Source organism: Stenotrophomonas nematodicola (genome assembly GCF_009467805.1).
Taxonomy (GTDB): Bacteria; Pseudomonadota; Gammaproteobacteria; order Xanthomonadales; family Xanthomonadaceae; genus Stenotrophomonas; species Stenotrophomonas nematodicola.
In genome coordinates, this window is record NZ_WIAY01000001.1 from 1,337,059 (window position 1) to 1,382,780 (window position 45,722).

The following is a 45,722-nucleotide window of genomic DNA, read 5'->3' on the forward strand; positions in this document are numbered from 1 at the left end:
GTACAGCTTGTTGATGTTGTCGCCGCCGGCCCCATAGGCAAAACGCACCTCGCCCTGCGGGTCGGTCGCAAAGCGCGCGCGCTGGACCGGTGCGCGCGCGGCCACCTGGCGATGACCGGTGACCACGTCCAGGCGCTCGGCGCGGGTGAAGGGATCGGCGGAGAACGGCCACGTGGTGACCAGCACGCCGCGCGGATCATTGGGCAGGTCGTCGGCCAGGAACGCAGCCACCGCGTCGCCCTTCTTCGGCTGGATGCGCGATCCCTGCCGCGCGGTCGCGCGGTAGCCGATCAGCAGCTCGCCCCGGCCGCCGTTGGCGTTCATGGCGAACAGCTCGCCGGTGGGGCGCGGCGCATCATGCGAGCCGAACTTCTCGGCCAGGCCGATCACCACACGGTCATCGCTGGCCCAGTGGAAGTCGGACGCATGGTTGTCGCGCGGCGGCACGAACGAGCCGGTCAGGCGACCTTCCACGCGGTGCATGATCGCCAGCGCGGTACGGTCCTCCATCGGCACGGTGGCGGCGAAGTAGTCGCCCGATGGCGAAATCTTGATGCTGGTGAATTTGTCCCGGCGGAGGTAGTGATCCAGATCCACCGCGGCGGCCTGCCCGGCCAGGGTCATGCAGACGGCCAGTGCCGCCAGAGTCAACGTACGCATCCTTCCCCCTTGGCTGCCGGACGGCGTGTCCGGCAGATAACGATGTTCCGGGCCAGGCAGGCCCCGGTGTGGCGCGGCGGCGGGCGATGCCGCCACCGCACGCGGCGCGGTCAGGGCGCCTTGCCCTTGCCGGCAGGTGTAGTGGTGGCCGTGGCACCGCCGAGGCTGCGCGACAGGAACGCCAGCAACCGGGTGTAGTACACGGTGCGATGTTCCTCGGTGTAGAACCCGTGCCCTTCGGTGGGGTAGTACAGCGATTCCACCGGTACGCCGGCCTTCTTGAGGGCGGCTTCCATGCGCTTGGTATGCTCGATCGGCGCGCGCTCGTCCTTGCCGCCGGCAGCCAGGAACACCGGCACCTTGATGCTCTCGGCCAGGTTGACCGGCGAGCGGTCGGCCAGGTCCTTCGGACGGCCCATCCACTCGCGCAGGTAAGTCAGGCCGAATGCGGTCTTCTGCACATCGCCGCGCGCGTACATCAGCGGCAGGTCATACACGCCTACATACCCGGCCGCGCACTGGTACAGGCCGGGCTCGCGCACCGCCCCCATCATCGCCGCGTAGCCGCCATAGCTGGCGCCGTAGATGCAGATGCGCGCCTTGTCGGCCACGCCCTGCGCGATCGCCCAGCGCGTGGCATCGGTGACATCGTCCTGCATCGCCATGCCCCACTGCAGGCGGCCGGCCTCGGTATGTGCGCGCCCATAGTTGGACGAGCCGCGGAAGTTGATCTGCATGACGGCATAACCGGCGGCAGCCAGCAGTTGCGACTCGATGTCGTAATCACCGCGGTCGAACACGCCGATCGGCCCGCCGTGCGGCACCACCACCATCGGCAGGTTGCGCCCGTCGCTGCCGTACGGCAGCGTGAGGAACCCATGCAGCGGCAGACCGTCGCGGGCCTTGAAGGCAACCGGCCGTACCTCGGCACTCTTGGTCGCGTCGATCCAGTGGCTGCGGCTGGCCAGGTGCGCGGCGTTCTTGCGGGCGGTATCGAACAGGAAGAAGTCGCCGGGATTGCGCCCGGACCAGGTTTCCAGCAGCAGCTTGCTGCCATCGCGGGTGCTGGAGGTGATGTAGACCGGCCCACCCAGCGCGGCTTCCAGGCTGCGGTACTGCCGCGCCGTGGCCGAGGCGTCATCGAAGAACGCGGTACGGGGCGTATCGCCCAGGTACAGCGCACCAACCGGGATGCGGGTGCCGGGCTGGCGGATGATCCGATGCGGGTCCACGACCGCATCGCGCAACAGCGTCCGGCGCTCGTTGGTCTCCGGGTCCCAGCTGACGATCGCATCCGGCCCGCTGGCCTGTTCGACCTGCAGGTAGGCCAGACGGCCATCGGCCGAGAAGCCCAGCGGTACCTCGGTGCGCCCGCTCACGCTCTGGCTGTTGACCAGCGACCACTCGCCGCCAGGCGCGCGGTAGTACAGCTTGTTGACGCGGTCGTTCGCCGCGCCCAGTGCAAAGCGCACCTCGCCCTGGTTGTCGGTGGTGAAGCTGCCGCGCTGCACCGGCGACCGCACCACCATCGTGCGCCGGCCGCTGAGCACGTCCATGCGTTCGACCTGCGGATAGGGATCGTCGCTGAAGGGCCACACCTCGATCAGCGCATACCGGTCGTCGTCGGGCAGGTCGTCGGCCATGTAGGCGGCCACATCGCCCGCTTTCTTGACCTTGATATAGGTACCCTGACCTTCCTGCACCCGGTAGCCGACGAGCAGCTCGGCGCGCTTGCCATCGGCATTGATGCCGAACAGCTCGCCGGTGGGCTGCGGCGCATCGCGCGCGCCGAGCTTCTGGGCCAGGCCGACCACGATGCGCTCGTTGCTGACCCAGTTGACCGTATGGGCGTGGTTGTTCCTGGGCGGTTTGAAATTGCCCACCATCTGCATGTCCGGCAGACGCAGGATCGCTACCGCGGTTGCATCTTCCAGCGGTATCGTCGCGGCGATGTACTCGCCTCCCGGCGATATCTGGATGTCCTCGAAACTCTGCTGCCGCAGATAGCGGTCCAGATCCACCGTCCCGGCCTGCGCCGGAAGTGCCGCACACACCACCGCCAGCATGGCGGCCCATCTGATCCTGCTCATCCATTCCCCCGGCTATCGGACTTCATGTCCAAGCGCCCGATTCTAGGCGGAAGGCAGGGTCGGGAACCAGTGCGGAAAGCACACAGAAAAATGGCACCGCGAACGGTGCCATTCAAGGCATGCATCGATGGAGAGAGGTATCAATGCATACCGCGGAACGCGAGGGTCAGCGCCAGGATCGACAGGATCACCGCGATGGTGCCATCGAGGATGCGCCAGGTCTTCGGCTTGGTGAACAACGGTGCCAGCAGGCGCGCGCCGAGCCCCTGCGCGGTCAGCCACAGGCAGCTGGCGGTGACCACGCCGGCGGCGAAGGCCATGCGCGACGTACCGAAGTTCTCGGCAATCGAACCGATCACCATCATGTCCAGCCAGAAGTGCGGGTTGATCAGCGAAAAGCCGACGGCCGACATCAGCACCGCGCGGCGCGAGGTGTCGCCGCCGTCGTCCATGTCCATGCCGCCGCCACCGCCGGCCAGCGCGCGGCGCGCCGACTGCCACGCATACCAGGCCAGGAACGCCACGCCGCCCCACAGCACCGCCGTGGTCAGCCACGGCAGCGCCTGCGTCAGGGTGCGCAGGCCGGCGACGCTGGCGAAAATGAAGGCGGCGTCGATCGCCGCGCAGGTCGCCACGACCGGCACGATGTGCTTGCGCAGGATGCCCTGGCGCAGGATGAAGGCGCTCTGCGCGCCGACGACGGCGAACAGACCAATGCCGGTGGCGGCGCCGCTGAACCATGCGGCGAGCCCGGCGCTGCCGGAAATGATGGAGAACATGGGAGACCACCTGTGTTGCGGGGGGCGGTGCCTCGCCAAGGCGTACAGCACCGGATGGCGCGTATTGTCGCGCCGCAGCATGGAAAAGTAGAGCTAAACTTACTTAACCTCCTTTAGCCATACTTAAGATCATGCGGATCGACCACGCCCAGCTCCGCGCCCTTGCCGCCGTCGTCCGCGAAGGCAGTTTCGAGCGCGCCGCCCAGTCGCTCAATGTCACCGCCTCGGCGGTGTCCCAACGGATCAAGGCGCTGGAGGACCGGGTCGGCCGGCTGCTGGTCAAGCGCTCGTCCCCGGCGGTGGCGACCCCGGAAGGCCAGGTGCTGGTGCAGCTGGCCGAGCAGACCGCGCTGCTCGAGCACGACGCCCTGCATCGCATGGGCATCGCCGACGAGGACCTCCCGCACGCCAGCATCCCGGTGGCGGTCAACCACGACAGTCTGGAAACCTGGTTTCCCGAGGCTGCGCGCAGCTTCGCCGCACAGACCGGCACCACCCTGGACCTGCGCCTGGAAGACCAGGACCACACAGTCGCGCTGCTCCGCCAGGGCGCGGTGCTGGGTGCCGTGACCACGCTGGACGAGCCGGTGCAGGGCTGCCAGATCCACGCGCTGGGCAGCATCCGCTACGCCGCCACGTGCACCCCGGCCTTCCATGCCCAGCACTTCGCCAAGGGCGTCAACGCGCAGTCGCTGGCGCAGGCCCCGGTGCTGGTGTTCAACCGCAAGGACGACCTGCAGGCACGCTTCGCCCGGCGCCTGGCCGGTGAGGACCTGCCGCTGACCGCCCCGACCTGGTGGATTCCGTCGACCCGCGCATTCGTGCAGGCCAACCTCGGCGGGCTGGGCTGGACCATGAATCCCCTGCCCCTGGTCAAGCGCCACCTGGAGGCCGGCCGGCTGGTGCTGATGAAGCCGCGCGCCTGGGAAGACGTGCCGCTGTACTGGCAGCACTGGAAGGGCGATGTGCAGACGATGTCGCTGCTGACCCGCGCGGTGCTGGGGGCCTCGGCGGCGCTGGTGCGGAAGAAGCGATAGCCCGCGAGCGCGGCGGTGACGGCGGTCACGCGCCGCTGACCTGCGCGCGGGCAGCATCAGCCCATTCCCGCCACGGGGTCGTCGATGGAAAGCGATCCGCTGTTCCTGCATATCCGGGTGGTGCTCGGCATCATCCTCGGCCTGAGCATCACCACACTGCTGCGCGGGCTGGCGTCGATCATCGAGCACCCCCAGCGCCGGGGACTGTCGTGGGTCCACCTGTGCTGGGTGGCGTGGGCGCTGGTCTCGGTGGTGACGTTCTGGTGGTGGGAGTTCCGGCTCACCGAGGTGCGGCACTGGACCTTCGGCACCTACGTGTTCGTGATCGGCTACTGCGCCGCCTGGTACATGCTGTGCGTGCTGCTGTTCCCCGACGACGTGCGCGAGTTCGGCAGCCTGGAGAACTACCTGCTGCAGCGTCGCAGCGGCTTTTTCGGGGTGCTGGTGCTGATCACCCTGCTGGACCTGGGGGATACGGCGATCAAGGGCCACAGCCGCTGGCAGGCGCTGGGCGAGGCCTATCTGCTGCACACCGCGGCGATGCTGCTGATTGCCGGGCTGGGCGTCGCGCTGCGATCGCGGCGCGCCCATCTGCTGCTGGCCGCGACCGCGCTGGCGTACCAGGCGACCTACTTCCTGCTGGAGTATTTCACGCTGGGCGGAACCTGAGCCCCCGGCCGCCAGCCGGCTCAGCGCGCGTCGAGCCCGGCGCGGCCGTCCACGATGTGCACCTTCGCGCGCACGATGGTGGCGTCGGCACCCTTGCGTTCGGGGGTGATGTTGAAGCTGAAGACCGCATCCAGATCGACCGGGCGCAGCGCGAAATCGTTGATTTCCTTCGGCACGATCGGCCAGCTGAAACGCACCGACTGGCCCGGTGCCAGGGTCTCCAGGTCCTTCAGCATCAGGCCGTCCACCGGGTTGCGGCGCAACTGCTTTTCCTTGCCCGAATGGCGGTCCACCAGCCGTACCGCCGGGCCGCGCTTGCGCAGGAAGGCGACCGGCAGCGCCACCGCGCTGCGGCCGCCGTTGCGCAGTTCCAGTTCCACCCGGACGTCGTCGCCGGTGAAGCGGCAGTGGGCGTCGTCGATGCAGCGGGCGTGGAGTTCGATCATGGGGGCAGGCTCTGGGTTCTGTGCAGACGAAGGTGAAACGGCAAACAGGACAATCAGGGGAATCAGGAAACGGTGCATGTCAGCTCCCGGCCGAGCTCGCGACGGAGCAGTTCCTGCACCTCGCGACCGATGTTCCAGGCATGCCTGGGGTGGGTACCGGCGCTATGGTACGTGGACATGATGGTGGCCTGCGGGTCGGTGCTGTCGCGGTAGGCCATCGCCTCCACCCCCACGGGGTCGACGGTGCCGTCGGGGCGGATGTAGCGCACCGTGTCCGAGGCGTCGTCCTCGTTCTCGGAATACTCGTCGGGCAGGCCCAGGGTGTGGGCAAACTCGTGCGCGTAGGTCCAGGGGTCGGTGGTGGTGGCGACATACACCAGCGGCGGATCGACCATTTCGCGGTCGTACTCCTTGTGCAGCTGCAGCGTGTAGTCCTGGCCACCGTCCACCCACTGGATCGCATAGCGGATCGGGAACGTGCGCGTGCCGCACTGCGGGTCGTTGACCGCCAGGGTGAACTTGCCGTTCCAGTAGGTATCCACGCCTTCCATCATGCGCAGCTTGGCCGTGGTGACGTCGCCGGCGGTGACGCCGGCCAGCGGCTGCACGCGGACCTTGATCGACACCACGACATCCCCGCCGGACCTGAGCGGCACGGCGATGCTGTAGGTCACCGGGAACGTCCAGTCGTAGCGGGTGCCCGCCGGGTCGAACGTTTCGGAATAACGCCCGTCGGCGTTCACCGCGATCTTCGCCTCATGGTCACTCACCCAGCATTGGGGGGCCTCCTCGGGCGCGGCCGGTGGCGCATCGGCAGGCTTGCTCGCCTTCAGCACTGCCGCCGCGATGGAGACTGCGGCGGCGAGCACCGCGGCGGCGTTGCCGGACCCACCGCTACCACCACCGCCACCGCCGCCGGCCTCCACGCTCACCGTCGCCTGCTGGCCGGCCAGCAGCGTGCAGCCACAGCTGGCCTTGTCGCCATGCCGGGCGACCGGGTTGCCGTCGATGATCAGGGTGGCGTCGCCGCTGGCGATCACGCCGGGGCCGTGCTTGCTGCACAGCACCGCGTCGTTGACCCGGGCCACTGCGCGTCCGTCGATATCCGTGAAGGGCGAGCCGGCCAGTACCGTGCCGCCCAGATGGAGGTGGTCACCGACCACAACCAGCGTCCTTGCCATTGCGTACCTGTCTCTTTCGTAGCGATCCGTTGCGCATTCAGTTTACCTGCGGGAACCGGTGGGGTCACCCCATCGGATGCTGCGTTGCACCAAATCCGTACCGGAAAGGGCTAGAATCCGCGCCAAGGAACCGCTGTGACCCCTGTTTTCACGGGCGTCCCCGGCAGCGGCGGCATCCTGTTCACGTCTCCTTCCTCTGGGATCCCCATGAAAAAAATAGCGAAGGTCGCCCTCGGCCTGTTCGTGCTGTTGCTGCTGGCATCGGCCCTCTTCCTGTACTGGCCGCTGACCCAGCGCTCGGTCCCCGCCGCCGGCAACGACAAGCCGGTGGACGTGGTCCTGATCGGCGGCGGCATCATGAGCATCACCCTGGCCACGTTCCTGCAGGAACTGCAGCCGGACTGGAACATCCAGCTCTATGAGCGCCTCGACGGCGTCGCGCTGGAAAGCTCGGACGGCTGGAACAACGCCGGCACCGGGCATTCGGCGTTCGCCGAACTCAACTACACCCCGGAACTGCCCGATGGCAGCATCGAGACCAAGCGTGCGGTGGGCATCGCCGAGCAGTTCGAGATCTCGCGCCAGTTCTGGTCGCACCAGGTCAAGGCCGGCCGCCTGAGCCAGCCGTCGGACTTCATCAACCCCACCCCGCACATGAGCTTTGTGTGGGGCGACGACAACATCGCCTATCTGCACAAGCGCCAGCAGGCGCTGGTGAAGAACCCGCTGTTCTACGGCATGCAGTACTCCGAAGATCCCGCGCAGATCCGGCAGTGGGCACCGCTGTTGATGGAAGGCCGCGATCCGAAGCAGAAGGTGGCGGCCACCTGGATGCCGCTGGGCACCGACGTGAACTTCGGCGTGATCACCCGCCAGCTCACCGCCGGCCTGCAGCGCAGCCCGAACTTCCAGCTGCATCTGAAGCATGAAGTCGGCGCGCTGCGCCAGAACGATGACAAGAGCTGGAACGTCACCGTGAAGGACCTCACCTCGGGCACCGAGTCGACGATCAAGTCGCGCTTTGTGTTCATTGGTGCCGGTGGTGCCGCGTTGAAGCTGCTGCAGCTGTCGGGCATCCCGGAGTCGAAGAACTACGCCGGCTTCCCGGTGGGCGGCCAGTTCCTGGCGTTCCAGTCGCCGGCCATCGCCGGGCGTCACGGGGTGAAGGCATACGGCATGGCCGAGACCGGCTCGCCGCCGATGTCGGTGCCGCACCTGGATGCGCGCAAGCTGGATGGCAAGCCGGTGGTGCTGTTCGGGCCCTTCGCGCTGTACAGCACCAAGTTCCTCAAGCACGGGTCGTGGTTCGATCTGTATTCGTCGGTGAACCACAACAACGTGGCCGGCATGCTCGACGTGGGCGCCGAGAACCTGGACCTGGTGAAGTATCTGATGGGCCAGGCGCGCCTGAACGACGACGACCGCCAGGCCGAACTGGTCAAGTACTTTCCCAGCGCCAAGCGCGAGGACTGGACACTGGTCACCGCCGGGCAGCGGGTGCAGATCATCAAGCGTGATCCGGACAAGGGCGCGATCCTGCAGTTCGGCACCGAGATCGTGACCGACAAGGACCACACCCTCGCGGCCCTGCTGGGTGCGTCTCCGGGCGCCTCGACCTCGCCGCCGATCATGCTGGAGCTGCTCAGGAAGGCCTTCCCCGAGCAGATGGCGGCCGGGTGGGAAACGCGGCTGAAGCAGATCGTGCCGTCGTACGGGCGAAAGCTCAACGACAGCGCGGCGCTGACCAACGAAGTGCGCCGCCAGACCAGCGAAACCCTGAAGCTGCCCTACCTGGACGTGCCGGTGGACACGTCGCCGGCGGTGATGCTGACCCCGCCGGCCAACGCACCGGCCGAGAAGAAGCGCAACGCCAACGAAGAACTCCAGGCACTGTAAGGCCTGCGGCGCCCGCCACCGGGCGCCTTTGCCGGAGCGGCCCCCGCCGGGGGCCGGCCGGATGCTGCGGCCCGTCGCGGCACCCGTCGACGCGGATACCGGCCGCCAATGTCGTCCCGCACGACCCTCCGCGCCCTTTGGCGTCGCAGGGAGTATTTGTAAAGCGAATGAGAACGCTTTACATTTGCACCCCGCTGCATCGCCGGTGCGGGTGCTGGACGGTCTCAACGGACTGCCGTCTGCCCCGCTGAACGCTCCACGGCACCCCTGGCGGACGCTTGCCCGCGCCGCCTTCAGAAGGACCTGTCGCCTGGCGCTGTCGCGTCGGGCCGCTGTGCTGCCCCCTCTCCCGAGACCGATTCGAGACCCCTGCATGTCTTTCCGTGACCGTCCGCTCCGCTCCCCCCGCCGTGCGCCGCTGGGCCTGGCCCTGCTCTCCGTGCTGTCGCTGACCCCGTCGCTGGCGCTGGCCGATGCCGCCACCGATGCAGCCGGCACCACCGACGCCAGGACCCTGGACAAGGTCCGCGTAGTCGCCACCCAGGCCACGCCGTCGAGCAGTACGCGCCTGCCCATCACGCTGCAGGAGACCCCGCAGTCGACCAGCGTGATCGGCCTGGAACGCCTGCAGAGCGAATCGCTGTACAGCATCAACGACGTGATGCGCAACGTCACCGGCGTCAACGTGTCCTTCTACGATACCCAGCGCCCGCTCTACTACGCGCGTGGCTTCACCATCACCGACTTCCAGGTGGATGGACTGCCCACCTACAGCGGGTCCACCAACCAGGAATATGACACCGCGTTCTACGACCGCATCGAGGTGATCCGCGGCGCCAACGGCCTGCTCAGCGGTGCCGGTATTCCCTCGGCCACGGTCAACCTGCTGCGCAAGCGGCCCGGTCGCGAGTTCGATGCGTCCTTCGCGATCAGCGCCGGCAGCTGGGATTTCCGCCGCATGGAAGCGGACGTCAACGCGCCGCTGACCGCCGATGGCCGTTTCCGCAGCCGCGTGGTCGCCGCCTACCAGGACCGCGACTACTACTACGACCGCTACACCGAAGACAAGATGTCCGGGATGGCGGTGCTGGAAGGCGACCTCACCGACAGCACCACCGTCACCGTGGGCTACCAGCGCCAGGACAACAACCCGGTCGGCTCGACCTGGGGTACCGTGCCGTTCTTCAACAGCGATGGCAGCTTTGCGCACCTCCCGCGCGAAACCAACATGGCCCCGAAGTGGACACGCTGGCAGCGCGAGACCAGCACCGCGTTCGCCAATCTGGAGCAGACATTCGGTGAGAACTGGATGCTGAGGGTCAATGCGGCTCACACCGAAGGCAATGTGCAGAACGTGCGCGTTTACGGCAGCGGCTATCCCGATCCCACCACGGGCAGCGGCGTGACCCTGATGGCCGGTGCCGGTGACGCCGAGGACACCCGCAACGGCGTGGACGTGTTTCTGTCGGGCAGTTTCGCGCTGTTCGGCCGCGAGCACGATGTGGTGGTGGGTGGCAGCTGGTCGGACCTGGAATCGACCACCTGGACGCTCACCCCGGTCAACACCTGGCGCTACGACATCCCGAACCTGTACACCTGGGACGGCGACATCCCCGAGCTGACCGCCAGCCGCACCGGCGCCCGCCGCGTCCAACGCACCACGCAGAGCGGCGTGTACGCCTCCACCCGCCTGCGTCTGGCCGATCCGCTGTCGCTGATCGCCGGCGCGCGCCTGAGCCGCTGGGAAACCCTGACCCGCGCCTACAACACGCGCGGTGCGTATACCGCCACCAGCGGCCAGTACAAGGTCACCGACGAGGTCACGCCGTATGTGGGCCTGGTGTACGAGATCCTGCCGGCGCTGTCGGTCTATGCCAGCTACACCGAGATCTTCAACCCGCAGAATTTCAAGGACAGGAATGAGAACCTGCTCGCGCCGGTGCAGGGCTCCAACCTGGAAGCGGGCATCAAGTCGCAGTGGTTCGATGGCCGCCTGACGGCCAACGCGGCGATCTTCGAGGCCAAGCAGGACAACTACGCGGTGCGCGACATGACCCAGCCGGACGGGTCGCTCAGCGATGGCAGCTCGGCGTACGTGGGCGTGAACGGCACGAAGTCACGTGGCTGGGAAGTGGACGTCAACGGCCAGATTCTGCCGGGCTGGACGGTCAATGCCGGCTACACGCACGTCAAGGTGACCCGTGCGGCGACCGACCTGATCTACGCCAACCTGCCCGAAGACTTCCTGCAGCTCAACACCACCGTGCAGCTGTCCGGCGCGCTGGAGCGGCTGAGCCTGGGCGGCGGGTTCTCATGGCAGAGCAGGGTCCGCGGCTACAACATCCCCTACCCGCTGGGTGGCACCGTCACCGTCAACCAGCCGGCGTACATGCTGGTGAACCTCAACGCCAACTACCGCATCAGCGACAACTGGATGGCCACCCTCAGCGTGCGCAACGCGCTGGACAAGACCTACTGGGCCAACCTGGACTACAACAACTACGGTGAGCCGCGCTTCGTCTCGGCCAGCCTGCGCTGGAAGTTCTGAGGACGCGTCTCGCGCAGCGTCCACATCACCGGCAGCACCAGCACGGCCACCAGCGCGATCATCGCGCCCGGCGCAGCGGACCACCCGCTGTGCCGGACCAGCAGTTCGGCGACCAGCGGCGTGGCGCCGCCGAAGAACGCCGTCGCCATCGTCACGCCCAGCGCCAGCCCGCTGAGGCGACCTTCGCCTGGGAACTGTTCAGCGGTCGCCGGGGCGGCGACCGCACTGACGCCTCCGGCCAGGCAGGCCAGCACCACGGCGGCAACAGCGATCTGCACGGTGCTGCCCGCGGCCATCACCGCGAACATGCCCAACGGCAGCAGCGCCGACAGCAGCGCCAGCGCGATCAGCACCGGGCGTCGACCGATCCGGTCCGACAGCGCGCCGGCCAGCGGCGTCACCCCGATCACGGCCACTGCCGCCACGGTGGACAACCACAACGCCGTCGACTCCCCGACCTTGCCCACCGAGCCGAGAAACGCCGGAACGTAGGTGATGCCCACGTAGTAGGTGATCGAACCGAGCGCGGAAATCGCGAAGGTGCGCGCCACCGCGCTGCGATGATGCCGCCAGGTGTCGCGGATGGGTGACACCGGCACGGTGCCAGCCGCCTGTTGCCGTTCGAACTCCGGCGATTCCTGCATCCGCGAGCGTGCCAGCAGGATCGCACCAGCGAGGGCAGCCCCGACAAAGAACGGAATGCGCCAGCCCCACGCATCCAGCTGCGCCGTGCTCAACAACGCAACGGTCAATGCCGACAGCCCCACCGCCAGCAGCGCGCCCACCTCACTGGCAGCCGACGCCAGCGAAGTGATCAACCCCCGCCGCCGCGGCGGCGCGGATTCCAGCAGGTAGGCGACCACGCCGGTGTACTCGCCACCGACCGAGAACGCCATCAGGCAGCGCAGCAGCAGCAACAGCACCCCGGCAGTGGTGCCCAGCGTGGCGAATGTGGGCAACAGCGCGGTGGCCAGCATGGCCACGGTCATCAGCAGCATCGAGGCCAGCATCATCACGCGCCGCCCGAAGCGGTCGCCGAGATGGCCAAAGCACAGCGCCCCCAGCGGGTGCATCAGATAGGACACGGCGAACCCGGCCAGGGTGGCCAGCAACGCATGCTCGCCGCCCCCGAAGAACACCCGCGACACCACCGTGGCCAGGTACAGGTACAGCGTGAAGTCGTACCACTCCACCACCGTGGACAGGCCGGCGATCAGCATCGAGCGCGAGCGTCCGGCAGGCGCTGCGGGCACTCCACTGATCATCGGTTCGGCATCACGCATGCGGTCGGGCTCCACGACAGGGACATGGTTGGCGAGCCTACGGCATCGGGCCTCCACGCCATGTCATCCCGGCTCAGACCACGGCGGTCACGCTGCCAGCCTGGCGGGTGTAGCGCAGCAGACGGCCACGCCCCGGGGTATTGCCCTCGTCCTCGAACAGGCCGTACTCCTCGCTGACCGCATACCCCTGCAACGCCATCGCGCGCGAGAAGCCTCCGACATTGCCGCGCCCGGGGTCGGTGAGCAGCAGCTCGGCATCCGGTCGCGCATGGCGCTCCATCATCGCGGCGATCTGCACGCCGTGCCCGCGTTCGTACAGCACATCGCTGCCGATGATCAGGTCGAACCGGCCCAGTGTCGTATCCGGCAGTTCCCAGGGCAGGTCGCGGTAGTGGATCGCCGGAAGATCGTTGAGGCCGGCGTTGTAGGCCAGGAACGACTCGGCCAACGGATGGTGGTCACTGGCCACCACATCGGCCCCGCGATGCGCCAGCACCAGACTGGACAGGCCCAGACCGCACCCCAGCTCGAGGATGCGCTTGCCGGCGATATCGACACGGCTCATGGTCTCGGCCAGCACCCGCCCGGCTGGCCATATCTGGCCGAACAGGCTCCACAGCGAGGAGTGGATGCCGGCGCGCTGGGCGCGGCCGGTGGGGTCGGCAAACTGCTGCAGATCGCTGAGTGCGCGGATGCGGAAGTCGTGGCCTGCAACCGGAATGGTGAGAATGCGGGTGGTATAGCCCGGCATGTGCGCTCCGTAGGGGTACGGCGACGGCGGCCTCCACGCGGAAAGCGGCAGTCAGGAAGTGGAGCGAAGCGGGCGGTCGGGAACGGACCGCGCAGGACGCGCGTAACGGCGTGGGACCCGCGCATCGTACAGCAGCCGCGCCGCGTACCCTTCACCCCGCGCTGCCCATGCCGGCCAGCATCACCTGCAGCCGTGCCGCATTGGGCACGGCGAAGCCCTGCGCGGTGTTGTCGAAGATGACCCACGCCGGTGCATGCGCAGGCAGATGGCGTTGCACCGCGGCGGCCAGCGCCGCGAGTGCGGCGTCGGGGTAGTCGCTGTAGTACATGCGGGGTGAACCGTGCCAGCGCCAGTAGGCTGGCGTGGGCGCGCCACCGGGAACGGCCGACTGCGGATGCACGACCGGATCAACCGCCGCGCGTGCCACCCCATGTCGCTGCAGCAACGCATCGGCCTGCGGATCGAACCAGCTGGCATGACGCGGCTCGCAGACCACCGGCGCACGCGTACGCCGGCGCAGCGCACGCAGGAAGGCCGATACGCGGCGCGCATCGAAGGTCAGTGACGGCGGCAGCTGCAGCAGCAACGCGCCCAGATGCGGCCCCAGACCGGCCACTTCACCCAGGAAGCGATCCAGCAACGGGCCTGCGCCGACCAGGCCCGCCTCATGCGACACCGCGCGGGGCATCTTCACCGAGAAGCGGAAGTGCGCCGGCACCGTGGCTGCCCAACGCTCGTACGTACGACGCTGATGGGCCCGGTAAAACGAGGAGTTGATCTCGACCACGCTGAATCGCGTCGCGTATCGCGCAAGCAGGCTGTTGCCCGCCCCGAACAGCGCGGCGTCACGGGTCGGGATGGACCAGCCGGCGCATCCGACCTGGACCGGCGGCGTCGGCGGTTGGCGGGACATCGCGGCCGGTCCTCAGCGCAGGATCTCGCCCTCGTCTTCACCGTCCCAGTAATGGATGCGCGTGGCGGCGACATGGATGAGCAGCAGGCCGGGCGTATCCACGCCCTGGTCGAACCAGCGCTCCAGATCCTTCACCCAATGCTGCTGCATCGTCGCCTTGTCGCGCACCAGCGCCGCCCGGCCCTGCACCGCCACGAACAGCGGCGGCTTGCCGAGCAGTGACTTCTTCCCGGTGAAGCTCAGCGCCACCTTGGGGTCGCGCTGGATCTGCCGCACCGCATCAGTGTCTTCCAGCGAGAAGAACCAGCTGTCGCCGTCGTAGTCGACGTCGCCGTTGTTGCTCATCGGACGGCCGGCGATGTCGCCGCTGTCGGTATGGGTCTGCAGCAGGGTGAAGTCGATGCCGGCCATCTTCTTGGCCAGGTCGTGCAGGGTCAGGGTAGTCATGGCGGTTCCACTCGGGAAGGGACGGACAGCGTCCGTGCCGGTCGGTGACCCCGCCGTGCACGGACGCTGCCTTGCCCTTCACATCACCGGGCCTGGTGGACCACCCGGTTGGCGTCCACACGCCACGTGCCAATGGCGCGTGAAGTGCGTCGCAGGGCAACGGCTGCAGGTGACCGAGTGGTGCCGACGGGCGCTTGACATCGGCGCGCGGGCGGAACAATATTAATTAACGAATTAGTTAACTGATGGTCATGGACCGCATCTTCGACGCCCTCGCCTCCACTGCCCGCCGCCAGATCCTCGCCTACCTCAATGGCGGCGAGCTGAGTGCCGGCGAACTGGGCGAACGCTTCGATTTCAGCAAGCCGGCCCTGTCCAGCCATCTGCGCATCCTCGAAGACGCCGGCCTGATCGAGCGCGAGAAGCGGGGCCAGTTCGTGTACTTCCGCCAGGTGCCTGACCGGCTGGCCAACACCCTGTTCGCCTGGGCCGCCGAAGTGTGCCCGGTCGGCGGGCCGCTGCAGCGCGAAAGCCGCGCCCGCGCGCGGCGCAGGACCCCCACCGGATAAGGAGCCCGGCATGCTGGACGTGACCCTTCCCAGTCGTTCGTTTCCCAGCATCCACCTGCCCTCCGTCGGCGACGGCAGCCCCGTCGAAGTCACCGTGATCACCCGGCTCGGCATCGGTGCCGGCGACCAGGCCGTGAACGATGCCGGCGCGCGACAGGCCGCCCATCCGCAGTTCGTCGACGCCCTGGATGAGCCCTCCGCCCGCCTCGGCGACATGCATCTGGCGCACGGCGATGCATCGTCGTTGTACTCCTTCGCGGTTGGCCCGCAGGGGCACCCGTTCCACCGCCACGCCGGGCCACGCATGTTCACCGCCATTGCCGGCAGCGGCGGCGCACAGCTGCGCTTCTCGACCGTCACGGACGCACAGTTGGACCGCGCGCCTGCTGCATTCGTGCAGGCATTGCGCTGCGTGGACATTCCGCCGGACTGCCTGTTCACCGTGCGCTTCGGCGGCGGCACCTGGCACCAGTTCGTCAGCCGGCGACCGCCGCACCCGGCATTGTTCGCCCTGTCCTGCCATCCTGACGACCGCGCCGGCGCGCTGTCCGACGCGCAGCGCGCGCGCGTGGCCGATGGCAGCGCCGACCTTCCCACGCTGACCGATACCCTGCCGCCGGTCGTGCAGCGCCTGCTGGACGAACTCGACATGGACAGTGTGCCGCGCGTGACCCTGTCGCTGCAGGCCCCGTCGCGCGGGAACGTGCGCCGCCCGGCAGCACCGATGCCGGTGACGCGCCATCCGGCGCCGCCGGCCGACTCCCTGCTACGGCACGCGTTTCCCGACGGCTGCCACCATCAGGATCATGCCTTCCTCACCCTGCCACCGCGCGCGTCCGGCACGCCCTCTGCACGCCGCCTGCTGGAGGCGGTGCTCGACGGGTTCGTGCGCAATCCGCCGGCGTCGGTGGGTCGCCTGATGGCCCTGCGCAATGTGCTGGTGGCACCGTTGCGGTTGCGTACCTCACCGCTCGGCTGCCCGGTGTCCTCACTGCTGTCGGAGGATCGACGCGAACTGTTCGCTGGCCGCTTCCCCGTGCTGGCCCAGGCGCTGGCAGCCGACGATCGCCGGGCCGAGGTCATGCTCGGTGCCGACGACCGCCATCTGCAGTTCCGCTCCTGCGTGAGCGTGCAGTACCTGGAGGACGGCAGCGCGCGGGTGTCGCTCGGCACACGGGTGCGTACCCTCAACCGGTTCGGCCGGATCTACATGCTGCTGATCGATCATGTGCACCGCCACTACATCGGCCCCACCCTGCTGCGAAGGGCGGTCGAACATGCGCTGGCACCAGCGTCGAGCGGGACCGCGCGGGACACCGCAGTGCAACCGTCGGTCTAGCGGCTCAGTCGCCCCCACCGCCACCGTCACAGCCACCCCCACCATCGCTGCCGCCACCGCTGTCGCCACTGTCACAGCCGCCACTCCAGCCCGTGCCAGCCGCATCGCTGCTGGTGTAGGAATACGGATAGGCACCATCCGCCGGGTCCTGCGTGGTGCTGCCACTGCTGCGCGAGGGCTGGCCCGGCGTACGGTCCATGAAGGTGATCAGCACGCCGAGCAGCGCACCGAACACCGGCAGCAGCCAGACAATGGCCAGCATGCCCACGCGCCGGCGTGCAGACCCTTTCAGCCGGCGCCACGCGTACAGCGACACGACCAGATTGAATACCACCAGCCCGATGGCCACCTGACTCAGCATGCAGTGGATCTCCGCCACGCGGCACCTCGCCGCCGGGGTGGACTATAGCGCGCGTGCCGACCGCGCTGATCTACGGCTGCCGGGCGCTGCGCAGCGTGATCAGGGTGATCTCCGACGGCACGCCGATGCGGGCCGCGAAGCCCGGCCACAAGCCCGCACCGTTGCTGACATACAGCGTCATGCCGTCGACCGCGTAGCGGCCCGACACGAAGCCACCGTTGGCGCGCTTGACCAGCTGGTCCATGCCCACGATATGGCCGCCGTGCGTATGCCCGGACAACTGCAGCGCCACACCGCGGGCGGCATGGGCATGCGCTTGGCGCGGGCGATGATCGAGCAGGATCACTGGCGCCGCCGGATCGGCGCCCGCCAGCCCCGCGTCGAGGTCAGGCATCGGCAGGTCGTAGCGCGTGGCGACCGGGTCGGTCACGCCCGCCACGGTCAAAGTCGCCCCGTTGCGCCGGATCTGCGCATGGCTGTTCTCCAGTACCTGCATGCCCATGCCGCGGAAGGTGTGCATCCAGCCTGCGTAGTCGGCGTAGTACTCATGATTGCCGGTAATGGCGATCACGCCATCGCGTGCGTGCAGCTGGCCGAGCGGACGGATGTCATCGGCGCGCGCCGCCACGGTGCCATCGACCAGATCGCCGGTGATCACCACCAGGTCCGGCGCCACCGCGTTGCTGCGCGCCACCACCTCGGCCACCCAGTCCCCGGTGAGCAGGCGGCTGGCGTGGAGATCGGTCAACTGCAGCACGCGGTAGCCGTCGAACTGTGCCGGGAGACCGACAATGGCGACCTCGATCTGGCGCGTCTTCGGTACGGCGATGCCCTGCTGGATGCCGTAGGCCGACACCAGCAGTGCCACAGCGGCGGCGGCCGGACGCAGCCAGGGACGGCGCAGCGCGGCCACCGCCTGCGGACGCCGCAGGAGCCGGGCACCAAGCAGCAGGCCATCGAGCGCAAGCAGTGCGAGCGCGGACAGCAGCACTGCGATGAAGCCGGTGGCCAGCACGACGATGAGTGGGCCTGGAATCTCCGGGGATGCCATCGTCCCGGCGAAGGTTGCCACGATGCGATGGTGCAGCCCCATCGCCACCACCAGCAGCGCCAGCACACCGCGCGCCCCGCGTGGCACACGCAAGGGCCATACCAACCGCCAGACGACATACAACGACAGCACCAACGCAACCAAACTCAGCACAGGCAATTCCTGGAAAACCGTGGGGACAGGCGCACGGCCGCCGTCGGCGACGCGCATGCAGTCGGACATGGTGGCTGATCCGCCCGACCGGCTCCAGTGCGTTGCGCGCTGCCCTGCCCTCGCCGGGTGTCAGACCTTCCTGGCGACCTTCCGCGCCGGCCGCGCAGCCGCCTTCTTCGCCGGCGCGCGCATCTTCGACGCGTTCAACGCCACCGCCGCGCGGATCAGTGCTTTCAACGCCGTGGCGTTGAGCGTGTCGCCCTCATGCACATCGATGGCGCGGCGCGTGTTGCCGTCCAGGCTGGCATTGAACAGGCCGGCCGGATCCGGCAACGACGCGCCCTTGGCGAAGGTCATCTTCACCGCCGACGTGTAGGTTTCGCCGGTGCACAGGATGCCGTCGTGCTCCCACACCGGCACGCCCCGCCACTTCACGGTTTCCACGACCTGCGGATCGGCCGCGTGGATGATCGTGCGGATGCGGGCCAGCACCTCGCCGCGCCAGTCGTCGAGGGCGGCGATCTTCGCGTCGATCTGCCGGGCAGCGGAGGGGCCGGGGTCGGTGGCAGGCAGGGCGAGGGCGGTACGCGGGGTCATGGTCGGCTCCTGGCAAGCGGTCAACGGGGCAAGGGAACAACGATGGCGTTACATGCGTTCGCCGGGCAGGCTGCTGGCCTGTTCCACCCAGCGCGTGAACTGCGCTTCATCCAGCGGTACATGTTCCTCGATGTGCAGGTAGCGCGTGTCCTGGCTGCGCGACGCCACCGGGGGCACCGGCTGCAGCGACAGGCCGCGGAAGAAGGCCACCTTGATGTAGCCGGTGAAGCAATGCAGGCTGAGGAACCAGCCGTCGCCCGGCTGGCCATACAGCGGCGAATTCCACTTCACTGCCTTGTGCACGCCGGGAACGGCGGCCACGATCAGCGCATCCAGCCGCGCGCCAACGGCGCGTTTCCAACCAGGCATGGCCGCGATGTACGCCTGCACGGGCGCATCGCCGTCGCCTTTGGCGATCTGCGGATTGCCGCCGGACAGCAGGCGGGGTGCTTCAGATGCGGGGCGCGCAGGCGGTCTGGTCGACATGGCAGGTCTCTGCGGCGGGGTCCCTCCGCCTTATAGACCCGTGCGCGGCGCATGACAATGCACGCACTCAGCGCCGGTGTCGGTAGACCAGGTCCGTGGGGTCCGCACGCGGCGCCGCATCATCGCGCACAGCGCCCATGCGCTGCGCGACCCGCGCGGAAGCCACATTGCCGGGACTCATGTAGCTGACCAGCGTGTCCAGCGCCAACGTCGTGTACGCCCAATCACGCAGCGCGGTGGCGGCTTCGGTGGCATAGCCCTGGCCCTCCTGCCCGGCATACAGCAGCCAGCCCAGCTCCTTCTCCGGGAACAGCGGACCGTGGTTGATGCCGACCTGGCCGATGCAGGCGCCGGTGTCGCGGTGCTCGATCATCAACGCGCCGTGGCCGAAAAAGTGCCAGTTCGCCAGGTCGTGGCAGAACAGGCCCCACGCGCCGCGTTGGTCATAGGGCCCGCCCACCCCGCCCGACCGCGCCGAGGCGAGAAACGCCGCGTAGGCCGGGAAGTCGTCCAGGGTCTGGGCACGCAGGCGCAGGCGCGGCGTCAGCAGGGTGATGATCGAAGCGGCGTCCATCCAACAGCGTTCCGTACGGGTCACCGCTCAGTATGAACCGCTCCGCAGCGCGGCGTAACGTGTGCTTGCTCGGGGCGGCGAAACACCGTTAAATGAGCACTCACTCACTTAATTATCCTCATGGCCCGTCCCCTCAGCGAAGCGAAACGAGACGCCATCCTGGCTGCCGCCGGTGCGCTGGTGGCGGCGCAGGGCGTGGGCGCGTCGACCGCGCAGATCGCGCGCGCGGCCAAGGTCGCCGAAGGCACGGTGTTCACCTATTTCGAGACCAAGGATGCGCTGCTCAACGCGCTGTTCGTGCGCCTGGAGATGCGCCTGGCAGCCGCCATCGGTGACGACTTCCCTGCCGATGCCGACGCCCACGACCAGTTGCAGCATGTCTGGAACGCGCTGGTTGCGTGGGGCGCGGCGCACCCGGTGGACCGCATGGCGCTACGCCAGCTCAAGGTCTCAGAGCGCATCAGCGCGCCGACGCGGGCCCACTGCGAAGGCCTGTTCGGCGGCATGCTGCAGTCGCTGGAAACCAACCTGGCCCGGCACATCGACGCCGACCGGCTGCCGTTCTACCTCGGCCGGGTGCTGGTCAGCCTGCTGGAAACCACGCTGGAAGCGATGGCCGCCCAGCCCGACCAGCGCCAGGCCCTGCAGCAGGCCGCGTTTGACCTGTTCTGGAAAGGCATCCAGCGCTGACCTGTTTTTTCACCATTTAAATGAGTGCCTACACACTCATATGTCGAGACCCGCATGCGATTCCTGCCCGTCCTCGCCGTTGTGCTTGCCACCACCTCCCTCCTCATCTGGACCCTGCACGTGCCTATCGCCGCCCATGACCGCTCGCCGCAGATGACCGCCGGCCAGTTCACCAATCCCGCCCCGAAGCCAAAGGAAACCCTGGGCGGCACGCTCAAGCTGCTGTGGGAATTCCTGTTCGACCGCCCGGCCGGCACCACGCCGCCGCAGGCGCCTCCGGTGCGTGCGGTAAGCGCGCGGGAACTGGCCACGGCCCCCGACCACAGCCTGTACCGGCTCGGTCATTCGACGCTGCTGATCAAGCTGCGCGGTGGCTGGTGGCTGACCGACCCGGTGTTCTCAAGGCGCGCCTCGCCGGTGCAGTGGATGGGACCCAAGCGCTTCCATGCGCCGCCGATCGCGTTGAAGGACCTGCCACCGATCCGCGGCGTGGTGCTCTCGCACGATCACTACGACCACCTCGACCGCGCCACGATCAAGCATCTGGCCACCCGCGCGGACGTGTTCCTGACCCCGCTTGGCGTCGGCGACCGCCTGATCGCCTGGGGCGTTCCGCGCGAGCGCGTGCACCAGCTCGACTGGTGGGAGCAGATCGATATCGACGGCGTGCGTTTTGTCGCCACCCCGGCGCAGCACTTCTCCGGGCGCGGCCTCCGCGATGCCAACCGAACGCTGTGGGCGTCCTGGGTGATTCTGGACGCAGACCTGCGCGTGTTCTTCAGTGGTGACACCGGCTATTTCGACGGCTTCAAGCGCATCGGCGAACGCTACGGTCCCTTCGATGTCACCTTCATCGAAACCGGTGCCTACGATGCCAAGTGGCCGTTCGTGCACATGCAGCCCGAGCAGACCGTGCAGGCCCACCAGGACCTGCGCGGGCGTTGGCTGCTGCCGATCCACAACGGCACCTTCGACCTGGCGCTGCACCAATGGGACGAGCCGTTCGAGCGGGTCAGCACGCTGGCCGCCGAGCGGGCGATTCCGCTGGCCACCCCGGGCATGGGCGAACGCATGGATCTGGATGCGCCGCAGTCGTTCGGCCCGTGGTGGCGCACGGTCAAGGCCGCGCAGAATGCACGCCGCGACGTGCCGGTGGGATCACCGATGTAACCCCGTACGGCGGAACCGCAAGGGCGCCACGCTATCATCGACACCCCGCGCAGCAACGCACTGCCGCCCCCCCAGGACCCTCCATGCAGATCGACCTCCGCGCGATACCCACCGCGGGATGGGACGCCACCGGCGTCCCGGAGTTTCCCTGCTGCCCGGACCCGCAGCTGGGCAGTCTGGCCAGGGCCGGACGTAATGCAGCCGACATCGACGCGCTCATCGCGTTCCTGCAGGACAGTTTCACCAGCACGCTGTATGCGTTCGGCCACATCCTGCGCGCGCATCTGCCGCCCCGCGACCTGCGCCTGCAGGCGGCAGCCATCGGCACCCTGCACCAGGGCGGCACCGACGCCATCGTCCACCACGGCAACCTGATCGTCGACGGCGACCTGCAGCCGCCCTCGCTGCTGCTGGTCACCGGCAACCTCACCGTCAACGGCGTCCTGCGCGACACCGGCAATGTGGCGGTGCTCGGTGACCTGCACTGCCGACACGTGGGCTCGGAAGCCTGGTTCATCGTTGGCGGCGACTGCGTGGCCGAGGGCTTCGTCTACGGTTCCTGCAACGACACCGTGTTCGAAGTGCTGGGTACGCTGCGCGCCCGCGCGGTGGTGACCGACGACCATGCGATGTACGCCGAAGACGGCATGATCGTCACGCACGCGCCCACCTTGCCGGGGGTCAACTGGGAGGTGCAGGTGTTCGATCTGTGGGACCCGGTGCACCGCCAGGAGCTGCTTGCCGCCGTGGGAACCGATATCCATGCGGTGGTGCCGGTGAAGGCGTTCGAGGACGAGGACCTGGGGTGAGCGCGGTCACGGTGTGCTGGACTGCACAGCAGTCCTGCTTGCCAGCGTCCTGGCTTTCTGGAACCGACTTTCTGGTATCGCGAAACGCATCGAACACGAACGCCGCGCGCGCGGAGGCAAGTTCCGGACGCTGGCCTCATCCACGTCAACATGAAAAAACCCCGGATGGCACCAGGCCACCGGGGTTTGATTCATGCGCCAAGTCAATGAAGACTCAGAACGGAATATCGTCATCCGCGAAGTCGTCCATCGGCGGTGCCGACTGCTGCGGCTGCTGCTGCGGACGCTGCTGCTGGCCGTAACCACCGCCACCGCCGCGCTGACCGCCGCCGCCACCACCACCGCCGTACTCCTGGCGCGGGGCCTGCTGGCGCTGCGGACGCTCGCCGCCGGCGTAGTTGCCACCGCCGCCACCGCCACCGCCGCCTTCACCACGGCCGCCCAGCATCTGCATTTCATCGGCGATGATGTCGGTGGAGTACTTCTCCACGCCGTCCTGGCCGGTGTACTTGTCGTAACGCAGGCTGCCTTCGACGTAGACCGAGCTGCCCTTGCGCAGGTATTCACCGGCGATTTCGCCGAGCTTGCCGAAGAACACCACGCGGTGCCATTCGGTACGCTCCTGCTGGTTGCCGTCCTTGTCCTTGCGGACGCTGGTGGTCGCCAGGCTGATGCGGGTGATCGCCATGCCGCCTTGGGTGTACTTCACGTCCGGGTCGTTGCCGAGGTTGCCGACCAGGATGACTTTGTTGATGCCGCGCGCCATAGGGTTGCTCTTCCGTTGTCCGAGGGCAGACCGCAGTCATACCACAGCCCGGACGGGGTGCGGATGCGCGGGGCCGCCCAAGGGAAATTTGGGGGGTGACAGAATGTCCCATCTTACCATTGCCACCACGCCCGACCCTGTGGGAATTCCGGCGGGAAGCGGCCAGAAACCTCCCAATGGCCTGTGCGGCAAGGGCCACGGCGGTTCAGGCTGGCGCCGCCGGCCCCTGCCCTGCCGGCCTGTCCGGCCAGGGCTGGCGGGCGGCCGGGGCAGGCCAGGACCGGTCGCACATGGCATCATGCAGGTCGTCGTTCCCGCCGTACCCCGCAATGACCATCCGAGGCAAAGCCACTTCCCTGGACATCGCCCACCTGGCCGGGGTGTCGCAGCCGACCGTGTCGCGCGCCCTGCGCGGCAGCCCGATGGTCAACCCGGAAACCCGCGAGCGTATCCTGCGCATCGCCCGGGAGCTGAACTACAAAGTCGACAAGAACGCCTCCAGCCTGCGCCTGCGCAATGCCGGCACGCTGGCGCTGCTGTTCTTCGAGGACCCCACCAACGACGACTCGCTGATCAACCCGTTCTTCCACGCCATGCTCGGCTCGATCACCCGCGCCTGCGCGCTGCGTGGCTACGACCTGCTGGTGTCGTTCCAGCAGCTGTCCACCGACTGGCAGGCCGATTACGAAGACAGCAACAAGGCCGACGGCATCATCCTGCTTGGCTACGGCGACTACCACGAGTCGCGCGAGCGCCTGCAGCGGCTGGTCGAGCAAGGCACCCACTTCGTGCGCTGGGGTGCCGCCCTGCCCGACCAGCCCGGGCTGTCGATCGGCAGCGACAACTTCCAGGGCGGCTTCGACATCACCGCCCACCTGCTCGACCAGGGCTGCCGGCGCATCGCCTTCATCGGCCATGCCTCCAGCCACTACCCGGAATTCGAGGAACGTTATCGCGGCCACGTGGCGGCGATGGCCGCGCGCGGGGTGGCTGCCGAGCCGGCGCTGCAGCATGACGCGATCACCACCGAGCAGGACGGCTTCGATGCGTGCCAGGCACTGCTGGCGCGCGGCGAAGCGCTGGACGGGATCTTCGCCGCCAGCGACCTGATCGCCATCGGAGCGATGCGCGCCCTGCGCGAGCACGGCCTGCGCGTGCCGCAGGACGTGGCGCTGGCCGGGTTCGACGATATTCCGCTGGCTGCGTCGGTCTCGCCCACGCTCACCACCGTGCAGCAGGACACCAAGCAGGCCGGCCAGCTGCTGGTGGAGAAGCTGCTGGCGCTGATCAACGGCGAGGCGGTGGACGGCCAGACCATCGCGGTGAAGCAGGTGCTGCGGGAGTCCTCGCGGCGCGACTGAGGCGGGCCCGGCGGCGGCCATGACTTACGGCGGATGCAGCGCCGCCCGTTTCCCCGGATAAGTCGATCTTCAACACAGGGAAAGGTGTCCGTCCCCATGCTGCAGATCCGCTCGCTGTCCAAGACCTACGCCAATGGCGTGCACGCGCTCGACGCGGTCACCCTGGATATTCCCCGTGGCATGTTCGGGCTGCTCGGCCCCAACGGCGCCGGCAAGTCCTCACTGATGCGGACCCTGTCCACCCTGCAGGAAGCCGACAGCGGCAGCGTAACGCTGGAAATCCCCGGCGAGGCCCCCATCGACGTGCTGCGCGACAAGGATGCCGTGCGCCGCCGGCTGGGCTATCTGCCGCAGGATTTCGGCGTATACCCCAAGGTCAGCGCGCTGGATCTGCTGGAGCACTTCGCCGTGCTCAAGGGCATCACCCACAAGGGCCAGCGCCGCGAGGTGGTGGACGGCCTGCTGCAGCAGGTGAACCTGTGGGACGCGCGCAAGCGCAAGCTGGGCACCTACTCCGGCGGCATGCGCCAGCGCTTCGGTATCGCCCAGGCGCTGCTCGGCGACCCGCGCCTGGTGATCGTCGATGAGCCCACCGCCGGCCTGGACCCGGAAGAGCGCAACCGCTTCCTCAACCTGCTGGCGGCCATCGGCGAGAACGTAGCGGTGATCCTGTCCACCCACATCGTGGAGGACGTGACCGACCTGTGCCCGACGATGGCGATCATGAACAAGGGCCAGGTGCTGCTGACCGGCAAACCCAGCGATGCGATCGATGCCCTGCAGCACCAGGTGTGGCGCAAGCAGGTCGATCCGTCCGCGCTGGCCGGTTACGAGGCCAACCATGTGGTGCTGTCCACGCGCCTGGTCGGGGGCCGGCCTGTGATCCATGTGCACAGTGCCAGCGATCCGGGCGATGGATTCCAGGCGGTCGCGCCCGATCTCGAGGATGTGTATTTCCAGCGACTGCGCCTGCAGTCGCGGGCCGCCTGACCGGAGCGCGCCCATGATCACAGCCTTCTTCCGCTTCGAGCTGCGCGAGCAGCTCCGTTCCCCCCTGCTGTGGCTGCTCTCGGCGCTGTTCGCGGCGCTGGCCTTTGCCGCGGCGTCCTCCGATGCGGTGCAGATCGGCGGGGGCATCGGCAATGTCCACAGCAACGCCCCGACGGTGATCGCCACCTTCATGGGCGGGTTCACCATGCTGGGAATGCTGGTGTCCACCCTGTTCGTGAGCAACGCGCTGCTGCGCGATTTCGACCTGGGCACCGCCGAACTGATCTTCGCCAGCCCGATCAAGCGCCGCGACTACCTCACCGGCCGCATCCTGGCGGCGCTGTTCGCCGGACTGCTGTTCTACCTGGTCATCGCGCTGGGCATGTTCCTGGCCCCCTTCATGCCCTGGGTGGACCCGGAGCGGATGGGCGCAGTCTCGCTGCGCGCGTATGCGTGGACCTTCGCCGTCGTCGTCATTCCCAACCTGATCTTCACCACGGCGCTGCTGTCGCTGCTGGCTGCACTGACCCGCTCGATCCTGTGGGTCTACATCGGCCTGATCGGCTACTTCGTGCTGTATGGGGTGAGCGCCTCGCTGCTGCGCGACATCGACAACACCTGGGTCGCCACCCTGTCCGAGCCGCTGGGCATGCGTGCGCTGTCGCGGACGATCCGCTACTGGGCCGCGGAACAACGCAACACCCAGCTGCCTGAACTGGCGGGCTATCTGCTGGCCAACCGCGCCGTGTGGCTGGCGGCCGCACTGGCGATGTTCGCCGCGACCTTCGCCCTGTTCCGCACCGAGCGCAGCGGCAGCGGCCGCCGTCGCTGGGGCCGCAAGGTGGCGCCGCCGGTTGCGTCGGGCGTGCGCCCGGCCGATGTGGTGGTGCCGCGCATCCACCCGACCTTCGGCGCGGCCACCGGCTGGCGCCAGTTCCTGCGCCAGGTCCGTTTCGATACCGCCGGGGTGCTGCGCAGCGTGCCGTTCCTGGTGCTGCTGGTGCTGGGCATGGCCAACTTCATCCCCAACGCGATGTCCCAGCAGTCGCTGTATGGCACGCCGATCTACCCGGTCACCGCCGAGATGCTCGGGTCACTGCAGGGCGCCTACAGCTGGCTGCTGGTGATCATCGTGCTGTTCTACGCCGGGGAACTGGTGTGGAAGGAGCGCGGCGCGCGCCTCAACGAGGTCAACGACGCCATGCCGGTGCCCAACTGGGTACCGCTGCTGGCCAAGTTCACCGTGCTGGTGGCTGTGATCGCCTGCTTCCAGGCCATCGGCGCGGTGGTGTCGATGCTGATCCAGCTGGCGCAGGGCTATACGCGGCTGGAACCGCTGCTGTACCTGCAGACCCTGGCGCTGGACGCGGTGTTCTACGTGCTGATGGGCGGCATGGCGCTGGTGCTGCAGGTACTGACCAACAACAAGTTCATCGGCTATGCGCTGCTGATCGTAGTGATGATCGGCCAGATCGCGCTGGGCCTGCTGGACTACACCCAGAACCTGTACAACTTCGGCGCCTGGCCGAACGCGCCCTATTCGGACATGAACGGCTTCGGCCACTTCCTGGCCGGACAACTGGCCTTCCAGGGCTATTGGGCGCTGCTGCTGGCGGCGCTGCTGTGCCTGGCCTCGGCCTTCTGGGTGCGTGGCGTCGGCATGGGCCTGCGCCAGCGGCTGGCACTGGCCGGCCGCCGTCTGCGCGGCCCCGCCGGTGCGGGGATGGCAACGGCCCTGCTCGCCTTCGTGGCGGTCGGTGGGTGGCTGTATTGGAGCACCAACATCCGCAACCCGTTCATGTCGCCCGACCAGGAACGCGACCTGCAGGTACGCTACGAACGCGAACTGTCCAAATACCGCAACCTGCCGCAGCCGCGCATCGTCGCGGTGGACAACCGGGTCGACCTGCATCCGGAAACCCAGACCCTCACCATCGACGCGGACTGGACGGTGCGCAACACCCACGCCACACCGATCACCGATGTGCACGTGGGCATGAGCGATGACCGCCAGCTGGTCGCGGTGGACCTGGGCGGGCAGACCCTGGGCTTCCACGATGTCGATCTGGGCTACCGCATCTACCGGCTGAGCACGCCCCTGCAGCCAGGCGAGGAACGACGCTTCCGGTTCCGCGTGGAGCAGCGCCCCAAGGGCATCACCGCCGGGCAGGCACCGACCAACGTGGTGGACAACGGCAGCTTCTTCAACAGCGAGATGCTGCCTCAGTTCGGCTACAACGAGCGCGTGCAGCTCACCGACCGCAACGAACGGCGCAAGCGCGGGCTGGGCGAACCGACCCGCATGCCCAAGCTGGAAGACGAGGCCGCGCGCGCGAACACGTACATCACCGACGACGCCGACTGGCTGCAGTTCCGCACGACCATCTGCACCACGCCGGACCAGATCGCACTGGCGCCCGGCTATCTGCAGGAGGAGACCACGGTGGATGGGCGGCGCTGCTTCCGCTACGCAATGGACCGGCCGATGCTCAACTTCTACGCGTACCTGTCGGCACGCTGGGAGGTCAAGCGGGGCCGCTACAGGGACATTCCGATCGAGGTCTATTACGACCCGCGCCATGCCTACAACGTGGACCGCATGATCGAGGCGGTACAGAAGTCGATGGCCTACTACGAGGCCAACTTCACTCCGTACCAGCACCGCCAGGTACGCATCATCGAGTTCCCCGGTTACCAGAGTTTCGCGCAGTCCTTTGCCAACACCATCCCCTATTCCGAGTCGATCGGCTTCATTGCCGACCTGCGCGACCCGGACGATGTGGACTACGTGTTCTACGTGACCGCCCATGAGATCGCACATCAATGGTGGGCGCACCAGGTGATCGGCGCCAACGTGCAGGGCGCCACGGTGCTGTCCGAGTCGCTGTCGCAGTACTCGGCATTGATGGTGATGGAGAAGGAGTACGGTCGCCAGCACATGCGCCAGTTCCTGAAGACCGAGCTGGACCGCTACCTGTCCGGCCGCGGCGGTGAACGCATCGAGGAGCTGCCGCTGGAGCGGGTGGAAAACCAGCAGTACATCCACTACCAGAAGGGCTCGCTGGTGTTCTACCGCCTGCGCGAGGAGATCGGCGAGGAGGCCTTGAACCGTGCGCTCAAGCGTTTCCTGCAGGACAAGGGCTTCCAGCAGCCGCCGTACACCACCTCGCGCGAGCTGCTGGGCTACATCCGTGCCGAAACCCCGGCCGATCGCCAGCAGCTGGTCACCGACCTGTTCGAGAAGATCAGCTTCTACGACAACCGGTTGCTGTCGGCCACCGCGCGCAAGCGTCCGGATGGACGCTACGACGTCACCCTGGCGCTGCACGCCGAGAAGCGGTACGCCGACGGCAGGGGCAAGGAGACGGCCGGGAACATGGACGACTGGATCGAGGTCGGTGTGTTCGCCAACGCCCCGTCGGGCAAGGAACGCGACCAGAAGGTACTGTACCTGCAGCGGCACCACATCACCGACGCCACGCCGACCCTGACCGTCACCGTGGACCAGAAACCCGACGAAGCCGGCTTCGACCCGTACAACAAGCTGATCGACCGCGTCAGCAACGACAACCGTCGCAACGTCACCCCGTAGCGCCGGGCTCTGCCCGGCAACCACGTACAGCACGAACGGAACGGGGACGGCCGACCCACGGTCGGCGTTCCCTGTGCGTCAGCCGAAATCCTTCAGGATTTCGCCGATGCCCTGCGGCGACAGTTCGAAGCCCAGCGCGGTGCCCGGGTTGACGACCACGCCGTAGCCACCGGGCACGCGGCGCAGGACCTCGATCATCAGCATGCGGATCGTGTGCGGCGCCTGCTGGTTGTGGACCCCCACGCGCGACAGATCGGTGAACACCGCCACGTGCAGGACGCCCTGCTTGTCGAACAGCAGGGGATCGAAGCCGCTGCCGTCCGGGGTGACCAGGCTGCCGGTCTGCAGCACCACCTCGGCGGCCACGAAGGCCTTCATGAACAGACCGATCGGGAGCTGACCGTCCATTGCGGATCTGAGCAGGGTTTCGATCGGGGTCTGCGGGGGAAGATCGGTCATGGCGGGGCGGGCGGTGCGGGGGCGCTCATTGTACCTGCGGGCGCCGCGAGGCTTAACGGGCCAGCCGGCGGGTTCTGGCCTGCTGGTCATCGACCGCCCGCTGCAGCTCGACCTCCAGCGCCTTCTGGGCAACCGGCGCATCGAGCACGAACACCCGTACACCATGCGCGGGAACCTCGGCCTTCAACGTCGCCCCCACCTCGATGGTGCCCTGCCCCAGCGCATCGCGCCACGTGCCGGGCTGCAGGTAGCGGCGCACCTCGATGCGGCGCGCGGCATCGCCCTTGTTGAGCAGTACCAGCGCCGTCTGGGCAACATCGCCGTGCTGCAGCACACGGTAGAACACGGCTTCGTCGCCCTGCAGACGTTCGTTGACCTGCAGGCCACGCTGCAGCGCCGGGGTTGCCTGGCGCAGGCGGGCGATACGCTGCAGCGGCCCGAAAATCGGACTCTGCGGCGCGGCGTCCACCCGTGCCTGGCCGAAGTACGCACGGTTGCCGGCGTGTTCGGCGCGGCTGCGCATGAAGCCGGTTTCCGAGCCGTAGTACAGCACCGGGATGCCGCGCGCGGTGAACAGCCAGTTGTGCGCGTCGATGAAGCCGTTGTCGGTGGCATCCAGCCGCGCCATGTCGTGGTTGTCGTAGAAGCTCATCAGCGCGTACGGGTTCGCGTACGGGCCGCCGAGCAGGTGCAGCGGTTCGGCCAGCGCCTGAAAGCCCTTCTGCTCCTTGCCGAATACCGACGACATCGCCCCGCGCAGCGGGAAGTCCAGCACGCTGACATTGGCGTTGGCAGGCCAGGTGTGCTCGGCAATCCTGCCGGCGTCGTAGTCGAAGGCCTCGCCGAACATGAACATGCCCGGGTGCTCGGCGCGGATGCGGTTGACGAACGCATGCCACCAGGGGTGCGGCAGCCAGCCGATGGTGTCGATGCGCAGCGCGTCCACGCCCTGCGCGGCCCACTGCAGGTAGGCACCCACCAGATAGTCCATCACGGCGGGATTGTGCTGGTTGAAGTCACCCAGCTCGGCCAGGTTGCCGTCGAAGATCGAGCCGTCCTTGCCGTCGACGGGGCCGACGGTGTTGTAGAACCTGTGCAGCGGGACGTGCGCCGGATCGAGCTGCGGCGGCGGCAGGTTCTGGTGGTCGGCGATGAGGGTGCCGTCCTTGTCGAAGATCTGGCCGAACTGCGGCTGCTTCACCGGCATCGTCCAGGCCGGGGAGCCGTGGTTGGCGACGATGTCCAGCACCACCTTCAGGTCGGCGTCGTGCAGGCCGTGGGTGAGCCCGGCGAAGTCCAGGTCCTTGCTGGGCAGGTGCTCATCGACTCTGTAGAAGTTGACACCCCAGTACCCGTGGTAGCCGGTCTTGCCGCGGTCGGTGAGCGTGCTGGTGCAGCTGATCGGCTTGCTGCCGGTGAAGGCCTCGTCCGGGTTGTCGACGATGGGGGTGATCCACACCGCGCCGAAGCCGAGGTTGCGGATGTACGCCGCGTTGTCGAGCACGCCCTTGAAATCACCGCCCAGGTAGCCGATGTTGCCGTCCACCTTGTCCGCGCACGGCACGGGAATGTCGAAGGTGCGGTGCTTGCCCCCCTGGTCGCGGTGGTCATTGGACGGGTCGCCGTTGACGAACCGGTCGGTGACCACGAAATACACCGCGTCGCTGGCGAAGGGCTCCAGCGTGCCCACGTACTCCGGGCGGCTGCCCGCCCACGCGGCGTTGCTCAGCAGCGCCAGCGTCAGGCCCAGCGACAAGGGGGAATACGCACGCATCAGACAACCTCCTGGTGGGCCGGCACCCGCAGTACGCACAGCCCGGCAATGAACAGACTCACCCCGCCCAGCACCAGCACGTGCATCGGCTCGCCGCCGAGCCACACGCGCAGGGTGAAGCCGAGCGCGGCAGCCGCGACCAGCTGGGGAATGACGATGAAGAAATTGAACAGGCCCATGTAGATGCCCATCTTGGCGGCCGGTACGCTGTCGGACAGCAATGCATAGGGCAACGACAGGATCGACGCCCAGGCAAAGCCGACGCCGACCATCGACAGCAGCAGCCAGCGCGGATCATCGATCAACATCAGCGAGATGAGCCCCAGCCCGCCCAGCCACAGGTTGACAAGGTGGCTCCAGCGCAGGCCCATCCAGCGGACCATCACCGGAATCAACAGGGCGGCCAGTGCCGCAAAGCCGTTGTAGGCGCCGAACAGCACGCCCACCCAGTTGGCGCCTTCGTTGTAGGCGGCCGTGGCCGGATCGCTGGAGCCGAAGTGGGTACCGGCCACGGCGGCGGTGGTGTAGATCCACATCGCGAACAGCGCGAACCAGGAGAAGAACTGCACCCACGCCAGCCGCCGCATGGTGCGCGGCATGGCGCGCAGGTCGTCGACGATGACCGCCAGCATGTGCCGTCCGGGAACCACCCGCGCCACGCCCAGCAGCAGGCCGTAGGCCGCGCACAACCCGGCCAGCACGTAGAGCATCTTGTCGCCGTCACGCCACGCGATGGCCATCGCCAGCGCGACGCCGAGTGCGATCCACGCGCCGATCCGGCTCCACGCCGGCGGACCGGTCAACGGCGCGCTCTGCTGCGCGGCAGGCGGTTCGGCGTCGTCGAAGCCGGCCAGTTCCTGCGGCGAATACTCGCGGGTGCTGAACACCGTCCACGCGATGGACGCCAGCAGCACCGCGGCGCCGAAGTAGAACGCGTAGCGCACGGTCGGCGGCACCTCGCCGGCAGCGGCGGTGTTGGCCACGCCGAAGTGGGCCAGGATGAACGGCAGGAAGCTGGCGATGATGGCACCGACGCCGATGAAGAAGCTCTGCATCGCATAGCCGGTGGGGCGCTGTCGCGGCGAGAGCTTGTCGCCGACGAAGGCGCGGAACGGCTCCATCGAGATGTTGATGGAGGCATCCAGCACCCACAGCGTACCGGCCGCGATCCACAAGGTGGGCGAGTTCGGCATCACCAGCAGCGCCAGCGTGGTGAACACCGCGCCGATCATGAAGTACGGGCGGCGGCGGCCCCAGCGCGTCCAGGTGCGGTCGGACAGGTAGCCGATGATCGGCTGCACCAGCAGGCCGGTCAGCGGCGCGGCGATCCACAGCCCGGGCACGGCATCCATCGGTGCGCCCAGCGTCTCAAAGATGCGGCTGGCGTTGGCGTTCTGCAGCGCGAAACCGAACTGGATGCCGAGGAAGCCGAAGCACATGTTCCAGATCTGCCAGAACGACAGCGTTGGCTTGGCGGTGCGGCTCATCGCACGACCTCCGCGTCGCCCGCAATCGGCGCGATCAGCAGTGCGTTGACGGTGGCCGCGTTGAGCATGCCATCGCGCCCGCCCTTGCCGCCGTTGTACTGGGCGAAGTGCTCCAGCGCGCTCATGTTGAAGCCCTGCGCCAGGCTGAACCGGCATCGCCCCCTGGGGAGGTCGAACTCGGCGGCGGTGGACTCCTGCGCGCCAACGCTGTGCGGCATCGCCAGCGTGGCGCGCTGCGCCGGCTGGCCCGCGCACTGCACCTCGAGCTGCTTCACTGCCGCGGTGACACCGGTGTTGATCGGGCCGTTGGGGTTGTCGTAGCGCAGCCGTACCCGCACGCGCGTCGGCGCGGGGGCGGTCCAGGTCCATGCGGCCGCACCGGCCAGACGCTGCTGCGGACCCACGCAGGTGGTCGGGCTGTGCAGCGATTCCAGGGCACCTTCGCGCCGGGTGAGGCTGAGGCAGTGCTGATGGCCGTTGTCGGTGAGGGTATGCGTGGTGCCGCCCACCGGCATGCCGTCCTGCCATAGCTGGTGATGCGCAGGAACCACGACCGTCCAGGTCTTGCCCCGCTTCTGCGGCCGGGGGGCGGCCGGCGTGGCGGGGGCGAAGGCGCTGGGGTCTGCCTGGTCGGGGCGGAACGCGGAAGCGCGCGGCGTGTCTCCTGCCGATGCTGCCGCCGGCGGGTCGGCGAGCGGTTCGAGCTGTACGGTCACGGTGTTGCCCTTGCGCACGATTTTCTTCGCCACCAGCAGCGCGCCGTCCAGTGTGCGCGGACGCTTGAGAACGTAGCGGGTGGTGCCGTCGTCGAGTTCGATGCTGCTACGCGCGCCGAACAGTTGGGGCACCAGGGCGACGGGCAGCTTGGGGGCCACCGTGCCGTCGGCCTCCACGCCGAACACGCCTTCCAGCACCATCGAGAGGTAGCCCGCCACCGACCACAGCTGGCGCGGTGAGTTGACCACCGGGCCGCTCAGCGCGCCTTCGTCCACATGCACGGCCAGGCGGCGCATCTCGTAGTTTTCCATGTTCGATCCGGCCAGCGCGCTGCCGCGCATCAGCGACTCGATCTCCAGCCGGATGCGCGCGGCATCGTCGACGCGGCGTGCGGCGCGCAGCGAATAGGCGCTCACGAACGGCCACACAGCGCGGTTGTGATAGATCGGCTGCTGCGCTTCCTGCGGCCAGACCACCGGGCTGCCGCCCTCCACCACCGGGTAGTTGGCCAGCGCCCGGCGTGCACGGTCGGCCGGGAACACATCGGCCAGTACGCCCAGCGACATCCCCAGCAGGTCGTACTTGGCGTAGGGCACCGGGTGCGCGGCCTCGCCGATGTAGCTCATGTACATCCCGGCGTCCTCGCGCCAGAAGCGCGCGTCGATCTGCCGGGCCAGCGCGTCGGCCCAGGCGGCGTACGTCACGGCGCGTTCGTCGCCCACCTCGCGCGCCATTTTCTCGGCCAAGCGCAACGCCTCATAGTGCAGCACGTTGGTGGACAGCGCGAAGGAATCCCCGATGAAACGGACGTCCTCGCGGGTCCAGTCCGGGTAGGTCTGTTCGCGCCAGTCCAGGAATGAGGTCTCACCGCGGTACAGCCCCACGCGCGCATCGAACACCATCGCGCGGTCCTGCGCCAGCGTGGCCTGCAGTGCCTCCCAGGTCTGGCTGGCGAACGGGGTACTGTCGAGCAGCCCGCGCGCGGCCAGGAACCAGACCACCCGGTCGCTGCTGATCGGCCAACTGCCGCCGGAGCCGGTGTCCTGGGCCACGAACAGACCCGGGGTATGCCCGTCGCGGGCGGCGGAGAGTTTGAACTGCAGGGACTGCCGGGTGCGCACCGGATCCAGCCGCGACAGCGCCAGGTCGGCGGCGAAGCTCACATCACGCGTCCATACGTAGGGCCAGCGCTCGCCGGTCTGGAAGCAGGCGCAGGGCACCGGGTTGCCCTGGTTGAAGGCGGGGTCGCGGATCGCCTCGACGCGGTCGGCCGCAAGCTCCTGCTGCGCCAGCGCGAACAGCGCATCGAACATCACGCTGCCGGTCTGGCTGCGCATCGGCTGGGCACCAATGGCCACCACGCTCTGCCCGCTGGACAGGCGGAATCCGCCGTCGGCAGCCACATCCGCGCGCGCCGTGCGGCCATCAAACGTCAGGTCGGCCGCCGCAGCGGTCGACATCATCGCCGCCCCAAGGGCCGCGGTCAGGCAGATCATCTTCAGCATCGAAGCGGCGGACCGGCTTGCGCCCGTCGGCCTCCCTCCCTCTTTGCACGCGTTGTGGTTCCCCTGCACCGGCTGCCCGGCCCGGGGGTCGCGGCCCCCTCCCAGGGTGCCTGTCCTCATGGTAGACGGCACGCCACGGCGCGCGCCTGCCTGCATACGTATTCATGCCGATGCAGCGCACCGACCGGCCGGGACGCGGGAATCGCGTGGCTATAGTCCAGCCTGGTTCCGGCCACCTTGGGAGGGGAAATGCCGACGAAACTGCTTTCACCGCGCGGCATGAACGCGCACGTCTACCGGCTGGGTGCGCTGCTGGCGCTGCTGGTGGCCACCGCGGCCGCCTGGGCTGCGCCGGTCACTGTGGCCAGCGTGGAATCACCCGGGAAGGTGCTGCGCGTGTCGCTGCAGCTCGATGGCGGCATGCCGACCTACCGGGTGGAGCGCCTCGGCGAGACGGTCGTGGCCGAGTCCCGGCTCGGTTTCCAGCTGCGTGACGGACGGCTGGACCGCGACCTGTCCCTGCTCGGCCAGAGCACGCGCAGTGCCGACGGGCAATGGGAACAGCCGTGGGGCGAACGTCGCTTCGTGCGCGACCACTACAACGAAGTGACCGTGCAGCTGGGCGAACGCAGCGGCGCCCGGCGTCGCATCGATCTGGTGTTCCGCGTCTACGACGACGGTCTTGGCTTCCGCTACCGCTTCCCGGAGCAGGCAGGCATGCGCGAGGCGATCATCGACGAGGAACTGACCGAGTTCGTCATCGCCTCCGAATCAACCGCGTGGTGGATCCCGGCCGGTGAGCCGATCCACTACGAGTACCTGTACCAGCGCACGCCGCTGGAGCAGGTGCCGGTGGTGCATACGCCGATCACCCTGCGCAGCCGCGACGGCCTGCACGTGGCGATCCACGAAGCGGCGCTGGTGGATTACGCCGGCATGTGGCTGCGCCGTACCGAAGGCCAACGCCTGCGTGCCCAGCTGTCGCCGTCGGCCGAGGGATGGAAGGTGCGCCGCACCCTGCCCTTCGATACGCCGTGGCGCACCCTGCAGATCAGCGACCGGGCCGGCGGGCTGGTCGAGTCCGACCTGATCCTCAACCTCAACGAACCCAATGTGCTGGGCGATGTGAGCTGGGTGAAGCCGTCCAAGTACCTCGGCGTGTGGTGGTCGATGCACCTGGACAACGAAAGCTGGGCCACCGGCCCGAAGCACGCGGCCACCACCGCCAAGACCCGCAAGGTGATCGACTTCGCCGCCGCACACGGATTCCGCGGCGTGCTCGTGGAGGGCTGGAATCCCGGCTGGGACGGCAACTGGGTGGGCAACGGCTACGACTTCGACTTCACCCGCCCCACCGCCGATTTCGACATCGAGGCGCTGGCCGCCTATGGCGCGAAGAAGGGCGTGCACCTGATCGGCCACCACGAGACCGGCTGCGCGATCGAGCATTATGAAGACCAGCTCGGTGCCGCGCTGCACCTGTATGCGCGGCTCGGCGTGGATGCGTTCAAGAGTGGCTACGTCTGCGATGACGGCCAGGTGGACCGGCGCAATCCGGCCGGCGGCCCGCTCTGGCGTGAGTGGCACGACGGCCAGTTCATGGCCCGCCACCACCTGAAGGTGGTGCAGGAAGCGGCAAAACGACACATCGCGGTGAACCCGCACGAGCCGATCAAGGACACCGGCCTGCGCCGCACCTATCCCAACTGGGTGTCCCGCGAGGGCGCGCGTGGCATGGAGTACAACGCCTGGGGCCAGCCTCCCAATCCGCCCGAACACGAAGTCAACCTGGTGTTCACCCGGATGCTGTCCGGGCCGATGGATTACACCCCCGGCATCCTCAGCCTGAAGGGGCGCGGCGGTCAGGCCATCCCCAGCACGCTCGCACGGCAGCTCGCGCTGTACGTGGCGATCTACAGCCCGATCCAGATGGCGGCCGACCTGCCCGAGCACTACGAACAGCATCGCGAGGCGTTCCGCTTCATCGAAGATGTGGCCGTGGACTGGGACGACAGCCGTGTGCTGAACGGCGAGGTTGGGGACTACGTCACCCTGGTGCGCAAGGACCGTCACAGCCGCGACTGGTACCTGGGCAGCATCACCGACGAGCACGGCCGCGTGCTGCCGGTGTCGCTGGGGTTCCTGGAACCGGACGTGCGCTACCGCGCCGAGATCTACCGCGATGGCGAGCGCGCCGATTACCGCAGCAATCCGTTCGCGTTCGAGCGCGAAACACGCGAAGTGACCAGCGCCGATACGTTGAGCATCGTTCTCGCGCCGGGCGGTGGCCAGGCCATTCGTTTCACGCCGTTGTGAACGACAACTGCGGCAGCGCGCACCACGCCTCACCGGGCGTGCCGGCCGCTTGCCCGGCACGCCCCTTCATGACGCATCTGTAATCGCTTACAGCCGCTGAAATTCCATTGAATACGTATGCAGGGTGATTCCCGCAGCGGATGCCCTGCCTACCATAGCCACGCAGTCAACGGCCACCGCGCCGCGACGCTCCCGGGTCCTCCGGGCAAACACAAATCGATTGGCAACATTGCCTGGGAGGGGAAAATGTTGAACCGCAAGCGCAGCGCGCTGAGTCTCGCGCTGGCCGTCGCCCTGACGCCGTTGATGGCATCGGCGCAGACCGCCGAAACGGACACCACCACACCGAAGACCGCGACCTCGGCCACCAACCTGGACACCGTGCAGGTCACCGGCATCCGCCGCGGCATCGAGAACGCGATCGCGATCAAGCAGGACGCCACCTCGGTGGTCGAAGCGATCTCGGCCGAGGACATCGGCAAGCTGCCCGACGTGAGCATCGCCGAATCGCTTGGCCGCCTGCCCGGCCTGGCCGCCCAGCGTGTGGCCGGTCGCGCCCAGGTGATCAGCGTGCGCGGCCTGTCCCCGGACTTCGCCACCACCCTGCTCAACGGACGTGAGGTGGTCAGCACGGGCGACAACCGCAGCGTCGAGTTCGATCAGTACCCCTCGGAACTGGTCAATGGCGTGGTGGTCTACAAGACCCCCGATGCGGCACTGGTCGGCCAGGGTCTGTCGGGCACCATCGATATGCAGACCGTGCGCCCGCTGAGCTTCGCCGACCGCGTGATCGCCATCAGTGGCCGCTACCAGAAGAGCTCGCTCGGCAAGGCCGCCAACGTGGATGCGTTCGGCAACCGCTTCAGCGCCAGCTACATCGACCAGTTCATGGACAACACCCTGGGCCTGTCGATCGGCTATGCGCACAGCGACAATCCGATCCAGGAAAACCAGGTCGGCCTGTACGAGCCGTGGACCACCGAGCATACCGACAACGGCAACCGCCCCGGCCTGGCCCCGGGCACCGCGTTCTCCGACGGCATCAAGGCGCTGCGCCGTACCGGCAACAACAAGCGTGACGGCTACATGGCCACCGTGCAGTTCCGTCCGTCCAACACCTGGACCAGCACGCTCGACGCCTTCCACACCGAAGCCGAGCAGATCGATACCGCCAACCAGTTCGAGCTCAACCTCAGCAACTACAACGGCGGCTACACCCCGGGCCTGCTGATCACCAACCCGCAGGTGAACGCCGACGGCACCTTCACCGGTGGCACTGCCACCGGCGTGTACCCGCTGGTGCGCGGTATGTACAACCAGCGCAAGGACAAGATCGACGCGTTCGGCTGGAACAACGAGTTGAACTTCGACGGCATCAAGGTGGTTGCCGACGTCAACTACTCCAAGGCCACGCGCGACGAGCTGAATCTGGAAAACAACCTGCAGCTCACCCCGATGCCGCAGCTGGATTCGGTGGGCGTGGTGGTGAACCCGAACGGCTTCTCGCAGATCCGCCCGGGCCTGGACTATTCCAACCCCGACGCGTTGTTCCTGACCAACACCATCTACGGCTCCGGCTACGGCAAGGTGCCGCAGGTGGAAGACCGGCTGAAGGGCGCGCGCCTGCAGGCCACCTTCGCCATGCCCGAGGCGCTGGACTGGTTCTCCGACCTGGACGTTGGCGTGAACTACGCCGACCGCCGCAAGGAAAAGACCCAGGCCGAAGGCAACATCCTGCTCGGCGCACAGGGTGATGCGAACATCGAACGCGACCTGCAGTACGCGCCGGTCAACCTGGGCTTTGCCGGGCTGGGCTATATTCCGGCCTGGAACGTACCGGGCGCCGTCTCGCGCTACATGACGTTCAATCCGGTCACCAATCTGGACTACCTGATTCCCAAGTCGTGGGTGGTGCAGGAGAAGACCACCACGGCGTGGCTGCGCGCCAACCTCAACACCGACATCGGCGAGGTGGGCGTGCGCGGCAACATCGGTGTGCAGATGATCCGCACCGACCAGAGCTCGCAGTCCAACTACTTCGACCGCTCGCGCCCGGCCGGCCAGGAAGTGCTGCCGATCGACGCCGGCAAGACCTACACCGACTGGCTGCCGAGCTTGAACCTGGTCTTCATGTTCCCGCACCAGCAGACGCTGCGCTTCGCCGCCGCCAAGCAGGTCGCGCGCCCGCGTGTGGACCAGATGCGCGCCGGCCTGGAGTTCGGTGTGGATACCGCCACCGGCAAGCCCGGCGGCAGCGGCGGCAACCCTCTGCTCGACCCGTGGCGCGCCAACGCGATCGACCTGTCCTACGAGAAGTACTTTGGCGAGAAGGCCTACGTGGCCGCGGCTGTCTTCTTCAAGGATCTGAAGAGCTACGTCTACACCCAGTCGGTGGATGACTACGACTTCAGCGACCTGCTGGCCAGCTATGTGATTCCGCCGGGCATGAGCGCCCCGCTGCTGACCTCCGGCACCTTCTCCGCACCGCAGAACGGCCAGGGCGGCAAGCTGAAGGGCCTGGAGCTGACCGCCTCGTTCCCGCTCGAGATGGTCTCCGACAGCCTGCGCGGCTTCGGCATCCAGGCCGCTGCCACCTTCAACGACAGCGACATCAAGATCCTCGACCCGGAAAGCGCGTCCAGCGTCGGCAGCGATCCGATCAGCCTGCCGGGCCTGTCCGAACGCGTGTACAACTTCACCGCGTACTTCGAGCGCAATGGGTTCGAGGCCCGCATCAGCCAGCGGCGGCGCTCGGACTTCATCGGCGAGATCGGCAACTTCAACGGCAACCGCACCCTGCGTTACGTGGTGGGCGAGAACGTGACCGATGCGCAGGTGAGCTATACCTTCGCCGACAGCAGCAGCCTGCACGGGCTGACCCTGCTCCTGCAGGGAAGCAACCTGACCAACGAGCCGTACCGCACCTATGCCGGCACCAAGGACAAACCGCTGGAGTACGTCGAGTGGGGCCGGACGTACATGCTGGGTGTGAACTACAGGTTCTGATTCCCGCGCAGCAACGTTGACGAGAACCCGCTGCCTGGCAGCGGGTTTTCTGTTTTCGGCGAACGCGGAGTCTTCGCAACCCCGCCAGACAGCGCCGAGCCCTCGGCTGTCGCACCGTAGAGCCGGGCTCTGCCCGGCTGCCGCGCGACGCGCGGGATTTTTGGCGCCGGCACGAAGGGCAGCCGGGCAGAGCCCGGCTCTATAGGCGCCGCGCGGGATGTTCGATGCCGGGGCGAAGGGCAGCCGGGCGGAGCCCGGCTCTACAGGCGACGCGCGGGATGTTCGATGCCGGGGCGAAGGGCAGCCGGGCAGAGCCCGGCTCTACGGGCGACGCGCGGGATTTTTGGCGCCGGCACGAAGGGCAGCCGGGCAGAGCCCGGCTCTATAGGCGCCGCGCGGGATGTTCGATGCCGGGGCGAAGGGCAGCCGGGCAGAGCCCGGCTCTACGGGCGACGCGCGGGATGTTCGATGCCGGCACGAAGGGCAGCCGGGCAGAGCCCGGCTCTACGGGCGACGCGCGGGATTTTTGGCGCCGGCACGAAGGGCAGCCGGGCGGAGCCCGGCGCTACGGGCGACGCGCGGGATTTTTGGCGCCGGCACGAAGGGCAGCCGGGCAGAGCCCGGCGCTACGGGGATGTCGGGGTTGTCGCTGCCTGCCGGGCCAAAAAAAGGGCGGGGCACGTGGCCCCGCCCTCTCAATACCACCGGAAAAACGTGTCAGTCCCTGCGCGCGCAATACATCGACTGTGCCGGCAATGTCAGCTCGCCCGCCGCTGCGGTTCCCACGTCCGGCCCCGGCACGTGCAGCGGCTGCCACTGGCCCGCCGGCAGCGCCACGCGCGCCGTGTCGGCCGACAGGTTGAACGCCAGCAGCAGCGTCTCGCCGGCATGGCGACGCTCGAACATCAGCACCGGCTCGGCCGTCTCCAGGAACGCGATGTCACCCACCAGCAGGGTCGGCATGGTCCGCCGCCACGCCAGGAACTGGCGGAATGCGTTGAGCACCGACTGTGGATCGCGGCTCTGCACGGCTACCGCCGCCGCCTGATGCTCGGCCGGAATCGGCAGCCACGGCGTGCCGGTGGTGAAACCGGCCAGTGGCGCGTCGATCCACGGCATCGGCGTGCGGCAGCCGTCGCGGCCCTTGAAGTTCGGCCAGAAGGTGATGCCGTACGGGTCCTGCAGGGCCTCGAACGGGACGTCGGCCTCGCCAAGCCCCAACTCTTCGCCCTGGTACAGGCAGATCGAGCCACGCAGCGAGCACAGCAGCGCCACCAGCAGGCGCGCCAGCCGCGGCTGCGCCGGATGACCGCCCCAGCGGGTCACCGCACGCTCCACGTCGTGATTGGAGATCGCCCAGCACGGCCAGCCCTCGGTCATGGTCGCTTCCAGCCGCGACACGGTGTCGCGGATGTAACCGGCGCTGAAATCCTTCACCAGCAGCTCGAAGCTGTAGCCCATGTGCAGGCGGCCAGGCGCGGTGTACTCGGCGGTGGTGGCCAGCGAATCCTCGGCGGAAATCTCGCCCAGACTCACCGTCCCCGGGTACTCGTCGAGCAGGCCGCGCAGGCGCTCGATGAAGCCCAGGTTCTCCGGCTGCGTGTTGTTGTAGTAGTGGTACTGGTAGGCGTACGGATTGTCCGCGCTGAAGCCCCGGCCCACCCGCTGCTCCAGCGGCTTGGCCGGGTTGTCGCGCAGCTGCGCGTCATGGAAGCAGAAGTTGATCGAGTCCAGGCGGAACCCGTCCACGCCGCGGTCCAGCCAGAACCGCACATAGTCCAGCGTGGCCTGCTGCACGGCCGGATTGTGGAAATCCAGGTCCGGCTGGTCGGCCAGGAAGTTGTGCAGGAAATACTGCTCCCGGCGCGGCTCCCACTGCCAGGCCACGCCGCCGAAAATCGACATCCAGTTGTTGGGCGGGGTGCCGTCCTCGCGCGGGTCGGCCCACACGTACCAGTCCGCCTTGGGGTTGGTGCGGTCCTGGCGGCTCTCGCGGAACCAGGCATGCTCGATCGAGGTGTGGCTGAACACCTGGTCGATCATCACCTTCAGGCCCAGCGCATGCGCCTTGGCCAGCAGGCGGTCGAAGTCGGCCAGGGTGCCGAACAGCGGGTCCACATCGCGGTGATCGGCGATGTCGTAGCCGAAGTCGGCCATCGGCGAGGTGAAGAACGGGGAGATCCAGATCGCGTCCACGCCCAGCGCGGCCACGTAGTCCAACCGGTCGATGATGCCGGGCAGGTCGCCCACCCCGTCGCCGTTGGCATCGAGGAAGCTGCGCGGGTAGATCTGATAGATGACGGCGCCGCGCCACCAGGGAATCTGCAACATTGAGGGCCCCCTCCGGGCTTCCAGGGCACCCGATCCGGGGGCCAGAACATACCCGCCAAGCTTAGCGGCGGCCCTGCCGGGATGGCGCTGCATGCATACGTATTCACGCCTGCGGCCGCCCCGGGCGGTCTTCGCGGGCGGAAGACGGCCGCAACGCCTATAATTCGCTGTACGCCTGAAAGTCAGACCGCATGACCATCACCGAAGACACCCGCCCCGCGCTGGGCCTGCCCCAGATCCAGTCGCTTGCCGCGCCCGACATGGCCGCCGTCGATGCCCTGATTCGCCGCCGACTGTCTTCGGATGTCGTCCTGATCAACCAGATCGCCGACCACATCATCTCCGCCGGCGGCAAGCGCCTGCGCCCGATGCTGGTCATGCTGGCCGGCCACGCGGTCGGCCAGGCCGGGCCGGAGCACCACCAGCTGGCAGCGATCATCGAGTTCATCCACACCTCGACCCTGCTGCACGACGACGTGGTGGACGAGTCCAGCCTGCGCCGTGGTCGCAGCACCGCCAACGCCCTGTGGGGCAATGCGCCGAGCGTGCTGGTGGGCGATTTCCTGTACTCGCGCAGCTTCCAGCTGATGGTCGAGTTGGACCGCATGCCGGTCATGCGGATTCTGGCCGACACCACCAACCGCATCGCCGAGGGCGAGGTGCTGCAGCTGCTGCACGTCCACAATCCGGACACCGACGAGGCGGCCTACCTGCGCGTGATCGAGCGCAAGACCGCGGTGCTGTTCGCCGCCGGCACCCGTCTGGGCGCGCTGGCCAGCGGCGTGGACGAGGTCACCCAGCAGGCGCTGTACGACTACGGCATGCACCTGGGCTACGCCTTCCAGATTGCCGACGATGTGCTGGACTACTCGGCCAACGCCGACGAACTGGGCAAGAACCTGGGCGACGACCTCGCCGAGGGCAAGGCGACCCTGCCGCTGATCCACGCGATGGCACATTCGGATGCGACCACCCGCGAGCGCCTGCGCGAGATCGTGCAGAACGGCGATGCCGAGGCGATGCCGGAGGTACTGGCCGCCATCCACGCCACCGGCGGGCTGGACTACAGCCGCCGTCGGGCCGAGGAATATGCCGACGCCGCCGAGCGCGCGCTCGACGCCCTGGCCGACAACGATGCCGTCGCCGCCCTGCGCGGTTTGGCGCGCTACGCGGTGCAGCGCTCGCATTGAGGCAAGCTGGGCCGACCGCGGGTCGGCTGCACCGCGCATCGCGCCGGCCGGCTCCCCTCAGCGACGCTCGAAGCGCTCCTCGAAGAACTCGTCCAGTGCCTTCCAGGCACGCCTGGCGGCGCGCGGGTTGTACAGACAGCCCGGCGGACTGTTGGCGTCGGACTCGGCAAAGCAGTGCACCGCGCCGCTGTAGTTGGTGAACGTCCAGTCGACCTTGGCCGTGTTCATTTCCTGCTCGAAGCTGGCGATGTCGTCCTTGCTGACGCCCTTGTCGTCGGCACCGTTGAGCACCAGCACCGAGGGATGCGTGCCACCGGCCTTCGCAGGCAACGGCGAACCCAGCCCGCCGTGCAGGCTGACCACGCCGGCCAACGGCGCACCGGCGCGCGCCATCTCCAGCACCGTGGTGCCGCCGAAACAGAAGCCGACCGCGCCGATCCGGGCGGCGTCCACCGGCGCCTTGCCGGCCTGCGCCTTGAGCACCTCGATCGCCTTCAGCGCGCGTGCGCGCAGCACCGGCCGGTCATTGCGGAGTTTCGTCGCGACCGGTCCGGCCTCGGCATCGGTCTTCGGGCGCACCCCCTTGCCGTACACATCGGCGACCAGCACCACGTAGTCGTCGCCGGCCAGCTGCTTGGCCTTGGCGATCGCCGAGTCGTTCACACCCTTCCAGTTGGGCACCATCACCAGACCGGGACGCGTGTCGGATTCGCTGTCGTCGTAGACCAGCACGCCGCTGAAGGTGGTGCCGTCCAGGCTCCACTCCACCGGCTGGGTCTTCATCGCCGCCATCGCCGGCAACGCGGCCATGCCCAGCAGCATCGCCGCACCCCACTGCCATCGCCTGTTCATTCGCCTGCTCCTCGGAAGAGAATCCCGACTATACGGCGCGAAGCCGCAACGTCACGTAGAGCCGGGCGCTGCCCGGCTATCGCGCGCAGCGCGGGGGCGCGTGGCCGGATCTACGGGGGATCGCGCGCGGTGTGAGAGGGCGTGGCCGGACCCACGTAGAGCCGGGCTCTGCCCGGCTGTCGCGCGCAGCGCGGGGGGTGCGTGGTCGGATCGGAGAGCAGCCGGGCAGAGCCCGGCTCTACGGGGATCACGCGCGGTGCGAGAGGCGCGTGGCCGGACCCACGTAGAGCCGGGCTCTGCCCGGCTGTCGCGCACAGCGCGGGGGATGCGTGGTCGGACCGGAGAGCAGCCGGGCAGAGCCCGGCTCTACGGGGATCACGCGCGGTGTGAGAGGTGCGTGGCCGGACCCACGTAGAGCCGGGCTCTGCCCGGCTATCGCGCACAGCGCGGGGGGTGCGTGGCCGGATCTACGTGGGATCGCGCGCGGTGTGAGAGGTCGTGGCCGGATCGGAGAGCAGCCGGGCAGAGCCCGGCGCTACGGGGGATCGCGTGCGGTGTGAGAGGTGCGTGGCCGGACCCACGTAGAGCCGGGCTCTGCCCGGCTATCGCGCGCAGCGCGGGGGGGTGCGTGGTCGGACCGGAGAGCAGCCGGGCAGAGCCCGGCTCTACGGGGGATCGCGTGCGGTGTGAGAGGTGCGTGGCCGGACCCACGTAGAGCCGGGCTTTGCCCGGCTATCGCGCGCAGCGCGGGGGGTGCGTGGTCGGACCGGAGAGCAGCCGGGCAGAGCCCGGCTCTACGGGGGATCGCGTGCGGTGTGAGAGGTGCGTGGCCGGACCCACGTAGAGCCGGGCTTTGCCCGGCTATCGCGCGCAGCGC

General features: G+C 68.1%; 36 protein-coding genes (1 of these 36 running past the window's edge). 15 read left to right on the forward strand and 21 right to left on the reverse strand.

What is annotated here, in order from left to right:
* The 3 genes from GDJ08_RS06230 to GDJ08_RS06240 form a co-directional block, all read right to left on the reverse strand.
* On the reverse strand, positions 1 to 660 hold the beginning of the coding sequence (locus tag GDJ08_RS06230) for an alpha/beta hydrolase family protein (RefSeq protein WP_017355776.1). It extends 1,314 nt beyond the left edge of the window; only the first 660 of its 1,974 coding nucleotides appear in the window; the start codon lies at positions 658 to 660; its stop codon lies off the left edge, out of view.
* Between the two features lie 110 nt (positions 661 to 770).
* A complete protein-coding gene (locus tag GDJ08_RS06235; protein WP_026070734.1) occupies positions 771 to 2,750 on the reverse strand; it encodes an alpha/beta hydrolase family protein in 1,980 nt (659 codons plus the stop codon).
* Between the two features lie 140 nt (positions 2,751 to 2,890).
* Positions 2,891 to 3,529, reverse strand: coding sequence for a LysE/ArgO family amino acid transporter (locus GDJ08_RS06240; protein ID WP_136006149.1), 639 nt, complete (start codon positions 3,527 to 3,529; stop codon positions 2,891 to 2,893).
* Between the two features lie 131 nt (positions 3,530 to 3,660).
* Here GDJ08_RS06240 and GDJ08_RS06245 point away from each other — a divergent pair, with 131 nt between their 5' ends.
* Both GDJ08_RS06245 and GDJ08_RS06250 read left to right on the forward strand, forming a co-directional pair.
* Entirely contained in the window at positions 3,661 to 4,566 is a 906-nt protein-coding gene (locus GDJ08_RS06245; RefSeq protein ID WP_153164499.1) for a LysR family transcriptional regulator ArgP, read from the forward strand.
* A gap of 84 nt (positions 4,567 to 4,650) precedes the next feature.
* The gene (locus tag GDJ08_RS06250; protein WP_153164500.1) at positions 4,651 to 5,235 is read left to right on the forward strand and encodes a hypothetical protein; all 585 of its coding nucleotides are present in this window, start codon (positions 4,651 to 4,653) and stop codon (positions 5,233 to 5,235) included.
* 20 nt (positions 5,236 to 5,255) lie between these two features.
* Here the strand turns inward: GDJ08_RS06250 and GDJ08_RS06255 are convergent, their stop codons facing one another.
* On the reverse strand, positions 5,256 to 5,681 hold the full coding sequence (locus GDJ08_RS06255) for a hypothetical protein (protein ID WP_017355771.1): 426 nt from the start codon (positions 5,679 to 5,681) through the stop codon (positions 5,256 to 5,258).
* 62 nt (positions 5,682 to 5,743) lie between these two features.
* Complete coding sequence (locus GDJ08_RS20110; protein ID WP_202803097.1) at positions 5,744 to 6,862, reverse strand: PAAR domain-containing protein; 1,119 nt, start codon at positions 6,860 to 6,862, stop codon at positions 5,744 to 5,746.
* A 207-nt stretch (positions 6,863 to 7,069) separates the two neighbouring features.
* Here GDJ08_RS20110 and mqo point away from each other — a divergent pair, with 207 nt between their 5' ends.
* Together mqo and GDJ08_RS06270 are read left to right on the forward strand one after the other, a co-directional pair.
* Positions 7,070 to 8,758 (forward strand): malate dehydrogenase (quinone), encoded by a 1,689-nt coding sequence (gene mqo / locus GDJ08_RS06265; protein ID WP_153164501.1) that lies wholly within the window; start codon positions 7,070 to 7,072, stop codon positions 8,756 to 8,758.
* 373 nt (positions 8,759 to 9,131) lie between these two features.
* Positions 9,132 to 11,306: a TonB-dependent siderophore receptor gene (locus GDJ08_RS06270; protein WP_153164502.1), complete on the forward strand. Its 2,175-nt coding sequence runs from the start codon at positions 9,132 to 9,134 to the stop codon at positions 11,304 to 11,306.
* Here GDJ08_RS06270 and GDJ08_RS06275 read toward each other — a convergent pair.
* The 4 genes from GDJ08_RS06275 to GDJ08_RS06290 all read right to left on the reverse strand — a co-directional run bounded on the left by GDJ08_RS06275 (position 11,258) and on the right by GDJ08_RS06290 (position 14,700).
* Positions 11,258 to 12,589, reverse strand: coding sequence for an MFS transporter (locus GDJ08_RS06275; protein WP_229296451.1), 1,332 nt, complete (start codon positions 12,587 to 12,589; stop codon positions 11,258 to 11,260). The genes GDJ08_RS06270 and GDJ08_RS06275 overlap by 49 nt on opposite strands.
* A 73-nt stretch (positions 12,590 to 12,662) precedes the next feature.
* Complete coding sequence (locus GDJ08_RS06280; protein WP_153164503.1) at positions 12,663 to 13,340, reverse strand: class I SAM-dependent methyltransferase; 678 nt, start codon at positions 13,338 to 13,340, stop codon at positions 12,663 to 12,665.
* A gap of 151 nt (positions 13,341 to 13,491) precedes the next feature.
* A complete protein-coding gene (locus GDJ08_RS06285; RefSeq protein ID WP_153164504.1) occupies positions 13,492 to 14,253 on the reverse strand; it encodes a DUF72 domain-containing protein in 762 nt (253 codons plus the stop codon).
* 12 nt (positions 14,254 to 14,265) lie between these two features.
* Complete coding sequence (locus GDJ08_RS06290; protein WP_153164505.1) at positions 14,266 to 14,700, reverse strand: pyridoxamine 5'-phosphate oxidase family protein; 435 nt, start codon at positions 14,698 to 14,700, stop codon at positions 14,266 to 14,268.
* Between the two features lie 245 nt (positions 14,701 to 14,945).
* Here GDJ08_RS06290 and GDJ08_RS06295 point away from each other — a divergent pair, with 245 nt between their 5' ends.
* Together GDJ08_RS06295 and GDJ08_RS06300 are read left to right on the forward strand one after the other, a co-directional pair.
* Positions 14,946 to 15,269: an ArsR/SmtB family transcription factor gene (locus GDJ08_RS06295; RefSeq protein WP_017355763.1), complete on the forward strand. Its 324-nt coding sequence runs from the start codon at positions 14,946 to 14,948 to the stop codon at positions 15,267 to 15,269.
* A gap of 10 nt (positions 15,270 to 15,279) precedes the next feature.
* On the forward strand, positions 15,280 to 16,608 hold the full coding sequence (locus GDJ08_RS06300; RefSeq protein ID WP_153164506.1) for a DUF2867 domain-containing protein: 1,329 nt from the start codon (positions 15,280 to 15,282) through the stop codon (positions 16,606 to 16,608).
* Positions 16,609 to 16,612: 4 nt separating this feature from the next.
* On the opposite strand, the gene GDJ08_RS06305 is transcribed toward GDJ08_RS06300, so the two are convergent.
* From GDJ08_RS06305 to GDJ08_RS06325, 5 genes are all read right to left on the reverse strand, one after another.
* Positions 16,613 to 16,969: a hypothetical protein gene (locus tag GDJ08_RS06305; RefSeq protein ID WP_017355761.1), complete on the reverse strand. Its 357-nt coding sequence runs from the start codon at positions 16,967 to 16,969 to the stop codon at positions 16,613 to 16,615.
* A gap of 70 nt (positions 16,970 to 17,039) precedes the next feature.
* The gene (locus GDJ08_RS06310; RefSeq protein WP_153164631.1) at positions 17,040 to 18,230 is read right to left on the reverse strand and encodes a metallophosphoesterase; all 1,191 of its coding nucleotides are present in this window, start codon (positions 18,228 to 18,230) and stop codon (positions 17,040 to 17,042) included.
* Between the two features lie 72 nt (positions 18,231 to 18,302).
* A complete protein-coding gene (locus tag GDJ08_RS06315) occupies positions 18,303 to 18,770 on the reverse strand; it encodes a DUF1801 domain-containing protein (RefSeq protein ID WP_153164507.1) in 468 nt (155 codons plus the stop codon).
* 48 nt (positions 18,771 to 18,818) lie between these two features.
* Complete coding sequence (locus GDJ08_RS06320; protein ID WP_017355758.1) at positions 18,819 to 19,256, reverse strand: DUF1801 domain-containing protein; 438 nt, start codon at positions 19,254 to 19,256, stop codon at positions 18,819 to 18,821.
* Between the two features lie 67 nt (positions 19,257 to 19,323).
* Positions 19,324 to 19,830 carry a GNAT family N-acetyltransferase gene (locus tag GDJ08_RS06325; protein WP_017355757.1) on the reverse strand — a complete coding sequence of 169 codons (507 nt, stop codon included), beginning with the start codon at positions 19,828 to 19,830 and terminating at the stop codon, positions 19,324 to 19,326.
* A 120-nt stretch (positions 19,831 to 19,950) separates the two neighbouring features.
* Between GDJ08_RS06325 and GDJ08_RS06330 the strand changes: the two genes are divergently transcribed.
* The 3 genes from GDJ08_RS06330 to GDJ08_RS06340 all read left to right on the forward strand — a co-directional run bounded on the left by GDJ08_RS06330 (position 19,951) and on the right by GDJ08_RS06340 (position 22,499).
* Positions 19,951 to 20,520: a TetR/AcrR family transcriptional regulator gene (locus tag GDJ08_RS06330; protein ID WP_153164508.1), complete on the forward strand. Its 570-nt coding sequence runs from the start codon at positions 19,951 to 19,953 to the stop codon at positions 20,518 to 20,520.
* Between the two features lie 54 nt (positions 20,521 to 20,574).
* Complete coding sequence (locus tag GDJ08_RS06335; protein WP_153164509.1) at positions 20,575 to 21,690, forward strand: MBL fold metallo-hydrolase; 1,116 nt, start codon at positions 20,575 to 20,577, stop codon at positions 21,688 to 21,690.
* Between the two features lie 83 nt (positions 21,691 to 21,773).
* A complete protein-coding gene (locus GDJ08_RS06340) occupies positions 21,774 to 22,499 on the forward strand; it encodes a hypothetical protein (RefSeq protein ID WP_153164510.1) in 726 nt (241 codons plus the stop codon).
* A 214-nt stretch (positions 22,500 to 22,713) separates the two neighbouring features.
* Here the strand turns inward: GDJ08_RS06340 and GDJ08_RS06345 are convergent, their stop codons facing one another.
* Positions 22,714 to 23,265: a single-stranded DNA-binding protein gene (locus GDJ08_RS06345; RefSeq protein WP_136006121.1), complete on the reverse strand. Its 552-nt coding sequence runs from the start codon at positions 23,263 to 23,265 to the stop codon at positions 22,714 to 22,716.
* A 329-nt stretch (positions 23,266 to 23,594) separates the two neighbouring features.
* Here GDJ08_RS06345 and GDJ08_RS06350 point away from each other — a divergent pair, with 329 nt between their 5' ends.
* From GDJ08_RS06350 to GDJ08_RS06360, 3 genes are all read left to right on the forward strand, one after another.
* Positions 23,595 to 24,626 (forward strand): LacI family DNA-binding transcriptional regulator, encoded by a 1,032-nt coding sequence (locus GDJ08_RS06350; protein WP_153164511.1) that lies wholly within the window; start codon positions 23,595 to 23,597, stop codon positions 24,624 to 24,626.
* Between the two features lie 96 nt (positions 24,627 to 24,722).
* The gene (locus GDJ08_RS06355) at positions 24,723 to 25,616 is read left to right on the forward strand and encodes an ABC transporter ATP-binding protein (protein WP_136006117.1); all 894 of its coding nucleotides are present in this window, start codon (positions 24,723 to 24,725) and stop codon (positions 25,614 to 25,616) included.
* Positions 25,617 to 25,629: 13 nt separating this feature from the next.
* The gene (locus tag GDJ08_RS06360; RefSeq protein ID WP_153164512.1) at positions 25,630 to 29,208 is read left to right on the forward strand and encodes an ABC transporter permease/M1 family aminopeptidase; all 3,579 of its coding nucleotides are present in this window, start codon (positions 25,630 to 25,632) and stop codon (positions 29,206 to 29,208) included.
* A gap of 78 nt (positions 29,209 to 29,286) precedes the next feature.
* Here the strand turns inward: GDJ08_RS06360 and GDJ08_RS06365 are convergent, their stop codons facing one another.
* Genes GDJ08_RS06365 through GDJ08_RS06380 form a run of 4 tightly spaced genes read right to left on the reverse strand, consistent with a single transcriptional unit; the run spans position 29,287 to position 35,150 of the window.
* On the reverse strand, positions 29,287 to 29,667 hold the full coding sequence (locus tag GDJ08_RS06365; protein WP_017357541.1) for an SseB family protein: 381 nt from the start codon (positions 29,665 to 29,667) through the stop codon (positions 29,287 to 29,289).
* Positions 29,668 to 29,719: 52 nt separating this feature from the next.
* A complete protein-coding gene (locus tag GDJ08_RS06370; protein WP_153164513.1) occupies positions 29,720 to 31,441 on the reverse strand; it encodes an alpha-amylase family glycosyl hydrolase in 1,722 nt (573 codons plus the stop codon).
* On the reverse strand, positions 31,441 to 32,928 hold the full coding sequence (locus GDJ08_RS06375) for an MFS transporter (protein ID WP_136006111.1): 1,488 nt from the start codon (positions 32,926 to 32,928) through the stop codon (positions 31,441 to 31,443). The genes GDJ08_RS06370 and GDJ08_RS06375 overlap by 1 nt, the downstream gene beginning before the upstream one ends.
* Positions 32,925 to 35,150, reverse strand: coding sequence for an alpha-L-rhamnosidase-related protein (locus tag GDJ08_RS06380; RefSeq protein WP_153164514.1), 2,226 nt, complete (start codon positions 35,148 to 35,150; stop codon positions 32,925 to 32,927). The genes GDJ08_RS06375 and GDJ08_RS06380 overlap by 4 nt, the downstream gene beginning before the upstream one ends.
* 249 nt (positions 35,151 to 35,399) lie before the next feature.
* On the opposite strand from GDJ08_RS06380, the gene GDJ08_RS06385 reads away from it, so the two are divergent.
* Together GDJ08_RS06385 and GDJ08_RS06390 are read left to right on the forward strand one after the other, a co-directional pair.
* Complete coding sequence (locus GDJ08_RS06385) at positions 35,400 to 37,466, forward strand: glycoside hydrolase family 97 protein (protein WP_153164515.1); 2,067 nt, start codon at positions 35,400 to 35,402, stop codon at positions 37,464 to 37,466.
* A 246-nt stretch (positions 37,467 to 37,712) separates the two neighbouring features.
* Positions 37,713 to 40,472: a TonB-dependent receptor gene (locus GDJ08_RS06390; RefSeq protein WP_165699766.1), complete on the forward strand. Its 2,760-nt coding sequence runs from the start codon at positions 37,713 to 37,715 to the stop codon at positions 40,470 to 40,472.
* A 717-nt stretch (positions 40,473 to 41,189) separates the two neighbouring features.
* On the opposite strand, the gene GDJ08_RS06395 is transcribed toward GDJ08_RS06390, so the two are convergent.
* Positions 41,190 to 42,803 carry an alpha-glucosidase gene (locus GDJ08_RS06395; RefSeq protein WP_153164516.1) on the reverse strand — a complete coding sequence of 538 codons (1,614 nt, stop codon included), beginning with the start codon at positions 42,801 to 42,803 and terminating at the stop codon, positions 41,190 to 41,192.
* Between the two features lie 191 nt (positions 42,804 to 42,994).
* Between GDJ08_RS06395 and GDJ08_RS06400 the strand changes: the two genes are divergently transcribed.
* A complete protein-coding gene (locus tag GDJ08_RS06400; RefSeq protein WP_017356714.1) occupies positions 42,995 to 43,993 on the forward strand; it encodes a polyprenyl synthetase family protein in 999 nt (332 codons plus the stop codon).
* Positions 43,994 to 44,050: 57 nt separating this feature from the next.
* Here the strand turns inward: GDJ08_RS06400 and GDJ08_RS06405 are convergent, their stop codons facing one another.
* On the reverse strand, positions 44,051 to 44,845 hold the full coding sequence (locus GDJ08_RS06405; RefSeq protein ID WP_017356715.1) for a dienelactone hydrolase family protein: 795 nt from the start codon (positions 44,843 to 44,845) through the stop codon (positions 44,051 to 44,053).
* Positions 44,846 to 45,722: the final 877 nt, after the last annotated feature.

Coding starts and splice junctions, on each gene's coding strand:
- GDJ08_RS06235 (WP_026070734.1), bottom strand. CDS start 2,750: ATGAGCAGGATCAGATGGGCCGCCATGCTGGCGGTGGTGTGTGCGGCA.
- GDJ08_RS06240 (WP_136006149.1), bottom strand. CDS start 3,529: ATGTTCTCCATCATTTCCGGCAGCGCCGGGCTCGCCGCATGGTTCAGC.
- GDJ08_RS06245 (WP_153164499.1), top strand. CDS start 3,661: ATGCGGATCGACCACGCCCAGCTCCGCGCCCTTGCCGCCGTCGTCCGC.
- GDJ08_RS06250 (WP_153164500.1), top strand. CDS start 4,651: ATGGAAAGCGATCCGCTGTTCCTGCATATCCGGGTGGTGCTCGGCATC.
- GDJ08_RS06255 (WP_017355771.1), bottom strand. CDS start 5,681: ATGATCGAACTCCACGCCCGCTGCATCGACGACGCCCACTGCCGCTTC.
- GDJ08_RS20110 (WP_202803097.1), bottom strand. CDS start 6,862: ATGGCAAGGACGCTGGTTGTGGTCGGTGACCACCTCCATCTGGGCGGC.
- mqo (WP_153164501.1), top strand. CDS start 7,070: ATGAAAAAAATAGCGAAGGTCGCCCTCGGCCTGTTCGTGCTGTTGCTG.
- GDJ08_RS06270 (WP_153164502.1), top strand. CDS start 9,132: ATGTCTTTCCGTGACCGTCCGCTCCGCTCCCCCCGCCGTGCGCCGCTG.
- GDJ08_RS06275 (WP_229296451.1), bottom strand. CDS start 12,589: ATGCGTGATGCCGAACCGATGATCAGTGGAGTGCCCGCAGCGCCTGCC.
- GDJ08_RS06280 (WP_153164503.1), bottom strand. CDS start 13,340: ATGCCGGGCTATACCACCCGCATTCTCACCATTCCGGTTGCAGGCCAC.
- GDJ08_RS06285 (WP_153164504.1), bottom strand. CDS start 14,253: ATGTCCCGCCAACCGCCGACGCCGCCGGTCCAGGTCGGATGCGCCGGC.
- GDJ08_RS06290 (WP_153164505.1), bottom strand. CDS start 14,700: ATGACTACCCTGACCCTGCACGACCTGGCCAAGAAGATGGCCGGCATC.
- GDJ08_RS06295 (WP_017355763.1), top strand. CDS start 14,946: ATGGTCATGGACCGCATCTTCGACGCCCTCGCCTCCACTGCCCGCCGC.
- GDJ08_RS06300 (WP_153164506.1), top strand. CDS start 15,280: ATGCTGGACGTGACCCTTCCCAGTCGTTCGTTTCCCAGCATCCACCTG.
- GDJ08_RS06305 (WP_017355761.1), bottom strand. CDS start 16,969: ATGCTGAGTCAGGTGGCCATCGGGCTGGTGGTATTCAATCTGGTCGTG.
- GDJ08_RS06310 (WP_153164631.1), bottom strand. CDS start 18,230: ATGCGCGTCGCCGACGGCGGCCGTGCGCCTGTCCCCACGGTTTTCCAG.
- GDJ08_RS06315 (WP_153164507.1), bottom strand. CDS start 18,770: ATGACCCCGCGTACCGCCCTCGCCCTGCCTGCCACCGACCCCGGCCCC.
- GDJ08_RS06320 (WP_017355758.1), bottom strand. CDS start 19,256: ATGTCGACCAGACCGCCTGCGCGCCCCGCATCTGAAGCACCCCGCCTG.
- GDJ08_RS06325 (WP_017355757.1), bottom strand. CDS start 19,830: ATGGACGCCGCTTCGATCATCACCCTGCTGACGCCGCGCCTGCGCCTG.
- GDJ08_RS06330 (WP_153164508.1), top strand. CDS start 19,951: ATGGCCCGTCCCCTCAGCGAAGCGAAACGAGACGCCATCCTGGCTGCC.
- GDJ08_RS06335 (WP_153164509.1), top strand. CDS start 20,575: ATGCGATTCCTGCCCGTCCTCGCCGTTGTGCTTGCCACCACCTCCCTC.
- GDJ08_RS06340 (WP_153164510.1), top strand. CDS start 21,774: ATGCAGATCGACCTCCGCGCGATACCCACCGCGGGATGGGACGCCACC.
- GDJ08_RS06345 (WP_136006121.1), bottom strand. CDS start 23,265: ATGGCGCGCGGCATCAACAAAGTCATCCTGGTCGGCAACCTCGGCAAC.
- GDJ08_RS06350 (WP_153164511.1), top strand. CDS start 23,595: ATGACCATCCGAGGCAAAGCCACTTCCCTGGACATCGCCCACCTGGCC.
- GDJ08_RS06355 (WP_136006117.1), top strand. CDS start 24,723: ATGCTGCAGATCCGCTCGCTGTCCAAGACCTACGCCAATGGCGTGCAC.
- GDJ08_RS06360 (WP_153164512.1), top strand. CDS start 25,630: ATGATCACAGCCTTCTTCCGCTTCGAGCTGCGCGAGCAGCTCCGTTCC.
- GDJ08_RS06365 (WP_017357541.1), bottom strand. CDS start 29,667: ATGACCGATCTTCCCCCGCAGACCCCGATCGAAACCCTGCTCAGATCC.
- GDJ08_RS06370 (WP_153164513.1), bottom strand. CDS start 31,441: ATGCGTGCGTATTCCCCCTTGTCGCTGGGCCTGACGCTGGCGCTGCTG.
- GDJ08_RS06375 (WP_136006111.1), bottom strand. CDS start 32,928: ATGAGCCGCACCGCCAAGCCAACGCTGTCGTTCTGGCAGATCTGGAAC.
- GDJ08_RS06380 (WP_153164514.1), bottom strand. CDS start 35,150: ATGCTGAAGATGATCTGCCTGACCGCGGCCCTTGGGGCGGCGATGATG.
- GDJ08_RS06385 (WP_153164515.1), top strand. CDS start 35,400: ATGCCGACGAAACTGCTTTCACCGCGCGGCATGAACGCGCACGTCTAC.
- GDJ08_RS06390 (WP_165699766.1), top strand. CDS start 37,713: ATGTTGAACCGCAAGCGCAGCGCGCTGAGTCTCGCGCTGGCCGTCGCC.
- GDJ08_RS06395 (WP_153164516.1), bottom strand. CDS start 42,803: ATGTTGCAGATTCCCTGGTGGCGCGGCGCCGTCATCTATCAGATCTAC.
- GDJ08_RS06400 (WP_017356714.1), top strand. CDS start 42,995: ATGACCATCACCGAAGACACCCGCCCCGCGCTGGGCCTGCCCCAGATC.
- GDJ08_RS06405 (WP_017356715.1), bottom strand. CDS start 44,845: ATGAACAGGCGATGGCAGTGGGGTGCGGCGATGCTGCTGGGCATGGCC.